The sequence below is a fragment of the Paeniglutamicibacter sp. genome, from assembly GCF_046714615.1.
Lineage (GTDB): Bacteria > Actinomycetota > Actinomycetes > Actinomycetales > Micrococcaceae > Paeniglutamicibacter.
On record NZ_JBKKAP010000020.1, the window covers coordinates 1 to 41,353 of the forward strand.

At 64.6% G+C, this 41,353-nt stretch carries 38 protein-coding genes, 2 tRNA genes and 1 pseudogene; 13 read left to right on the forward strand and 28 right to left on the reverse strand.

Annotated features, from left to right (window positions below):
• Positions 1-88: 88 nt before the first annotated feature.
• Entirely contained in the window at positions 89-1,528 is a 1,440-nt protein-coding gene (gene gndA / locus ACLQ7E_RS02365) for an NADP-dependent phosphogluconate dehydrogenase (protein WP_411730947.1), read from the reverse strand.
• Positions 1,529-1,740: 212 nt separating this feature from the next.
• On the opposite strand from gndA, the gene ACLQ7E_RS02370 reads away from it, so the two are divergent.
• Positions 1,741-2,466 carry a FadR/GntR family transcriptional regulator gene (locus ACLQ7E_RS02370; protein ID WP_411730948.1) on the forward strand — a complete coding sequence of 242 codons (726 nt, stop codon included), beginning with the start codon at positions 1,741-1,743 and terminating at the stop codon, positions 2,464-2,466.
• A 149-nt stretch (positions 2,467-2,615) separates the two neighbouring features.
• Here ACLQ7E_RS02370 and ACLQ7E_RS02375 read toward each other — a convergent pair whose 3' ends face one another.
• From ACLQ7E_RS02375 to ACLQ7E_RS02390, 4 genes are all read right to left on the reverse strand, one after another.
• Positions 2,616-3,653 carry an L-idonate 5-dehydrogenase gene (locus ACLQ7E_RS02375; RefSeq protein ID WP_411730950.1) on the reverse strand — a complete coding sequence of 346 codons (1,038 nt, stop codon included), beginning with the start codon at positions 3,651-3,653 and terminating at the stop codon, positions 2,616-2,618.
• Positions 3,643-4,416, reverse strand: coding sequence for an SDR family oxidoreductase (locus tag ACLQ7E_RS02380; RefSeq protein WP_411730951.1), 774 nt, complete (start codon positions 4,414-4,416; stop codon positions 3,643-3,645). The genes ACLQ7E_RS02375 and ACLQ7E_RS02380 overlap by 11 nt, the downstream gene beginning before the upstream one ends.
• A 40-nt stretch (positions 4,417-4,456) precedes the next feature.
• Positions 4,457-5,860 carry a GntP family permease gene (locus ACLQ7E_RS02385; protein ID WP_411730952.1) on the reverse strand — a complete coding sequence of 468 codons (1,404 nt, stop codon included), beginning with the start codon at positions 5,858-5,860 and terminating at the stop codon, positions 4,457-4,459.
• Between the two features lie 61 nt (positions 5,861-5,921).
• The gene (locus ACLQ7E_RS02390) at positions 5,922-6,437 is read right to left on the reverse strand and encodes a gluconokinase (RefSeq protein WP_411730953.1); all 516 of its coding nucleotides are present in this window, start codon (positions 6,435-6,437) and stop codon (positions 5,922-5,924) included.
• Positions 6,438-6,731: 294 nt separating this feature from the next.
• Here ACLQ7E_RS02390 and ACLQ7E_RS02395 point away from each other — a divergent pair, with 294 nt between their 5' ends.
• Entirely contained in the window at positions 6,732-6,917 is a 186-nt protein-coding gene (locus tag ACLQ7E_RS02395; protein WP_411730954.1) for a CsbD family protein, read from the forward strand.
• A gap of 183 nt (positions 6,918-7,100) precedes the next feature.
• On the opposite strand, the gene ACLQ7E_RS02400 is transcribed toward ACLQ7E_RS02395, so the two are convergent.
• From ACLQ7E_RS02400 to ACLQ7E_RS02425, 6 genes are all read right to left on the reverse strand, one after another.
• Positions 7,101-7,173: transfer RNA gene (locus ACLQ7E_RS02400), tRNA-Val, on the reverse strand.
• A gap of 186 nt (positions 7,174-7,359) precedes the next feature.
• Positions 7,360-8,634, reverse strand: a complete 1,275-nt coding sequence (locus ACLQ7E_RS02405) for an MFS transporter (RefSeq protein ID WP_411730955.1) — start codon at positions 8,632-8,634, stop codon at positions 7,360-7,362.
• A gap of 51 nt (positions 8,635-8,685) precedes the next feature.
• Entirely contained in the window at positions 8,686-9,858 is a 1,173-nt protein-coding gene (gene argE, locus ACLQ7E_RS02410) for an acetylornithine deacetylase (RefSeq protein ID WP_411730957.1), read from the reverse strand.
• 580 nt (positions 9,859-10,438) lie between these two features.
• Positions 10,439-10,514: transfer RNA gene (locus ACLQ7E_RS02415), tRNA-Val, on the reverse strand.
• Positions 10,515-10,630: 116 nt separating this feature from the next.
• The gene (locus tag ACLQ7E_RS02420; RefSeq protein WP_411730958.1) at positions 10,631-11,248 is read right to left on the reverse strand and encodes a redoxin domain-containing protein; all 618 of its coding nucleotides are present in this window, start codon (positions 11,246-11,248) and stop codon (positions 10,631-10,633) included.
• Positions 11,130-11,504: a DUF3052 domain-containing protein gene (locus tag ACLQ7E_RS02425; protein ID WP_411730983.1), complete on the reverse strand. Its 375-nt coding sequence runs from the start codon at positions 11,502-11,504 to the stop codon at positions 11,130-11,132. Before ACLQ7E_RS02425 ends, ACLQ7E_RS02420 begins: the two co-directional genes overlap by 119 nt.
• 376 nt (positions 11,505-11,880) lie before the next feature.
• Here ACLQ7E_RS02425 and aceE point away from each other — a divergent pair, with 376 nt between their 5' ends.
• From aceE to ACLQ7E_RS02455, 6 genes are all read left to right on the forward strand, one after another.
• A complete protein-coding gene (gene aceE / locus ACLQ7E_RS02430; protein ID WP_411730959.1) occupies positions 11,881-14,628 on the forward strand; it encodes a pyruvate dehydrogenase (acetyl-transferring), homodimeric type in 2,748 nt (915 codons plus the stop codon).
• Between the two features lie 211 nt (positions 14,629-14,839).
• On the forward strand, positions 14,840-16,105 hold the full coding sequence (locus ACLQ7E_RS02435) for a PucR family transcriptional regulator (RefSeq protein WP_411730960.1): 1,266 nt from the start codon (positions 14,840-14,842) through the stop codon (positions 16,103-16,105).
• A 77-nt stretch (positions 16,106-16,182) separates the two neighbouring features.
• Positions 16,183-17,106, forward strand: coding sequence for an ACP S-malonyltransferase (locus ACLQ7E_RS02440; RefSeq protein ID WP_411730961.1), 924 nt, complete (start codon positions 16,183-16,185; stop codon positions 17,104-17,106).
• Positions 17,107-17,120: 14 nt separating this feature from the next.
• Positions 17,121-18,176: a beta-ketoacyl-ACP synthase III gene (locus tag ACLQ7E_RS02445; protein WP_411730962.1), complete on the forward strand. Its 1,056-nt coding sequence runs from the start codon at positions 17,121-17,123 to the stop codon at positions 18,174-18,176.
• Between the two features lie 98 nt (positions 18,177-18,274).
• On the forward strand, positions 18,275-18,520 hold the full coding sequence (locus ACLQ7E_RS02450; protein WP_217388104.1) for an acyl carrier protein: 246 nt from the start codon (positions 18,275-18,277) through the stop codon (positions 18,518-18,520).
• A gap of 246 nt (positions 18,521-18,766) precedes the next feature.
• Positions 18,767-20,005 carry a beta-ketoacyl-[acyl-carrier-protein] synthase family protein gene (locus ACLQ7E_RS02455; RefSeq protein WP_411730963.1) on the forward strand — a complete coding sequence of 413 codons (1,239 nt, stop codon included), beginning with the start codon at positions 18,767-18,769 and terminating at the stop codon, positions 20,003-20,005.
• Positions 20,006-20,262: 257 nt separating this feature from the next.
• On the opposite strand, the gene ACLQ7E_RS02460 is transcribed toward ACLQ7E_RS02455, so the two are convergent.
• The 3 genes from ACLQ7E_RS02460 to ACLQ7E_RS02470 all read right to left on the reverse strand — a co-directional run bounded on the left by ACLQ7E_RS02460 (position 20,263) and on the right by ACLQ7E_RS02470 (position 23,244).
• Positions 20,263-20,766: a DUF3145 domain-containing protein gene (locus ACLQ7E_RS02460; protein WP_407610053.1), complete on the reverse strand. Its 504-nt coding sequence runs from the start codon at positions 20,764-20,766 to the stop codon at positions 20,263-20,265.
• A gap of 132 nt (positions 20,767-20,898) precedes the next feature.
• Positions 20,899-21,807, reverse strand: coding sequence for a tyrosine-type recombinase/integrase (locus tag ACLQ7E_RS02465; protein WP_411730984.1), 909 nt, complete (start codon positions 21,805-21,807; stop codon positions 20,899-20,901).
• Positions 21,808-21,951: 144 nt separating this feature from the next.
• Entirely contained in the window at positions 21,952-23,244 is a 1,293-nt protein-coding gene (locus ACLQ7E_RS02470) for a DNA-processing protein DprA (protein WP_411730964.1), read from the reverse strand.
• Between the two features lie 406 nt (positions 23,245-23,650).
• Here ACLQ7E_RS02470 and ACLQ7E_RS02475 point away from each other — a divergent pair, with 406 nt between their 5' ends.
• The 5 genes from ACLQ7E_RS02475 to ACLQ7E_RS02495 all read left to right on the forward strand — a co-directional run bounded on the left by ACLQ7E_RS02475 (position 23,651) and on the right by ACLQ7E_RS02495 (position 27,848).
• Positions 23,651-24,586 carry a glycine betaine ABC transporter substrate-binding protein gene (locus ACLQ7E_RS02475; protein WP_411730965.1) on the forward strand — a complete coding sequence of 312 codons (936 nt, stop codon included), beginning with the start codon at positions 23,651-23,653 and terminating at the stop codon, positions 24,584-24,586.
• Positions 24,587-24,727: 141 nt separating this feature from the next.
• The gene (locus ACLQ7E_RS02480; protein WP_411730966.1) at positions 24,728-25,795 is read left to right on the forward strand and encodes an ABC transporter ATP-binding protein; all 1,068 of its coding nucleotides are present in this window, start codon (positions 24,728-24,730) and stop codon (positions 25,793-25,795) included.
• Positions 25,792-26,529: an ABC transporter permease gene (locus tag ACLQ7E_RS02485; protein WP_411730968.1), complete on the forward strand. Its 738-nt coding sequence runs from the start codon at positions 25,792-25,794 to the stop codon at positions 26,527-26,529. The genes ACLQ7E_RS02480 and ACLQ7E_RS02485 overlap by 4 nt, the downstream gene beginning before the upstream one ends.
• Complete coding sequence (locus ACLQ7E_RS02490) at positions 26,526-27,188, forward strand: ABC transporter permease (RefSeq protein WP_411730969.1); 663 nt, start codon at positions 26,526-26,528, stop codon at positions 27,186-27,188. Before ACLQ7E_RS02485 ends, ACLQ7E_RS02490 begins: the two co-directional genes overlap by 4 nt.
• 156 nt (positions 27,189-27,344) lie before the next feature.
• Positions 27,345-27,848: a GNAT family N-acetyltransferase gene (locus tag ACLQ7E_RS02495; RefSeq protein ID WP_411730970.1), complete on the forward strand. Its 504-nt coding sequence runs from the start codon at positions 27,345-27,347 to the stop codon at positions 27,846-27,848.
• A gap of 22 nt (positions 27,849-27,870) precedes the next feature.
• Here ACLQ7E_RS02495 and ACLQ7E_RS02500 read toward each other — a convergent pair whose 3' ends face one another.
• The 14 genes and pseudogenes from ACLQ7E_RS02500 to ACLQ7E_RS02565 all read right to left on the reverse strand — a co-directional run bounded on the left by ACLQ7E_RS02500 (position 27,871) and on the right by ACLQ7E_RS02565 (position 41,189).
• Positions 27,871-29,421, reverse strand: a complete 1,551-nt coding sequence (locus tag ACLQ7E_RS02500; protein ID WP_411730971.1) for a YifB family Mg chelatase-like AAA ATPase — start codon at positions 29,419-29,421, stop codon at positions 27,871-27,873.
• Positions 29,418-29,777, reverse strand: a complete 360-nt coding sequence (locus ACLQ7E_RS02505; RefSeq protein ID WP_411730973.1) for a YraN family protein — start codon at positions 29,775-29,777, stop codon at positions 29,418-29,420. Before ACLQ7E_RS02505 ends, ACLQ7E_RS02500 begins: the two co-directional genes overlap by 4 nt.
• Before the next feature lie 331 nt (positions 29,778-30,108).
• Positions 30,109-30,765 carry a hypothetical protein gene (locus ACLQ7E_RS02510; protein WP_411730974.1) on the reverse strand — a complete coding sequence of 219 codons (657 nt, stop codon included), beginning with the start codon at positions 30,763-30,765 and terminating at the stop codon, positions 30,109-30,111.
• Between the two features lie 2 nt (positions 30,766-30,767).
• The gene (locus ACLQ7E_RS02515) at positions 30,768-32,006 is read right to left on the reverse strand and encodes an SH3 domain-containing protein (RefSeq protein WP_411730975.1); all 1,239 of its coding nucleotides are present in this window, start codon (positions 32,004-32,006) and stop codon (positions 30,768-30,770) included.
• Positions 32,007-32,239: 233 nt separating this feature from the next.
• Positions 32,240-32,554, reverse strand: coding sequence for a hypothetical protein (locus ACLQ7E_RS02520; RefSeq protein ID WP_411730976.1), 315 nt, complete (start codon positions 32,552-32,554; stop codon positions 32,240-32,242).
• 114 nt (positions 32,555-32,668) lie between these two features.
• The gene (locus tag ACLQ7E_RS02525) at positions 32,669-32,896 is read right to left on the reverse strand and encodes a hypothetical protein (RefSeq protein WP_411730977.1); all 228 of its coding nucleotides are present in this window, start codon (positions 32,894-32,896) and stop codon (positions 32,669-32,671) included.
• A 2-nt stretch (positions 32,897-32,898) separates the two neighbouring features.
• Positions 32,899-33,477, reverse strand: a complete 579-nt coding sequence (locus tag ACLQ7E_RS02530; RefSeq protein ID WP_411730985.1) for an SH3 domain-containing protein — start codon at positions 33,475-33,477, stop codon at positions 32,899-32,901.
• A 45-nt stretch (positions 33,478-33,522) separates the two neighbouring features.
• A pseudogene (locus tag ACLQ7E_RS02535) lies at positions 33,523-33,627 on the reverse strand (SH3 domain-containing protein); the annotation flags it as partial.
• A gap of 716 nt (positions 33,628-34,343) precedes the next feature.
• Positions 34,344-35,342: a hypothetical protein gene (locus tag ACLQ7E_RS02540; protein WP_411730978.1), complete on the reverse strand. Its 999-nt coding sequence runs from the start codon at positions 35,340-35,342 to the stop codon at positions 34,344-34,346.
• A gap of 182 nt (positions 35,343-35,524) precedes the next feature.
• Positions 35,525-35,845: a DUF2469 domain-containing protein gene (locus ACLQ7E_RS02545; protein WP_071215368.1), complete on the reverse strand. Its 321-nt coding sequence runs from the start codon at positions 35,843-35,845 to the stop codon at positions 35,525-35,527.
• A complete protein-coding gene (locus ACLQ7E_RS02550; RefSeq protein ID WP_411730979.1) occupies positions 35,842-36,582 on the reverse strand; it encodes a ribonuclease HII in 741 nt (246 codons plus the stop codon). The genes ACLQ7E_RS02545 and ACLQ7E_RS02550 overlap by 4 nt, the downstream gene beginning before the upstream one ends.
• Positions 36,582-37,295 carry a signal peptidase I gene (gene lepB / locus ACLQ7E_RS02555; RefSeq protein WP_411730980.1) on the reverse strand — a complete coding sequence of 238 codons (714 nt, stop codon included), beginning with the start codon at positions 37,293-37,295 and terminating at the stop codon, positions 36,582-36,584. Before lepB ends, ACLQ7E_RS02550 begins: the two co-directional genes overlap by 1 nt.
• Before the next feature lie 192 nt (positions 37,296-37,487).
• Positions 37,488-38,045 (reverse strand): hypothetical protein, encoded by a 558-nt coding sequence (locus tag ACLQ7E_RS02560; protein ID WP_411730981.1) that lies wholly within the window; start codon positions 38,043-38,045, stop codon positions 37,488-37,490.
• A 159-nt stretch (positions 38,046-38,204) separates the two neighbouring features.
• Positions 38,205-41,189, reverse strand: coding sequence for an LPXTG cell wall anchor domain-containing protein (locus ACLQ7E_RS02565; RefSeq protein WP_411730982.1), 2,985 nt, complete (start codon positions 41,187-41,189; stop codon positions 38,205-38,207).
• Positions 41,190-41,353: the final 164 nt, after the last annotated feature.

Consider the following 41,353-nt stretch of genomic DNA (forward strand, 5'->3'; position numbering starts at 1 on the left):
TGCGGCCGGCACTTCCCGGATATTCTGGGAGCTGCCGGCCGTTGGCATTTCCGGGGACGCCACCTTCTGGGGTGAAGCGAGGTGAAGACTAGTGGGTGTCTTCGGCTTCGATTTCGGTCTTGTCGCCGCTCCACTGGGTGTGGAATGAGCCTTCGGTGTCGACGCGGTTGTAGGTGTGCGCACCGAAGAGGTCGCGCAGGCCCTGGGTCAGTGCTGCCGGCAGGCGCTTGCGGCGCAGGCCGTCGTAGTAGGCCAGCGAGGAGGAGAACACCGGAACCGGCACGCCCAGCTGGACGGCGGTGGATACCACGCGGCGCCAGGCCGGAACCGCGGCTGCGATGGCCTCGGAGAATGCCGGGGCGAAGAGCAGGTTTGCAGGCTTCTGCTCCGCGGCGTAGGCCTTGGTGATATCCGCCAGCAGTGCCGCGCGGATGATGCATCCCTCGCGCCACAGCGAGGCGATCTCGTCGAGCTTCAGGTCCCAGTTGTATTCCTTGCCGGCGCTGGTCAGCATGTCCAGGCCCTGCGCGTAGGAGACCAGCTTGGAGGCGAAGAGCGCCTGGCGCACGTCCTCCACGAAGTTCTCGCCCAGGTCCACGGCGACCTCGTGGCCCACCAGGACCTCCTGGCCGATGGCGCGCATCTCGCGCTGCGAGGACAGGCCGCGGGCAAACACGGACTCGGCGATGGCCGAGGTCGGGGAGCCCAGGTCCAGGGCTGACTGCACGGTCCAGCGGCCGGTGCCCTTCTGGCCGGCGGAGTCGACGATCACATCGACCAGCGGCGCCCCGGTCTTCGCGTCCGTGTGGGCCAGCACCTCGGCGGTGATCTCGATGAGGAAGGAGGCGAGCTCGCCCTTGTTCCACTCCTCGAAGATCTGCGCCTGGGCGGCCGGCTCGATTCCGGCGCCGGTGCGCAGCAGGTCGTAAGCCTCGCCGATGACCTGCATGTCGGCGTACTCGATGCCGTTGTGGACCATCTTCACGAAGTGGCCGGCACCGTCGGTGGAGATCCAGGCGCAGCACGGGGCGCCGTCGATGGCCTTGGCTGAGATCTTTTCCAGCATCGGGCCCAGGGCGTCGTAGGACTCCTTGGAACCGCCGGGCATGATCGAGGGGCCAAGCAGGGCGCCCTCCTCGCCGCCGGAAACGCCGACGCCCACGAAGTGCAGGCCCTTGGTCGCCAGCGCGGACTCGCGGCGGCGGGTGTCAACGAAGTTGGAGTTGCCGCCGTCGATGATGATGTCGCCCTCATCCAGCAGCGGGACGAGCGAGTCGATGACCGAGTCGACAGGGCCGCCGGCCTTGACCATGATCAACACGCGGCGCGGGGTCTCGAGGTTCTGGACCAGTTCTGCCAGGGTCTCGGTGCGGATGAAGTCGCCCTCGTCGCCGTGGGCCGCCAGCAGCGCGTCGGTCTTGGCGACCGAGCGGTTGTGCAGCGCCACGGTGTATCCGTTGCGGGCGAAGTTCCGGGCGAGGTTTGCGCCCATGACGGCTAGGCCGGTGACGCCAATCTGTGCAGGCATGAAGTCTCCATCGTTGCGATTTTGCTGGGCCGGGGATATACCGGCACGAAGGAGCGCCGGGCACGGCTCCGTGACTTCTATCCACTTTAGTTTGTCAGGCGTGTGCATTGCCAGAAGAACACGCTTCGTTGCCATAAGTTGCACCGGAAACACGTGCTTTTTTGCGTGTTCACTGGGAACTTTGCGTGGTTGTTTGCCGATAGGATTGGCTCATGCCCAATAGCCTGCACCAACAAGCGGTCGACCATGTCGGAAGCCGCATCGTCGACGGATCCATACCCGCCGGCGAAGTGATCCTGGCCGCCGAGCTGGAGAGCGAACTGGGCGTCTCACGTTCGGTTATCCGCGAGGCCGTCCGCGTGCTGGCCTCGGCCGGGCTGGTGGTTTCCACCAAGCGGGTCGGGATCCGGGTGTTGGCCGCCGAACACTGGAACCCGTTTGACCCGCTGGTGATCCGCTGGCGCCTGGCGGGCGACGGGCAGGGCGCGCAATTGCGTTCCCTCACCGAGTTGCGGGTTGCCGTCGAACCCATGGCCGCCGAACTCGCGGCCGAGCATGCGCCGCCCGAATTTTGCGGCGAGTTGCTGAACCTGGCGGCCCGGATGCGCCATGCCGGCCGCTCCGGGGACCTGGAGGCGTTCCTGGAGTTGGACATCCGCTTCCACGCGCTGGTGCTGGCGGCCTCGGGCAACGAGATGTTTGCGAACCTGGCCAATCCGATCGGCGAGACGCTGCGCGGCCGCACCGAACTCGGGCTGATGCCCGAACACCCCCACGAGGAGGCGCTGGCCTGGCACCAGGCGGTCGCCGATGCGATTTCCGCCCATGAGCCGCACCGGGCACGGGAATCCATGGAGCTGATCATGCGCCGCACCAACCAGGAAATCTGCGGCGTGTGGGCCGACAGGCCGCGGCTCTTCCCGCAGCCGCAGGCGTAGCAAGGCCCCGGCGGTCCGCTTCGAAGCGGCCATTGACCACGTGGCCCCACATACCGAAGGCGCTGCCCCGGTCTCCCTTTCGGGAACCGGGGCAGCGCCTTGGCATTTTGCAGGTGTTCCGCGATTTCTTGCCGGACGGATCCCTGCGGCTAGAACTTCAGCAGGACCTTGCCCGATTCCGCGGAGTTCTTCGCCACGGCGAAGGCTTCCAGTGCATCGTCGACGCCGAACTCGTGGGTGACGATGGCCGAGACATCGAGCGAGCCATCGGCCAACGCGGCGAGAACGTGGTCGATCTCGTCGTTGAAGCGGAACGATCCGACCAGCTCAAGCTCCCGGGTGATGGCCAGCGAGATCAGGGCCGGCTGCTCGCCCGAAGGCAACAGGCCGACCATGACGATGCGTCCGCCGCGCACCGCGCCGCGGACGGCCGAGGCCAGGCCGCGGTGGTTGCCGCTGGCCTCGATGACCACGTCGGCCTCGATGGCGGCGATCGACTCCACGTCGTCGGCCTTCAGGGTGCCGGTCGCCCCGGCCGCCGTGGCGATTTGCAGCGGACGCTCGAACATGTCCACCGCGATGATTTCGGCGGCACCGGCGCGCCTGAGCACCGCAACCGCCAGGGCCCCGATGGGTCCGGCGCCGATGACCATGACGCGCTTGCCCGCAACCTCGCCGGCGCGGGAGACCGCGTGCCAGGCCACCGCCGCGGGTTCGGCCAGTGCGGCATCGCGCAGCGAAAGCCCGGCGGGCACCTCGCGCAGCATGCGCGCCGGCAGGTTAACGCAAGTGGCAAACGCGCCCTCGGTGTGCGGGTAGCGTGCCGCCGAGCCCAGGTAGGTGCAGCCCGGGGACAGGTTGGGCCTCTCCTCGGGGTAGCGCGCGCCGGTTCCGCCGGGGGTGGCGGGGTGCACGGCGATGCGGGTGCCTTCCGCGGGGCCGGTTCCATCCGCCGCCGCGGCCAGGACCGTGCCGACGATTTCGTGGCCCAGGATCATCGGTGCCTTGAGGATGGATTCCCCCGCGGCCCCGTGGCTCCAGTAATGGAGGTCCGAGCCACAGATGCCGCCGTAGGCGATGGCGATCTGCGCCTCGTCGGCCGCCGGGGCGGCCACCGGGATGGTCTCGACGCGCAGGTCCCCCGCGGCGTGGGCGATGACGGCTGTGGCAATGGTGTTAGACGACAACTGTCATGCCTCCGTCGATGAAGATCGTCTGGCCATTGACGTAGTTCGAGCCGTCCGAGGCCAGCCAGACGGCGGGTCCGGCCAGGTCGGCCACGGTGCCCCAGCGCCCGGCCGGGGTGCGGCCCAGGATCCAGGAGTTGAACTTCTGATCGTCCACCAGGTTCTGCGTCATCTCGGTGTGGATGTAGCCAGGGGCGATGCCGTTGATCTGCAGCCCGCCGGACGCCCACTCGGCCGTCATGGCGCGGGTCAGGTTGCGCAGCCCGCCCTTGGCCGCGGTGTAGGCGGAGATGGTGGGGCGGGCCAGATCGGTCTGCACGGAGCAGATGTTGATGATCTTGCCTTCCCCACGGGCCAGCATGCCCCGGGCTGCCTCGCGGCCCACCAGGAATGCGCTGGTCAGGTTGGTGTCAAGCACGCGCTGCCAGTCCGCGACATCCAGCTCCAGCATCGGCACGCGGTGCTGGATCCCTGCATTGTTCACCAGGATGCGCAGCGGGCCGACCTCGGCCTCGATGGCGGCGATGTTTGCCGCCACCGAGGCCGCGTCGGTCACGTCGAAGGCGTAGGAGAAAATGCGCTCGGCTCCGTAGCGTGCCTCGAACTCGGCGGTGGTTGCCGCCAGGCGCTCGGCATCGCGTCCGTGCAGCACGATGGTGGCGCCTGCGTCGGCGAGGCCGGCGGCAAGTTCCCGCCCGATGCCGCGCGAGGATCCGGTGACCAGCGCGATGCGCCCGGTGAGGTCAAAGAGGTTGCTGCCCATGGGCTTTCCTTTTCTTGGTGGTTTACGAAGCGGTGCGGAACTAGAACGCCGCGGCGACGGCGTAGATAAGGTACGCGAGGGCGAAGCCGATGACGCCGACCAGGGCCTGCCCCACGGTCCAGACCTTCAGCGTGGTTTTGACGTCCATGCCGAAGAACCGGCTGACCAGCCAGAAGCCGGAGTCGTTGACGTGGCCGGCGAAGACGGAGCCCGCCGCAAGTGCCAGCACGATGGCCACGACCTCGATCTGGTTCAAATCGGCGTTGCCCACCACGACGGGCTGGACGATGGCGGCGGCGGTGGTCAGGGCGACGGTGGCCGAACCCTGGGCGACGCGCACCACGGCGGCGATGATGAAGCCGGCGACAATGATCGGCAGGCCGAGCGTGTCGAGGGAGTCGGCCACGGCGTCGCCGATGCCGCTGGCGCGCAGCACGGCACCGAACATGCCGCCGGCGCCGGTGATCAGGATGATCGAGCAGACCGGGCCCAGGGCCGAGTCAACGACGGTCTCGATGAGCGTCTTGTCCTTGTTCTGCTTGTATCCCAGCAGGTACATGCCCAGCAGCACGGTGATCAGCAGGGCGACCGGGGTTTCGCCGACCAGTCGCAGGATCTGGACCCACTGGGCGTCCTTGTCCACGAGCCCGGCGGAGGCCAGGGTGTTCAGTCCGGTGTTCATGAAGATCAGGACCAGCGGCAGGAGCAACAGGGTTACGACGGTGCCCAGCTTCGGCTTGGAGGCGAAGTCGTGCTGTTCCTGCTCGGTGCCGGCCAAGATGTCAGGGATGGCGATGTTGAACTTGCGGCCCACGTACTTGCCGTAGAGGTGCCCGGCGAAGAACCAGGTCGGAAGGGCCACGACGAGGCCCAGCAGCAGCACCAGTCCGACGTTGGCCTCAAGCAGGCCGGAGGCGGCAACCGGGCCCGGGTGCGGCGGCACGAAGATGTGCATGACGGAGAAAGCGGTGGCAGCAGGGAAGGCGTAGCCCAGGAACGACCCGCCGAGGCGGCGTGCCACGGTGAAGATGATCGGGAGCATGACAACCAGGCCGGCGTCGAAGAAGATCGGGAAGCCGAAGAGCAGCGAGGCGATGGACAGGGCCAGCGGTGCGCGCTTCTCACCGAACTTGTTGATCAACGCATTCGTGAGCACCTCGGCTCCGCCACTGGTCTCGAGCATCCGCCCGAGCATGGCGCCCAGGCCGACCAGCAGGGCAACGGAGGCCAGCGTGCCGCCGAATCCGCCGGTGAGGGTGGGGATTACCGCTGCCACCGGGATGCCCGTGGCCACGGCGGTCAGCAGCGAGATGACGACCAGTGCGACGAATGCATGGATGCGCCATTTGATTATGAACAGAAGCAGCAGCAGGATTGCGCCCACGGCAATGGAGAGGAGCGCGGGTGTGCCCAGCGTCCAGTTCATGACTAGCTCTTCGGTCATCATTGTCCTTCGGAGGTGTAAGGGTGTCGGGTGATGGAATGGAACCGGGAGGTTCCGGATGCTAGCGGTCGTTCAAACTCTTGGCCACGAGGGCCACAATATCTTCGGGGGTCTGGCTGACATCGACTTCGATGGCGGATTCGTCGGCTTCGATGGCCTCGAGCGTGTTCAATTGCGAGGTGAGCAGGGTCGAGGGCATGTATTCATGGCTGCGCTCGTCGAGCCGATTCTGGATGAGGTCGGCTGCGCCGCGCAGGTGGATGAAGACGGTGGCCGGCTCGTGGGCGCGCAGCAGGTCGCGATAGCTGCGCTTGAGTGCGGAACACGCGATGATCGCAGGGGAGCCGCTTTCGGAACTACTGTGCAGCGCATCTCCAATGGTTGCGAGCCACGGCTCCCGGTCGGTGTCATCGAGCGGGCGGCCGGCAGCCATCTTCTCCTTGTTGGACACCGGGTGAAGATCGTCACCGTCAATAAATGTCGAGCCGATCGCCTGGGCCAGCATATTGCCCACCGTTGATTTTCCGCATCCGGAAACGCCCATAACGACCATGGGCGGGTTGGCAAGGCTGTTCATCGTCACTCCATCGTGGATCCGGAAGTAATGTCCGACATAACAACGTGATGCCCAACATAAATCTGATTTATACAGACTAGGTCTCGTGCCCGCGGGTGTCAACCGGCCGTTTTCCTACAAACTTTGGCGGTAGTCCCAGCAGGGTGAAATCGCCGCCAACATGCGGATGCGCCGCCCTGAACGAGGACCACGGAGGCGATATTCCGACCGCTTTCCCGCACTTCCCAGCCAATTCCAAGGTCCGCTTCCTAGCGTGGGAAGGGTCCAGGCAAGATCAACGAAGGGAATTCCACCATGGGACTCGGAGACAAGATCAGCAACAAGGCACAGGAAGTCGCTGGCCAGGCCAAGGAAAAGCTTGGCGACGCCACGGATAACGAACAGTTGCAGGCCCAAGGCATCAAGGACCAGGCCGCGGCAAAGGCCAAGCAGGCCGGCGAACATGTAAAGGACGCCGCCAAGGACATTACCGGCGGATAGCCCGCTCCCCCGAAGAGATAGCAAGTGCTTCGTGGCCCCAACGTGGATCGGGGCCACGAAGCACTTCGGCGTTCCGGCCTTGGCCACCGATCCGTGCTCTTGACCGGCTCGAGGTGTTCTGCATAACGAAAAGATCCCTCGGGGGAATCGACTTTCGTCTATTCCCCCGAGGGATCTTGCTTGTGGGCCCTACCGGGATCGAACCGATGACATTCACGGTGTAAACGTGACGCTCTACCAGCTGAGCTAAAGGCCCCTGAAACAACCACTTTCCCCGAAAATTTCCGAACGAGTGCGTTGCAACAAGTAGATAATCTAATACATACTTCCCTGACTTGGCAAATCGCCGCTCAAGGTCGAGCAGATTTTCCGTTCCAGGCCAGCTTGGGCCGAAGGCCGCCGGACGGTTCCCGAGGGATGTTCCGGCGGCCGGGCCCGTTGGCTATGCCTGCAAGTAGCGCTTACGCACGAAATACAGTCCCACCAGCGAGATGACCGCGATGGCCATGTAATAGAGGCTCGGCGCGTTCAGGGAACCCGTGATGCTCAGCAGCCACGTGAGCACGAGTGGAGCGATGCCGCCAAGCAGGGTGACGCCGACGTTGTAGGTGACGGCAAGCCCGGTTCCACGGATGGCTGCCGGGAACAATGACGACAGCAAGGCCGGCAGCGGGCCGAAGTAGAAGGCCATGATCACCCCGAGCAGTGCAATGACAACCACCATGACAGGCACGGTCGGGTTGCTGACCATGAGCTTGAACAGTGGCCAGGCCAGCAGCAGGGCACCGACGGCGGCATACGTCATCACCCTGGCCGGACCGACCCGGTCCGCCAAGTGCCCGACGAACGGAACCCCGACCAACACGATCAAGCCGGCAACCACGCCGCCGAGGAACGCGGCAGTGGCCGGAATGCCAAGGTTCTTCACGGCAAAGGTCGGCATGTACAGGATCATGTAAACCGAAATGGTGGCCACGCCGATGACCGCCGCCCCCGCCAGCAACCGGCCGTAGTGGTTGACCACCAGGGTCTTAAGCGGGGCATGCTCCTTCTCGCTTTGCATGAATTCCTCGGTCTCATCGAGCTTGGCGCGGATGTAGAGACCGACCGGGCCGATCAGCAGGCCGACGAAGAACGGCACGCGCCACCCCCAGCTGTACAGGTCCTCCTTGGAGAGCCACTGGGTCAGCCCGTAGCCGAAGGCCGAGGCCAGCAACATGGATGCGCCCTGGCTGGCAACCTGCCACGAGGAGTAGAACGCCTTCTTGTTGGGCGCGGTTTCAATGAGGAATGCCGTTGCCGTGCCGAACTCGCCGCCGGCGGAGAAGCCCTGGATCAAGCGCGAGATGAGGATGATCACCGCTCCCCACACGCCAACCTGGGCATAGGTCGGAGCCAGCGCCATGATGAGCGTACCTAGCATCATCAGCATCAAGGTCAATGTCAGCGCGTTCTTCCGGCCCTTGCGGTCGGCATAGCTTCCCAGGATCACCCCGCCGAGCGGCCTGATCACGTACGAGAGCGCAAAGGTCGCGAAGGTGAGTACAAGACCGAATGTCCCATTGGACTCAGGGTAGAAGTTCTCTGCGATGACCACGGCGAAGGTCGCATAGACGATGATGTCGAACCATTCCAGGGCGGCACCGATAGAACTGCTGACCACTGCCTTTCTGGCAGCCGAGATCTGCGCCTTGGTGACCACTTGGGTGTTGGCCATGTTTTCTTCTTTGGGGGTTGGTTGATGTCGGTGGCTGGTGTTGCGGTGCGGTCAGGCGCGCAGCGTCTCGATGAGCTTCTCGATGAACCGTTCGCACTGGGCGATCTGGTCAAGGGTGATGAATTCGTCCGGGGCGTGAGCCTGGGCGATGTCGCCGGGGCCGCAGACCACCGTGGGGATGCCTGCGTTGAAGAACAGTCCTGCCTCGGTGCCGTAGGTGGCCTTGTCCGGGCTTGCGGTGCCGCCCAACTCGGCGGCCAGGGCAACAATTTCGGCGTCTTCCGGCGTGTCCAGGCCAGGCGTCTTGGCCAGGACCTCGAATTCGACGTGCGCGTCCGTGTTTTGCTGCTGCATGGCCGACTCGATGCGCTTGGCCTCGGCGCGGAAGCGCTCGATCAGTTCCACGGGGTCATCGGCAGCAATCGAACGGAACTCGAAATGGAGGGTGCAGTCGGCCGGGATCGTGTTGATGGCGATGCCGCCCTCGATCTTGTTGACCGTGGTGGTGGTGTGCGGGACGATGAACGCCGCGTCGAAGGGTCCGTCCTGCGTGAATTCCCGGGCCGTGGAGTGGACGAACCGGGTGAACTCGGCCGCAGCGGAAATGGCGTTGACGCCCTGCGTGGTCAGGGACGAGTGGGCCGCGACTCCGTGGAAGTCGACGCGGATGACGTTTACCGACTTGTGGCCTCGGACCACGCGCATGCTCGTGGGTTCCCCCACGATGCAGCCGCGGGGGTTCAGCCCGGCTTCGGCGATGGCCGCGACCAGGCCGACGGCGCCAATGCAACCGACTTCCTCGTCATAGGAGAAAGCAAGGTGGATCGGTTCACGCAGCGGGGCTTGGGCGAGCGTCTCCAGCTGGGCCATGATCACGGCGATGAAGGACTTCATGTCGCTGGTGCCACGGGCGTACAGCTTGCCGTCCCGGATCTCGGGGACGAACGGGTCGCTGCTCCACACCTGGCCGTCGACCGGAACGACGTCCGTGTGTCCCGAGAGCACGATGCCGCCGGTGCGGGTGCCGTCGACTGCGGGGATGGTGGCCAGGAGGTTGGCCTTGGTGCCTTCGGCATTGTGGACCAGGGTCGATTCGATGCCGAGGGCTTCCAGGCGCCCGACAACGTAGTCAATCAAGGGCAGGTTGCTGTCCCGGCTCGTGGTGTCGAAGCCGATCAGCTTCGTGATTTCAGCCATCGTCGCTTCGCTGGGTGCGTGTGACATTGCTACTCCTCGTGTTCATGGGGGCAGGCCCTATTTGCCAATGGTCAAACCAGAAAAGGGCCGCGAAGAGTGTCTCATTCCGTGGACAGGGAACCCTTGAGCATGAATGGATCGCGTAACACGGGAGGCACATTGACGTCAGAATAGCGTGATTTGTTGCGAGGATCACTTCCTTTCGCGCCCTGGCCCAATGCCCTGCCTCAGGCTTCCCACGCCGTTGGCGCTGCGTCGGCCGCATCGGCCTCCACGCCGGGCAGCCGAAGGCTCAGGGGTGGGCTCAAGCAGGTTGGACCAGACGGTTCGTGCGGTGAAACAGGCATCCGTGGCGTACGAAGGAACGTGCCGCGGCAGTCGGTTCTCCCGTGTTGGATCTAGAACGGCTCTTCAGCCACCGCGTCGTTTTCCTTGGCGGTTGGTGCTGGTGACGCGCTTGGCAATATTCCATCTACCCGTGGGGTAGTTCCGCGGGCTTCTCCAGGTTGCCAGTGGGAAATCGGCCGATTCTTCCATGGGCCGGCCCGAGGTTCGTCCTTCGTTGGGAACCTGGAACCTGGAACCAATTGGACGGTGGGTGACGTATTGGTGGGCCCTACCGGGATCGAACCGATGACATTCACGGTGTAAACGTGACGCTCTACCAGCTGAGCTAAAGGCCCTTGGCACTACTGAATTCGTTTGGTTGCAAATCCGCCGGAAGTGTTCGTGACAAGAAGTAAGACTGTGGCAACGTACCCGCCCGAGCTATCGAATAGACGCAAAGATTCTTCGACAACTATGAGGTGAGTAGGTCCATCGCCTCTCGGTAGCGCGCGATGGCGCGCGCCTGATGGATGGGTGAACTAAACGAATCCACCACACGTCCCTGCTGAATGAGGAACGTATGCCGCGTTGCCGCGCCGGACTCGGTATTGAATGCGCCATAGCTCTTTGCTACGGCGCCGTGCGGCCAAAAATCGGCCAAAAGATCAAACCCGAAATGGGCTTGGTCCGCGTAAGTGCGCAGGGCGTATTTGTGATCCACCGAAACACCCATGATGCGGGTGCTTTGGGCGGCAAATTCCTCGCGAACCTTTTCCAGCTCTTCAAGTTCCGACCCGCAGACCGCGGAAAACGCGAACGGGTAGAAAACCAGGAAGTAGGCCTGCTCCCCCAAGGCCCGGGACTCGATGAGTTCACCGTGCTGGTTGGGAAGGGCAAAGCCCGGGGCCGTTTGACCGGCCCGAGACACCGGGGATGTGCTCCCCGCTGCCGGTTGTGATGATTCCACCGCGCTAGTTCTTGCGGCGCGCAACAAGTCGAGTGGCCGACCAATCCTCCGAAACACCTTCAGTGTTTGTGACGTGGAGGCCTGCGGTGGGCGCATCCGCCTGGATCGAAGCGGGTGACACATGGCCATCTCGACCCGGTTTCGGGGTCAGGAGCCATACAACCCCCTTTTCATCCAGGTTGATCAGCGAATCGACCAGGGCATCAATAAGATCCCCGTCGTCGGCGCGCCACCAATAGACGATTCCGTCCACAACCTCGTGGTCTTCCTCTGTCAGTAGTTCTGAACCTACGGCGTCCTCAAGGGAATCGCGCAGATCAAAGTCCACATCGTCGTCGTACCCGAGTTCCTGGATCAGGTCCCCGTCCTTGAAGCCCATTTTCTGTGCGGCTTCGTGCTTTGCCGTTGCGGCGTCGCTCACGTCACTCCTCCTGCTGCTGTATAGCGTCTGGTTACAACCAAACACCCTTTTTGCGCTCCCATCAAGCGCAGAGGCTTCAACACGCCGAAATAGTGATGACTTCGACCTGCTTTCGGCTATCGGCACATTGACTGTGTCACTCCATAACGTCGCATGTGTAGTGCCCAGATACGTTTTGTGTCGTCATGCGCATTAGAGTGTAACCGGCGGTCCGCGACCAACCACCCTTGGGGAACGGGCCACAACTTTGGCGCTTGCACCGCCACTGCGGATTAGAGGCATGCAATCTAGCGCTCTTTCCGCAGTCCCCGCTGTACCCCATAACGAGGAGAAGATGGACGTGGCTGTAGAGGAACACATTTCTCACATCCGCAGCGGCTTGACTAGCCAGTTGCCTGACCGGGATCCGGAGGAGACCGCCGAATGGATTGAGTCCTTCGATGATCTGGTCGAAACCCAGGGCACCGAGCGTGCCCAGTACATTGTTCGTTCACTGCTGCAGCGCGCCGGCGCCAAGAGCGTGGGCGTCCCCATGGTCACCACGACCGACTACGTGAACACCATTCCGGTGGATCAGGAACCAGAATTCCCGGGCGACGAACAGGTTGAACGTCGTTACCGTGCGTACATGCGCTGGAACGCAGCGGTCATGGTGCACCGCGGCCAGCGCCCCGGCGTTGGAGTCGGTGGACATATTTCCACCTACGCCGGCGCGGCGACCCTGTATGAAGTGGGCTTCAACCACTTCTTCCGCGGCAAGACCCACCCGGGCGGAGGAGACCAGGTCTTCTTCCAGGGCCATGCCTCCCCCGGCATGTACGCTCGCGCCTTCCTCGAAGGCCGCTTGAGCGAAGAGGACATGGACGGCTTCCGTCAGGAGAAGTCCCGCGAGGGACATGCACTGCCGTCCTACCCGCACCCTCGCTCCCTGCCGGACTTCTGGGAATTCCCGACCGTGTCCATGGGCATTGGCCCGATGAACGCGATCTACCAGGCGCAGTCCAACCGCTACCTGCAAAACCGCGGCATCAAGGACACCTCCGACCAGCACGTCTGGGCGTTCCTGGGCGACGGCGAAATGGACGAGCCGGAATCGCGCGGCCTGTTGCAGCTTGCAGCCAACGAGAAGCTCGACAACCTCACCTTCGTGGTCAACTGCAACCTGCAGCGCCTCGACGGACCGGTGCGCGGCAACGGCAAGATCATGCAGGAACTTGAGGCATTCTTCCGCGGCGCGGGCTGGAACGTCATCAAGGTCGTCTGGGGCCGCGAGTGGGATGCCCTGCTCGATGCCGACACCGACAACTCGCTGGTCGACATCATGAACCAGACCCCGGACGGCGACTACCAGACCTACAAGGCCGAAAACGGCGCCTTCGTCCGCGAGCACTTCTTCGGAAAGTCCCCGCAGACCAAGGAAATGGTTGCGGATTTGACCGACGAGGAAATCTGGAACCTGAAGCGCGGCGGCCACGATTACCACAAGGTCTACGCGGCCTACAAGGCGGCCACCGAGTTCAAGGGCAAGCCGACGGTCATCCTGACCAAGACCGTCAAGGGCTACGGCCTGGGCCCGCACTTCGAGGCGCGCAACGCCACGCACCAGATGAAGAAGATGACGCTCGGGGACCTCAAGGCCTTCCGCGACCACCTGCGCATCCCCATCACGGACGAGCAGCTAGAAGCCGACCCGTATCTGCCCCCGTACTACCGTCCGGAGCAGGACTCGGCCGAGTACAAGTACATGATGGAACGCCGCGAGGCCCTGGGCGGTGCGGTGCCTTCGCGCCGGACCAAGTCCAAGGAAATCCACCTGCCGGAGGACAAGGCCTATGAGGTCGCCGCCCGCGGCTCGGGCAAGCAGCAGGCAGCCACCACCATGGCCTTCGTCCGTCTGCTCAAGGACCTGATGCGCGACAAGGACTTCGGCAAGCGCGTTGTGCCGATCGTTCCCGATGAGTCCCGCACCTTCGGCATGGACTCGTTCTTCCCGACCGCGAAGATCTACAACCCGGACGGACAGAACTACCTGTCGGTGGACCGCGAACTGGTCCTGGCCTACAAGGAATCCCCGCTCGGACAGCTGATCCACCCGGGCATCAACGAGGCCGGCGCCGTTGCGGCGTTCACGGCCGCGGGCACCGCCTACGCCACGCACGACGAACCGCTGATCCCGATCTACGTGTTCTACTCGATGTTCGGCTTCCAGCGCACCGGCGATGCCTTCTGGGCAGCCGGCGACCAGATGACCCGCGGGTTCATCATGGGCGCCACCGCAGGTCGCACCACGCTGACCGGTGAGGGCCTGCAGCACGCTGATGGCCACTCCCCGATCCTCGCCTCCACCAACCCGGCTGTCGTCACCTATGACCCGGCCTATGGGTATGAGATCGGCCACATCATGAAGGCCGGCCTGGAGCGCATGTACGGCGGCAAGCATGAGGATCCGAACGTGATGTACTACATCACGATCTACAACGAGCCCTACCAGCAGCCCAAGGAGCCGGAGAACCTCGACGTTGCCGGCGTGCTCGGCGGCATCTACCAGGTCTCCCCTGCCACCGTCGACGGACCGCGGGCCCAGCTGCTCGCCTCCGGCGTGGCGGTGCCGTGGACCATCGATGCCCAGCGCATCCTTGCCGAGGAATGGGGAGTGTCGGCCGACGTTTGGTCCGTGACTTCCTGGAACGAGCTGCGTCGCGACGGCCTGGAGTGCGAGGAGCAGTCGTTCCTCGACCCGACCGCCGAACCGCGTGTGCCCTTCGTGGCTCAGCAGCTGGCAGGGGCCACCGGCCCGATCGTTGCGGTGACCGACTACATGAAGGCCGTGCCGGACCAGATCCGCCAGTTCGTACCCAATGAATTCGCCACCCTGGGCGCCGACGGATTCGGTTTCTCCGACACCCGCGCCGCCGCTCGTCGCTTCTACAAGATCGACGCGCACTCGGTGGTAGTTCGCACGCTGCAGATGCTGGCCAAGCGCGGAGAGGTCGACGCCTCGGTACCGGCCGCCGCCTTTGCCAAGTACAAGCTGGACGACGTTACCGCAGGCACCAGCGGCAACGCGGGCGGCGACGCCTAGCCACGGATAACCACTGAGTAGCAGCGGTGGCGCGGATTCCCCAGTACGGGAATCCGCGCCACCGTTGTTTTCGTGTGCATCGAGAATTGTGCCCGTCCAAATTGCCGGCCGTGCCCTTGCTCACGGGGCATCGGCATGGCGGGTGCACCGTCCTTCGTTGTGTGAACTCTACAAAATAGTTCACCGGCGCGATGATGCGTATGCTCGTTCTATGAGTGATGAGCAAACGTCGAATCCTGCACAGCGGATCCGGCCCTTCCGGCAAGCCAAGGCCAGCCCGGAAACCCTCAAACGGCTCAAGCAGCACCTGGGCGTGCTTTCCACCGTGGCCTTGAAGCACCTGGACCAGTCCCTTCCCTGGTATCGCGGGCTGCGCCCCGAGGAACGTGCGGCGCTTGGCCTGGTGGCCCAAAAGGGCATCGCTTCCTTCGTCTCCTGGTACGAACGGCCCACCACCTCCCCCCAGTGGGTGCTCAACGACGTCTTCGGCGCGGCACCCACCGAACTGACACGATCCATCAGCCTGCAAAAGGCCCTCCAACTGATCCGCACCATCGTTGAGGTGGTCGAATCCCAGGTCCCGGACATTGCCCCGGAATCCGAACACACGCAATTGCGCGAGGCGGTCCTGCGCTACTCGCGGGAGGTCGCCTTCGCTGCGGCCGACGTGTACGCCCGTGCGGCGGAGACCCGTGGCGCCTGGGATTCGCGGCTCGAGGCACTGGTGGTGGATGCCGTGATGCGCGGCGAGTCCCAGGATTCGCTCCGCTCCAGGCTTGCCGCCGTGGGCTGGAAATCGCACGAAAACATCCTGGTGATGATCGGTGCCACGCCTGCATCCTCGCAGGTCGGATTCGTCAGCGAACTCCGGCGTGCCGCCGCCCGCTATGCCCGCGACTCGCTGGTCGGCGTCCACGGTGAACGGGCCATCCTGATGCTCGGCGGCGTGGAAGCAGACAGGGCCGGTCTGGACCGGCTCGCGACGTTCTTCGGCGACGGCCCGGTGGTCTACAGCCCGTTGGCCCCCACACTCAAGGAGGCCTCCGCCAGCGCCAAGGCCGCCTTCGCCGCCATCGCCGCGGCCAGGGCCTGGCCGTTGGCGCCGCGTCCCGTGGATGCCGATGACCTGTGGCCGGAACGCGTCATGAACAACGACTCCGAGGCCCGCGAGGCGCTGGTGGCAGGGATCTACAACCCGCTGATCAAGGCCGGAAACGGGCTGATCGAGACACTTTCGAGCTACCTGTCGCTGGGACACTCGCTGGAGGGGACGGCCCGGGAGCTGTTCGTCCATGCCAACACAGTGCGCTATAGACTTAAAAGGGTCTGCGATGTGACGGGCTGGGATCCCCTGGTTCCGCGCGAAGCGTTCGTGCTGCAAACCGCGTTGGTTGTGGGTCGACTGGACGCCGAAACAACGGAAAACTTGCCCGAAACGCGGTCCTCGTTGCCGCGGAAGGCTCCGAACTCCTTGTAGGATTCATACAAAACCATGCCGTCAAGTCGGTGGGTGAAATCAGCCGCCGCGACCGACTTCTTTGGAAAGCTGGAATAGTGCTAGCAATCGTGTGCCCTGGACAGGGCTCCCAGACCCCCGGATTCCTTTCTCCATGGCTTGAGGTCCCCGGTGTTTCCGAACACCTGGCAGAACTTTCCGCCATTACGGAGCGCGACCTGACCGCCCATGGGACGGTGTCGGATGAAGAAACCATCAAGGACACTGCGGTGGCCCAGCCGCTGATCGTGGCCGCCGGACTCATTGCCGCGCGAGCCCTCTTCGGGGACACGCTCCCGGCGAACGCGGTCCTGGCCGGACACTCCGTCGGCGAAATCACCGCCACCGCGCTGGCAGGTGCACTGTCCGAGCAGGACGCGATGGTTTTCGTGCGTGAGCGCGCAAACGCCATGGCTCTGGCGGCGGCCGCCACCCCGACCGGCATGGCCGCGGTCCTGGGCGGAGACGCCGAAGAAGTCAACGCCTCAATCCGCGCCGCCGGGCTGACCCCGGCCAACGCAAACGGCGGCGGACAGATCGTTGCCGCCGGCACGCTGGAGCAAATCGAGGGCCTTGCCGCCAATCCCCCGGCCAAGGCACGGGTGATTCCGCTCAAGGTTGCAGGCGCCTTCCACACGCACCACATGGCCCCGGCTGTGCAGGTGCTCCAGGATCTTTCCGCAACGCTGGAGGCCAAGGACCCGGCCACCACGCTGCTGTCCAACTACGACGGCCAGGCCGTGGCCGGCGGCGAAGCAAACCTTGCCTCGCTGGTCGCCCAGGTCTCGCGCCCGGTCCGCTGGGACCTGTGCATGGAGCAGCTTGCCGCGCAAGGGGTCACCGGAATCATCGAGCTTCCACCGGCAGGAACGCTGGTGGGTCTGGCCCGTCGCGGCCTGAAGGGCATCCCGACCTTGGCGTTGAAGTCCCCCGAAGACCTCGAAGCGGCACGCGCCTTCGTACTCGAACACACCCAAGCATAGGAAGTTCCCGAATCATGACTGCAGTGATGAACCAAACCACCGCGCGCGAATTCAGCCGCATCCACGGCGTGGGTTCCTTCCGTCCCGACGTCATCGTCACCAACGACGACGTGTGCCAGTGGATCGACTCCTCGGACGAGTGGATCCAGCAGCGCACCGGCATCGTGACCCGTGCCCGCGCCGGGGCAGAGACCTCGCTGCTGGACATGGCCGAGGGAGCTGCACGCGAAGCCCTGAAGTCCGCAGGCATTGAGGCCAGCCAGCTCGGCGCCGTCATCGTCTCGACGGTGACCTTCCCGCACGCAACGCCGTCGGCAGCCGCCGCCTTGGCCGACCGCATTGGCGCCACCCCGGCTCCTGCCTTTGACATCTCCGCGGCCTGCGCGGGCTACTGCTACGGCGTGGCCCAGGGCGACGCCCTGGTTCGCTCGGGCATGGCCGAGTACGTGCTGGTCATCGGTGCCGAGAAGCTCTCGGACTACATCGACAACCACGAGCGCACGATCTCCTTCCTGCTGGGCGACGGCGCCGGCGCCGTTGTCATCGGCCCGAGCGACATCCCTGGCATCTCCCCCTCGGTCTGGGGTTCTGACGGCTCGAAGTGGGGCGCCATCAGCATGACGCACTCGCAGCTGGACCTGCGCGATGCTGTCCTGCAGGCCGAGTCCTCTCCCGAAGGCGCCTCCCTGATGGCAGCCACCGAGGCACAGCTGTGGCCGACCCTGCGCCAGGACGGCCAGACCGTGTTCCGCTGGGCCGTCTGGGAAATGGCCAAGATGGCCAAGCTCGCCCTGGAGAAGGCCGGCATCACCGCCGAGGACCTCGTCGCCTTCATTCCGCACCAGGCCAACATGCGCATCATCGACGAGATGGTCAAGCAGCTGAAGCTTCCGGAAACCGTGGTTGTCGCACGCGACATCGCCTACGCCGGAAACACCTCCGCGGCCTCGATCCCGATGGCCATGGACCGGATGCTCAAGGAAAACCCCGAGCTTTCCGGCGGCCTCGCGCTGCAAATCGGGTTTGGCGCCGGGCTTGTCTTTGGCGCACAGGTCGTTGTCCTGCCCTAGGCTTTACTCCCAGGGATACAACCCATCATTCGGACCGCACACCTGTGGTCTGCATAGTCGTCGGGCTTGTTACCGGCAAACACAGAAAAGGAGCCATCATGGCTAGCAACGAAGAGATTCTGGCCGGCTTGGCCGAGATCGTCAACGAAGAGACCGGTCTGGAGACCGAAGCAGTTGAAATGGACAAGTCCTTCACCGAGGACCTGGACATCGACTCCATCTCGATGATGACCATTGTCGTCAACGCCGAAGAAAAGTTCGACGTGAAGATCCCGGACGAAGAGGTCAAGAACCTTAAGACCGTTGCAGATGCAGTGAACTTCATCGCCGGCGCGCAGGTCTAAGCCTGGTAATGATGCATCCCCTTGAAACAGGTTCCCTCACGGGTTCGCGTTTCAAGGGGAGCATCGCTTCCACCTTCATGTTTTCCGGTTGGCAACCACTCGCCAGCCAACCCGCTTTGCCGGTTTCGTAACCGATCCCCAGATTTTCGATTCAATCCGGATACCGTCCATTTGGCCACGGCCCGACGCTTGGATCGCGCGCTAGCTTCGCTAGTCGTTTCGCCCCAACCAGTAGAGAGTTTCAACATGGCTCGCAAAGTTGTTATCACCGGCCTTGGTGCCACCACCCCCATCGGCGGGGACGTCCCGACCCTGTGGGCCAATGCCCTCAAGGGTGTTTCGGGCGCCCACACGCTGACCGATGAGTGGGTTGAAACCTACAACCTTCCGGTGACGTTTGCCGCCAAGGCCTCCAACCCGGCCTCCGAGGTGCTCTCCCGCGTTGAAATGAAGCGCATGGACCCCTCCACCCAGTTCGCCGTGGTTGCCGCGCGCGAAGCCTGGAGGGACTCCGGGATTGAAACCGTCGACCACGATCGCCTGGCTGTCGCCTTCGCCACCGGCATCGGTGGCGTGTGGACCCTGCTTGACGCCTGGGACACCCTGAAGGAAAAGGGTCCTCGCCGCGTATTGCCGATGACAGTTCCCATGCTGATGCCAAATGGCCCGGCCGCTGCTGTCTCCCTTGACCTGGGCGCGCGTGCCGGCGCGCACACCCCCGTGTCGGCCTGTGCCTCGGGCACCGAGGCCATGCACATTGGACTTGAGCTGATTCGTTCGGGCAAGGCGGACGTGGTTGTGTGCGGCGGCGCGGAAGCCGCAATCCACCCGATGCCGATGGCCTCGTTCGCCGCCATGCAGGCGCTGTCCAAGCGCAATGACGACCCGGAGCACGCATCGCGCCCGTACGACATCAGTCGAGACGGCTTCGTCATGGGCGAAGGCGCAGGAGCCCTGGTCCTCGAGGCGGAGGAGCACGCCATTGCCCGCGGTGCCACCATCTACGCCGAGCTTGCCGGCACGTCGGTGACCGCCGACGCGTACCACATCACGGCACCGGACCCGGAGGGCCTGGGCGCCACCCGCGCCCTGAAGGCAGCGATGTTTGACGGCCGCATCCAGCCCGAGGACGTTGTCCACGTCAACGCACACGCCACCTCGACCCCGGTGGGCGACAAGCCGGAGTACACGGCCCTGCGCGCAGCCCTGGGAAGCCATCTGGACAACGTGTGCGTTTCCGCCACCAAGTCGCAGATGGGCCACCTGCTGGGTGCCTCGGGCGCCGTTGAATCGGTTCTCTCGGTCCTGGCGGTCTACCACCGTAAGGCACCGGTGACCATCAACCTGGAAAACCAGGATCCGGAAATCCCGTTGGATGTCGTTGTCGGCACTCCGCGAGAATTGCCCGAGGGTTCCATCGTGGTCCTGAACAACTCGTTTGGCTTCGGCGGACACAACGCCGTGGTGGCCATCCGCAGCGTCTAATGTGCCCGCAGGCTTCGGCCTGCAGCACCAAAGCACCGGGGCCCGAAGTGAAAACTTCGGGCCCCGGCGCTTTGTCGTTAAGTCTGTATCGATGCACCTTTGACGGTGCGCAATCGGGTCGACAACCCTACGAGTTGATTTCTCGGCGGGTCGAGGAGTGGACCGGTTGGTTCATCGACCGGAAGGAGTGGTCAATGGACCGGCCGGCACGGGGCTGCTGTTGATTGCGCCGGAAGTGTTGAGAGCGGTGAGTACGGTCAGATGACCTGGTGCAGCCAGCGCACGGGTGCTCCCTCGGCGGCATAGCGGAAGGGTTCGAGTTCCTCGTCCCAGGCCTCACCCAGGGCAATGGAGAGTTCCTGGTACACGATGGCTGGATCGCCGGCGCCCTTTTCGTAGGCCCAGCGGATGCGTTCCTCGCTGACCATGATGTTGCCGGCGGCATCCGTGGTGGCGTGGAAGATCCCGAGCTCGGGGGTGTGGGACCAACGGCTCGAGTCGACGCCGGGACTGGCTTCCTCGGTGACCTCGTAGCGCAGGTGCGCCCAGCCGCGAAGAGCGGACGCCAAAAGTGCGCCGGTGCCGGGCTTGCCGGTCCAGTTCACTTCCGACCGGGACATGCCCGGGGCGGCGCTCTGCTCGGTCCAGTGCAGATCAGTCCGCTGGTCGACAACGGAACCGATCGCCCACTCGATGTGCGGGCACAGCGCTGAAGGGGCTGAGTGTACGAAAAGTACGCCCCTGGTCAGTGCGTCAGACATGCTTTCCTCCGATGTGCTGTTGGAACGTCTTCCCCAACGTCAACAACCCTGATTCGAAGTCCAGTAGGTCCTGTTTAGTATTGTGCACGATTATACGGCTTTCGGCCAGTGACTTTCGACCATGACCTCGGATTATGCACGCGGATGGGCCTTTTGGTAGCTGTCCTTGAGGCGTTCGACCGAGACATGGGTGTACAGCTGAGTGGTGGCCAGCGAGGAATGCCCCAGGATCTCCTGCACGGCGCGCAAGTCGGCCCCGCGGTCCAGCAGGTGGGTGGCGGCACTGTGGCGCAGTGCGTGCGGCCCCCGGGCCGCGGTGTCCCCGAGTGCCGCCAGGGCGTCGGAGACCACCTGGCGGGCCTGTCGGGCGTCGAGTCGTCTCCCGCGGCGCCCCAGGAGCAAGGCGCGTCCGGAGTCATCTTTCCGTAACACCGGCCGGGCGCGGCGCAGCCAGTCATCGACCGCGTTCAGGGCAGGCTGCCCGAATGGGACGGTGCGTTCCTTGTTGCCCTTGCCGATCACCCTCAGGGTGCGCCGGTCCATGTCGATGTCGTTGATGTCCAGCGACACCAGCTCCCCCACGCGGATGGCCGTGGCGTAGAGCAATTCCAGGATGAGCCTGTCGCGGTCGGCGAGCGCGAGCTGTTCGCGGGTGGGCTCGGGGGTCTTGGCATCCGGTGTGACCGGAGGTTCGGGCAGGGGTTGGAAGATGCGTTCGATTTGGTTGTTTTGCAGGATGTGAGGGAGGCGTTGTTCGCGCTTGGGTGACTTCAGCCTGATGGCGGGGTTGGTGGCGATGAGGTTTTCGCGTACTGCCCAGGTGAGGAAGCTGCGGATGGTGGCGGAGCGGCGTGCCAGGGTGGCGCGGGCCAGCCCCGTCTCCTGCAGGGTCATAAGCCAGGCGCGCAGGAGGGTGAGGTCGAGTCCGGCCAGGGTGGTGGCGCCGCGCGGGATGGCGTAGGCGTAGAGGTTGCTGATGTCGCTGCCGTAGGCGCGCAGGGTGTGTTCGCTGCGTTCGCGTTCCAGGGCCATGTATCGCATGAAGCCGTCGTGGGCTTTTTGGAGCTCGCCGGGCAAGGGCGGGGCTTCGGTTCTTTGGTCGATTGGCGCTGGCACGTCTCTACTGTCTCCCCTGTAGGGGCTGGGGCAATGGTGCCACGCCGATTGTTGCCTCTCTGGCGTGTTTCAGTGTGCGTTGGGGGCTCCGCGTTGCGGTTCCCTGCCGTTGGGGAAGCGGCGTATCCATCCAATGCCCGTGCGCTCGGCCAGTCCGCGGGCGGCAAGGCGCGAGAGTCCGCCGAGGATCGATCCCATGCCAAGTCCCGCGAGCACGGCGAGTTGGTCCGCGGTGCGTGGGGATCGTACGGGCAGGGCGTCCAGGAGCAGCAGGTCCTGGATGGGCAGTCCGTCGTAGTCCCGCTGGTCCTCCTTCTCGTTCTCACCCTGGGCGGCTTGCTGGCCTTGCGGGGCGACGGATGCGGGTTCGGGGAGCTTGAGTAGTTCCAGTGCCTCGGCGGCGTCGGTGATGAGGGTTGCCGCGCCCTCTCGGATGAGCCGGTGGCAGCCGGCGGAGTTGGCGGAGAAAACGGACCCCGGGATGGCTCCCACTTCGCGGCCTATTTCCGCCGCGTGGCGTGCGGTGCTGAGCGCCCCGGAGCGCCAGCGCGCCTCGGCGACGATCGTTGCCGCACACAGGGCGGCGATCAACCTGTTGCGTTGCAGGAAGCGCCACCGGGTGGGCGTGGCCCCGGGGGCCACCTCCGCAATGAGCAGTCCCTGGCGGTGGACAGCCTTGAGCAGGTCGTCGTTGCCGACCGGATAGAAGCGGTTCAGTCCCCCCGCCATGACGGCGATCGTGGCCGGCCACGGGGGTTCGCCCGGGAGGGCCTTGGTGGGCGGGTCTTCGGCGAGCGCTGCCTGGTGGGCCTGGGCGTCGATGCCGTAGGCTCCCCCGGAGACGATGCAGATCCCGCGTGCCCGGAGGCCGTGGACCAGTTCGGCGGTAATGGTGCGCCCGTATTCGGTGGCGTCGCGTGATCCGACGATGGCGGCCAGGCCGGCCGGGTCGCGCAGGATGCTTCGGTTGCCGGTGCCGCGGTACCAGAGGGCGAGGGGTGCTGCCAGTCCGAGGGCGTCGAAGCCCTGCGGCCAGTTCTCGTCTCCCGGGTGGATGATCCCTCCCCCGAGGGTTGCCATGAGCTTGAGGTCAGTCTCGGGGTCGGCGAGCGCTCCCCGGGGGCGCCAGCGCTCGAGCCCGGCATCCAGGCGCAGGCTCGCGCGGCTGGCCCCGTGGGCGTCGAGCAGTTCGGCGACCTGTTGCTGTTCGTGTGCGGGGGCGGGTCCGGCGTGTTCGCGGATGAGGCGGTAGGCCTCTACGGCCCCGGAGACCTGCACCAGGGCGGCTCCGGTTTGGTCGTTGGGTTCGATGATGTGGGTGAGGCCGGCTCGTGCCAGCACCTCGGGGTGCGTGTTGCTCATGTCTGCCTGGCTTCCGGCTGGTTCGGTGCTCCGCTCCCGGCAATTCCGCTGCCTATCCCCGTTCATACGGGCGTGGGTACCGGGAGGGAGTGTCGCTGTGCTGCCTTCATGGTGCCTTTTGCTGAAGGAGCATAGGGGGTGCGGTTGCGCGGTCTGGGGACACACGCCGCAAGCGTAGGCGGAGCGGTTCCCGCTGTGTGGGCAAGTGGGCAGGATTTCGGTGGAACGGTCGGCCTACGCGCGGGGCGAGGGTTCCGCGGCAGCAACGCCGCACGTCGGACGCCTATGGATGTTGCTTGCGGGACTGCACATAGGCAACGATGGATTTAGCCCGCCTACCGACGGCCACGTGCATCCGGGACGGATTCGCCGGTAGAACCACCTGACACGAAACTAGGCCTGACACATGAAACGAACGAAGCTTCCTCTTATCGCCGCCCTCTCCGTGGTGGCCGGTTCACTGATTCTCAGCGGATGCTCCAATCCCACGACGGCCCCGGCGCCGGGCAATTCGACTGGCGCCGGCGAAACCCTGACCGTGTCCTCGGCGGATTTCACCGAATCCGAGATCATCGGCAACCTCTACGCCGAGGCATTGAAGGACAAGGGGTACACGGTTGAGACGAAGTTCCGCATCGGCACCCGCGAGGCCTACATCCCGGCGCTGGCGGACGGCTCCATCGATTTGATCCCCGACTACACCGGCAACCTGCTGCTGGCACTGGACGAGAAGGCCGATGTCAGCTCGCCCGAATCAATACTCTCGGCATTGCCTGCGGTCCTGGAGGCCAAGAAGCTGACCATGCTCACCCCGGCTGCGGCCGAGGACAAGGACGCGGTGGTGGTCACCCGTGCCACCGCCGAGAAGTGGTCGCTGAAGTCCATCGAGGACCTCGCGGCACACAACGACAAGGTGGTCATGGCCGGCCCCCCTGAATTCAACAAACGACCCGTGGGCCTGCCGGGGTTGGAGAAGAACTACGGATTCGTGCCCTCGAAGTTCGAGCCGATTTCCGATGGCGGCGGCCCCGCGACCGTGGACGCGTTGCTCGATGGCAAGGTCACCGCCGCGAACATCTTCACCACGAGCACCGCGATCCCCGCCAACGACCTGGTCGTGCTGGAGGACCCCAAGAACAACTTCCCGGCGCAGCAGGTGGTTCCGGTTGCCGCCGCGGACAAGCTTGATGCAAAGGCCGTTCAGACGCTGGATGCGATTTCCGCGAAGTTGAGCACGGAGGAGCTGATCAAGCTCAACGAGCAGGTCTCCGGCAGCGCCAAGGTGGAACCGAAGCAGGCCGCGATCACCTGGCTCACCGAGCAGGGGCTGCTGGGCAACTAGCGCTGGATCCCGCCCCCGGATCGACAACACTAGAACACTTGTTCGATTCGGGGGTGCGTGGTCTCACCCGCCGGTGGGAGCCACCCATTCTTGACCGGCTTTTCGCGCCGCACCGCCACCGATAGGACCCCAGAAACCGCGATGATCACCTTCGAATCAGTGTCAAAGTCATATCCCGGCGGCACCCAGGCCGTCACGGACCTGGAGCTGCACATCCCCACCGGCTCGTTCACGGTCCTGGTCGGGCCCAGCGGCTGCGGCAAGACCACCTCGATGCGCATGATCAACCGCATGGTGTCCCCCAGCAGCGGCCACGTCCGCATCGACGGGCAGGACGTCGCAGACATCCGTGCGGTCACCCTGCGCCTGGGCATCGGCTACGTGCTGCAAAACGCCGGACTGTTCCCGCACCGCACCGTGCTGGACAACGTCGCCACCGTCCAGCGCCTGCTGGGACTGTCCAAGGCGCAGGCACGCGCCAAGGCGTACGAGGCGATGGAACGGGTGGGGCTGGACGCCTCGATGGCCGCCCGGTACCCGGCGCAGCTTTCCGGCGGACAGCAGCAACGCGTTGGCGTCGCCCGCGCCCTGGCCGCCGACCCGCCGATCCTGCTCATGGACGAACCCTTCAGTGCGGTGGACCCGATCGTGCGCCTCGAGCTGCAGCAGGAGGTCCAGCACCTTCAGGCCGAGATCAAGAAGACCATCGTGATGGTCACCCACGACATCGACGAGGCACTCACCCTGGGCGACCGGATCGCCGTGCTGGCCCCCGGCGGGGTGCTGCACCAATACGCGTCCCCGCTGGACATCCTCACCCGGCCTGCAACCGACTTCGTCGCCGCCATGGTGTCCAAGGACCGCGGCTTCCGCCAGCTCTCCTTCGCCACGCTTGAGGACGTTCGGGCCACGGCACTTCCGGCCCCCGGCACCGACGGCCTGATCGAGCTGGGCGCGCTCGCACCGGGATGGAAGCTTCGGCTGGACCCCACCGAGCGCAGGGCGGTATGGCTTGACCCCTCCGGCGTGGAGTTCGCGGCCGGGTCCGTGGTGCGTCGCGGGGACACGGTCCGCTCGGCACTTGATGCCGTGTTGGCCTCCCCGGTCTCGGCGGCCCTGCTGATGAACGGTGACTCCGTCCCGAGCGCCTGCGTCACCATCGACGACCTGGCACCCTACCTGCGCCACGGCGTGCGGGACCCGGCATGAAGTGGCTGCTGGAGAACCCCGGGAAGGCCTGGGCCCTGACACTCGAACACCTGTACCTCAGCATCGTCCCCACCGTGGTGGGCGTGGTGCTGGCGCTGGTGCTCGGATTGGTCTTCGGCAACCGGCCGCGCGCCCGGGCGGTGATCACCGCGGTGGCCAGCGCGATCTTCACCATCCCCTCGCTGGCACTGTTCGTGGTGATTCCATCGATCATCGGCACGCAGATCCTTGATCCACTGAACGTGGTCATTGCGCTGAGCCTGTACTCGACATCACTGCTGGTGCGCACCGTCTTTGATGCGCTGGATGCAGTGGCCCCCGAGGTCCTGAACGCCGCCGAGGCGATGGGCTACTCCCGGGCCCGGCGCAGGGTGTTCGTGGACCTGCCCCTGGCCGTGGCCCCGCTGGCAGCCGGCACCCGGGTTGCGGCGGTGACCAATGTGTCGCTGGTGTCCGTGGGCGCCGTGATCGGCGTCGGCGGGCTGGGCCAGCTCTTTGTGGCCGGCTACCAGCGCAACTACCCCGACCAGATCCTGGCCGGCATCATCGTGATCCTGGTACTCGCCCTGGTCCTTGACCGGATCATCGCCGGTGCCGCCAGGCTGCTGACTCCGTGGCTGCACCACGGGGCCGCCCCCACGGAATCGACTGGCAGGCGGCGCCCCGGCAGCGGGCGCGCAAAACTCGCGACCCTGCCAACGCAGCACTCGGCAAGCCGGGAGGACCGCAAATGATCAACGAGATGCTCGCCTACTTTGCCGACGCAGCCAACTGGACCGGGTCCGCGGGGATCCCCGCCCGGCTGGGGGAACACCTCTGGTATTCGTTCCTGGCGGTGCTGGCAGCCGGCGTGATCGCATTCCCCATCGGCGTGTTCATCGGACACACGGGCACCGGCAGGGTGTTCCTGGTGTCGGCCTCCAACGTGCTTCGGGCATTGCCCTCGCTGGGCATCATGACGCTGCTGGTGCTCCTGATGGGCATCGGGTTGCTCCCGCCGCTGGCCGCGCTGGTGCTCATCGCGATCCCTCCGATCCTGGCCGGGGTGTACGCGGGAGTGGCCAACGTCGAACCCGCGGTGGTGGATGCCGCCCGGGCCATTGGCATGAAGGACTCTCGGATCATCTTGCAGGTGGAACTTCCCCTTGCCCTGCCGCTGATCCTCGGCGGGATGCGCGGGGCGATCCTGCAGGTCGTGGCCACCGCCACGATCGCCGCCTACGTGAACCTGGGCGGGCTGGGCCGCTACATCTTCGACGGGCTCGCGCTCTACGACTACGGCCAGGTGCTGGTCGGCGCCATGCTGGTCACCGGGCTTGCGCTGGTGCTCGACGGACTGCTTGGCCTGCTGGCCAGGGCGCTGGCCCCGGCCAGGCACGCGATCGCCAACTAGGCCCGCGCCCGTCGGCGAGCGCAACTGCGCCAGGGACCGGAAGGATGTTGCCAGCAAGTAAACCCCCCGGAAATGGTCGCGGGCCGGTAGATGGTGAGGGAAAGGCGCAATGTGTCTGTCTCGGGCACTCCGGAAACCATCTGAAAGACTGGTTCTATGCCAACAACCCCGTCCCCGGTCCCTGATATCGTCCTGCGCCGGTTCACCCGAACGGACACGGAGTTCTTCTCACGTCTCGCCACGGATGAACGCGTCACGCGTTTCGTTGGCGACGGGCGTCCCTGGGACAGCGACTTCATCGCCGCACGGGTTGATTCCGCGTTGGGCGGCCTTCCACCGGGTCACCCCGAGGCGAAGCGCTGGTTCATCGCCTCGCTCGACGACGAGCCCGCCGGCCTGGTGGTCTCCTCCCGCCATGACGGGGCTGTTGAGATCGGGTACTGGTTGGCGCCCGAGCACTGGGGCAAGGGCCTGGCCGGGCGGATGGTGGCCCGGGCGATCCCCGCCGTCTGGGATGCATACGGTTCGATTCCGCTTTCCGCGCGGGTCGACCCGGAGAACGGGGCTTCGGTTCGCATTCTCACGCGCCACGGCTTCCGCCCTGACGGGGCGACGCCCGAGGGCCTAGATGTGTACCGGCTTGAGCATCGCTCGGGGTGATCTCGTCCACGCGCGCTGGCAGTTACCCCACGTCCCCCTTGCCGTGCTGGCGCAGCTGGATGGCGACATCCACGTCGTCCGCCGTGGGGCAGGGATGGGAATTCAAGTCCGCAATGGACCAGGCAATGCGCAATACCCGGTCATAGCCGCGCGCGCTGAGCCGCAGCGACTCCGTGGCCCGGTTCAGCCCGGCCAGCGTCGCCGAAAGCAGGCGCAGCTCGTTGCGCAGGATCGATCCCGGCACCTCCGCATTGGTGCCGATTCCCCAGCGCTTGAGCCGGTCACATGCCGCGCCACGGGCCTCGCGCACCCGTGCAGCAACGACGGCGGAGGATTCGCTGGTTCCGCGTCCGGCCAGTTCCTTGGGAGAGAGCTGCGGAACAAAGAGTTGCATGTCGATCCGGTCCAGCAGCGGGCCTGACAGCCTGGCCAGGTAGCGGCGGCGCTGCATCGGGGTACAGGTGCAGTCGGTGCCCTTGCCCAGGTTCCTCCCGCAGGGACAGGGGTTGGCGGCCAGCAGGAGTTGAAAACGCGCCGGGTAGCTGGCGGTGCCGGAGGCCCGATGCAGGGTGAGCACGCCGGATTCCAGTGGCTGGCGCAGCGCATCGAGTGCCGTGGAGGAAAATTCGGGCGCCTCATCGAGGAAAAGCACACCCCGGTGGGCACGGGAGGCGGCACCGGGCCGCGGGATGCCGCTGCCGCCGCCAATCAGCGCCACCATGGAGGCACTGTGGTGCGGGGATTCGAAGGGCGGGCGGCGCAGCAGCGAGGTGATGGGCCGCCCTCCGGCCGCCAGCGAGTGAACGGCGGTGGTTTCCAGCGCCTGGGCGTCGTCAAGGTCCGGCAGCAGCCCCGGCAGACGCTGGGCGAGCATGGTCTTCCCCGCCCCGGGCGGCCCTGTGAACAGCAGGTGGTGGCCGCCTGCGGCCGCGACCTCCAATGCGTACCGCCCTTGGGCCTGGCCGACCACCTCGGAGAGGTCCAATGCCGGCGTCCTGGTTGCGGACCACCCCACCGTCGTGCGTGCGGGCGAGTCGTGCCGCGCCCTGTACTGCAGTTCCAGCGGGTTGGCGCCGCAATCGGCAAGCACCTGTGACAGGTGGGCGTAGGAGCGCACCGAGGCGCCGGGAACCAGTTCCGCCTCGGACTGGTTCTGGGCGGCCACCACGACGTTTGGGTATCCGTCGCGCACTGCGGCCATGACCGCAGGCAGCACCCCGGAGATGGGGCGCAGCGATCCGTCAAGCCCGAGTTCGGCAAGGTAGACCACGCCCGCGGCCGGGGTGATGGAACAGTCCGCGGCCAGTGCCGCCAGCAGGATGGCCAGGTCGAATCCCGACCCGCGCTTGTGCAGCGTCGCGGGGGTCAGGTTCACCGTCAGGCGACGGTTGGGCAGCGGAATGCCGGAGTTTCGTGCGGCTGAGCGAATGCGCTCGCGCGATTCGTTCAGTGCCGCGTCGGGCAGCCCCAGCAGGATGAAGGCGGGGATGCCGTTGCCCACGTCGGCTTCCACCTCGATGAGCTGGCCATTGAGCCCGGTCAGGCCAATGCCGAGGGTGCGGGCCAGGCTCATGAGTCCACCCCGATCAGATGTTCGATGCTTGGTTCGCGCCCGGGAGGCATGAGGATGGCCAGCACGTCCACCCTCACGGTGTGCGGATTCCGGCGGTGGGTCACGCACCATTGACGCACCAGGCGCGAGATCCTGCGCAGCTTCTGCGGGTTCACCGCCTCGGCCGGGTGCCCGAAGCCCAGGGAGCTGCGAGTCTTGACCTCCACGCCAACGACCTGGCCGTCCGTCTCGGCAACGATGTCCAGTTCCCCGATGTTGCAGCGCCAATTGCGTTCCAACACCGTGTATCCGGCGCCGGTGAGATAGGCCGCGGCAAGTTCCTCGCCCGCGGCGCCGAGTTCCTGGTTGTGGTTCATACGCACACTCCTCTCCGTTCTGGGCCGCACGTCGCTAGTCGGGAAACATTTGAGCGGGCGCAGTCTGATTTCAAGGATGCCCGGCGCGGCACAGCAACGGAGCTGGATCAAACAGAGGTGTGGATAAGCGGGAATCGGATACCGGCGAGCGCGGCATCAAGGCTGGTCGGATTTGCGGCGCCCCTTGGGAACCGTCTTCGCCCCTCACGGCAACTGCATAAGCGCCTTGCTGCCTGAATGAGAAGCGGGCCGTCGCCCAACCCCGTAGGGGGAAGTGGCAATGGCCCGCTCTTCGCGCCGGGGCGCAGTCATGGGGACTAGCGGTGCGGGATCATCCGCCGTAGGGCCAGGACCATCCGCCGTTGTCTTCGGGGTCGTAGGCTACCTTGCCCTTGAGGGCATCCACGTCGAGGACGACCTTGCCCTTGACGGTTTGGCCGGGGTTGACCACCGGCGGCAGCAGCACCGAGTCATCGAAGCAGCCCCAGGCCGTCTCCGAGGTCACGTTGCGGTCCGGGGACCCGCTGGAGGTGGTGACCGAGAACGCCTCTGCGACCAGAGGCATGAACAGCTCCTTCGCTCCTCCCGCCGCCTTGTCCGAGACCGAGGCGGCCAGGGTCGCCTCGACGTCCAGGACCAGGAACTTGGTGCGGGTTGGCTTGAGCGCCTGGTTCCCCACGCGTGCATTACATTGGCCCAGCAGTTGGCTGTTGGTGACCTCGATGGTGAAGTAGCTCTTGTTGGTCTTTTCATCGACCAAGCCGGCCTTTTCACCCGCCTTCTTCTGGACATTGTCGAACTTGTCGATCTTCACCTCGGTGCCGGTGGACGGATCGACTTCGGCAATCGCGGGGCCAGCGACGAGGTCTCCGGGGAGTTCCCACTCCGTGCTGCTTGCTGCACCGGCCATGCCGATTCCCCAGGCTGCGAGGCCCACGACCGCTACGCCGGAAACGACGCCGGTGATGATCTTGCCCTGCTTTTTCATGGTCAGAACCTCTTCAGATAGTCGCCGGAAGTCACGCGGATTCCGTTTTTGGTCAGGTAGTCGCCGATCTTCTTCGATCCAAGGTAGGCCCAGGACTTCTTGCCGTCCTTGTCGGTGACCAGCACGCGGTTGTAGTTCTGGTCGGCCAACGGCTTGTTGGGGTTGAAGCGTTCCCACTTGTCCATGTTTGCCACGGTTGCCCGGTAACTGGCCGGCTTGATGTCCATCCGCTCAACCACCACCTTGTCCGAGGACTTCCCGCTGGGGATCACATAGGAGAGCCAGGTCTTGTTGGGTTGGAGGTACATGCTGTGGGAGGAGATCGTCGTCTTGGTTTCCTTGGAGGTCTTACCCCTCAGGATGTAGTAGGCCGACTGTCCCTTGCGCAGTGTTCCGTAGACCGCAAACGAATACTGGCCTGTCTTGTCCAGGAGCTTGTTCGAAATCCAGCCGGTGCCCTTCGAGGACTTCACGTTCGACCAGCCCTTGGCCGTCTTGAGGTAGGTGACGCGCTCGTTGGCCGGGACCAGACCCAGGCTTGCGTGCGAGGTGCCTGCGCCCTTGCGGATATTCACCTTCCCCGTTGTCCAGCGATAGGTTGCCTTGGGTGCCGCAGCCTTGGGAGCTGACTTCTTGGCGGCGGGCGCGTTCTTGAGATATCTGGATGCCACCCAACCTGTCTTGTTCTTGTACTTGGTCTGGCTCCAGGTGCCACTGGTATGTGAGACGGTGACCGTCGTGTTCTTCGGGATCACCACCAGCACCTTGTTCTTGGCGCTCTTGCCCGCGCGCAGATTCAGGTTGTACGTGGTGGTTTTCCGTGTGGAGGACTTGACCTGGGTCTTGGGCGCCGGCTTCTTGGCGGCCTGCTTCTTGGCGGCCGGCGCGTTCTTGAGATATCTGGATGCCACCCAACCTGTCTTGTTCTTGTGCTTCGTCTTGCTCCAGGTGCCACTGGTCTCGGTGACGGTGACCGCGGTGTTCTTCGGGATCGTCAGCAGCGCCTTGGTCTTGGTGCTCTTGCCCGCGCGCAGATTGAGGTTGTGCGTGGTGGCCTTCTTCAGGTTCACCTTCTTCATGGCGATGGCTGCACGTGCCGGCTCCAGCAGCATCGGTGCCGATGCTGTGGCTTCCGTTGCAGGGGCAAGTGCGTGGCTGGCCGCCGGTAATACAAAACCCGTGCTGCTTCCGGCCACCGCTACGGCCAGTGCCACCGCGGTGGCGATTCTCTTCTTCTGCAATTGGATCCCCCCATTGATGCTGGTCTTCTGGATGCCGGGCACCGCCATGGCTGTGGTCCGGACGAAGGCATTTCAACCACCATACGTGCGCCGAATGGACAATTGGTGTTTCCGCTTGATAATTACGGTTTCTTGTTCGAATTCCGTGTTCATGAATGTAGTGTCCGCACGCATCGGAAAAGTGATGCAGTTCGATGGACAATTCAATTTCATGGCGGGGTGGACGCACCCGGCTACCCTCCGTAGGGCCAGGACCATCCACCGTTGCCCTCGGGGTCGTAGACGACCCTGCCCCTGGGTTCTTCAATGTCGAGCACGATCTTGCCGCTGACGCTCTGGCCGGGGTTAATGACCGGAGGAAGGAGCTGCGCGTCGTCGAAGCAGCCCCAGGCCTCCTCCGAGGTGACGTTGCGGTCCTGTACCCCGCTTGCGCTGGTCACCGAGAACGTTTCGGCGACCAGCGGCATGCACAGGCCATCCGGGCCCCCACCGGCCTTCTCGATGACCGAGCCCGCCAGGGACGCACTGACATCGAGGACCAGAAACACGGTCCGGGTCGGATGCAGCGTCTCCGTTCCGACGCGTGGTTCGCATTCGTCGACCAATTCGCTGCCGGTGACTTCGATGGTGAAGTAGCAAGTCTTGGTCTGCTCGTCGATGAGTCAGGCCTGCTCACCCGGACCCTTTTCGACGTTGTCGAATCCATCAGCCTTCACTTCGTGGCCGGTGGACGGGTTGGTCTCCGCGATGGCGGGTCCGGCACCCGGGTCCACCGTTGGCGTCGGACCATCGGTGGTTGCCGTGGCGGCATAGCCGATCCCCCAGGCCGCGAAGCCGACCACGACGGCCGTCGAGGCGACGCCAACGATAATTTTCCCTTGCGTCTTCACTTTCAGGACCGCCTCAGGTAGTCGCCCGAGGTCACGCGGATGCCGTTCTTGATCAGGTAGTTGCTGATCTTGGAGGCCCCGACATAGGCCCATGACCGCTTCCCGTCCTTGTCGGTGACGAGCTTGCGGTTGTAGTTCTGCTCGGCCAGCGGCTTGCGGGGATCAAATCGCTCCCACTTGTCCAGGTCGGCCAGCGTTGCGCGGTAGTTGGCCGACCGGATGTCCATGCGTTCGACCACCACGCTCCGGGCGGAGGCTGAACTTTGAATGATGAACGACCACCACGTCTGGTCCGGCTTGAGGTACATGTTGAAGCTGGGAACCCGGGTCGTGGCTTCATTCACCCCCCGCAGGAGGTGGTACGCGGACTTGCCCTTGCACAGGGTCCCGTAGACGGCGACCGGGTGTTGGCCGTGCGTGTCCAGGTATCGGTTGGAAATCCAGCCCGTTCCCTTCGACGTCTTCACGTTCGACCAGCCCTTGGCAGTCCGAAGGTAGGTGACGCGCGCGTTGGCCCGCACCACGCCCAGGCTTGGGTACGAGGTGCCTGCGCCCTTGCGGACGTTCACGTTGACCATCATCCAGCGGTACGCCACCTTGGTTGCCTGCGCGTTCTTCAGGTAGCGCGATGCCACCCAACCGGTTTTGCCCTTGTACGTGGTCTTGCTCCAAGATCCGCTGGTCTGCGAAATGGTCACTGTCGTGTTTTTCGGGATCGTCACCAGCACCTTGGTGCCGGTGCTCCTGCCCTACCGCAGATTCAGGTTGCAGGCGGTGACCTTCTTCAGGTTCACCTTCGCCGTCGCGACGCCCGGGATTGCGGCCCCGGCGGGCCGAAGCGTTGTGGTCGGGTTTCACGTCGTGCCCGCTGCGGGGGCCATGACGTGGTTGGCCGCCGGCGAAACGAATCCCGTGCTGCTTCCGGTGACCGCAACGGCGATGGCAAGTGCCGCGGCGAGTCTTTTGTTGTGCAATCGAATCACCCCCATAGGTTTTGGTCCTGCTCTGTGCATTGTGCCGATTCGGTCGTGGACTGGACGAAGGCACCTGCTCCACCACCCCGTGATGTGATTTGGCAATGACGCTGCCCCGGGTCGCCATGGTTCAGCGTTCCGGGTATTGCCTTCACGCATGAAATGTCCGCAGCCAGGGGAAAGCTGACGCAGATTACGTCACCTTCTTTTCTTAAGTTCCGAATGATGGGTTGGACCCTGCATTTCGGGCAGGACCAACGCATGCCCGGAGAGGCGGGACTGGGCACCACGCAGCGAGAGGCCCAGGTCCCGGGCGCCCCAGCGCCAGGGGATCCAGTACTCCAGGTACACATGCGAGGCATCGCAATACTCCGTGCTTCCCCTCGGTCAGGCAGGGACCGCCTGTGTCTGGGTTCCTCAACGAGCACCTGGTTGCGGTCGCCTACCGGGGGCCCCGGACCTCGGGACCATGATCACGGCCCCTCGGTGCCCAGGGTTCGGATGCGGGTTGCTGCTTCGCGCAGCACCTCGGTGTCGATCTCGAGCTCGATGAGCAGCGGTTCCGTTGTGCCGTCCGCCGCGATGGCGTCCTTTACCGTGAGGGTCCCGGCCAACGCGTGGGCGTCCAGCGCCCGATGGATCCAGAAATGCTGGTTCAGCGTGTAGCACTGCGGACCCACGTTCCCCTCGGCCCAGTGCAGTTCGCAGGCGAAGGCCGTCCCCGTGGACGGGTCGAGCAGATCCAATGCCACTTCGACGTTGCCGTGCGCCTCGTTGCTGCGGCGGAACCAGAGTAGGCCGTCCTCGTCCTTGGCGCGCAGGTTTACGTAATCGATCACCAGCATCACGCCATTCCCGTAGACCTTGGCCATGTCCAGGCGCACCACTGCCTCGGCGGATCGGTGGAGTACGCTATCCAGCACCACGGTGACCCCGAGCTCGTGTGGGCGTGGCCAATGGGTGTCGTCCGTTTCCTCGGTGGGCTCTTCGGCTTCGGGCTGTGCTGCCCATTCCTCGGGGGTACCTTGGTCGTCCGGCCCGGTCATTGCCTCGCGGAACAGCGGCCCTTCCAGGAACGAGTGGCCGGTGTACGCCAGGTGCGACAGGCCCAGGGATTCAAGCGAATCATGCACATGGTCCGAGGCGGCCAGCAGTTCGGCATCGCCAGGTGTCGGGGCAAAGGCCTGTCCGAAGTCACCGGCGCGGGCATCCAGCACCCGCTCGTAGTCCAACAGCGCGGAATTCAGCTCCGTGATCGCCGTGCCGAAGGCCCGCTTGCCCGTCTCCGGGTCCGGGGTCCCCTGATCGAAGTCGAAGGACAGGGAGCTGAGGTACGGCAGCCCATTCCGGGTGCCTCCCGAGGCGCGAAAAAAGGAGACCGTGCCGAAGTCCTCGGCTTCCCCGCCGTCTTTGCCGGGGTTCCCCGAGGCGTCCTCGCCATCGGGGTTGTCCTTGCCTGGCTGCTCGTTCATCTGCCGGTGTGCTCCTGGGTGGGTGCTTGCCTGCTTATTGTCCCGAGCCTAACAGCGGGCCGGCCGGCATTGCCGCGCAGAGAATCGCGCCCGGAGACAGGACTGCCCCCGAAGCCGCGCACCGGGTGCGGGATGGCTTTGGGGGCAGGGCCGGCAATGCATGCCGGCAATGGCGGGCGGGTCTAGTTCAGCCCGTCCTTGGGGATGGACAAGTCATCGACGCGGTTCAGCTCCTCGATGTTCACGTCCTTGAACGTCACGATGCGCACCGACTGCACGAAGCGGCCGGTGCGGTAGACGTCCCAGACCCAGGCGTCGGTGAGCGTGAGGTCGAAGAAGACCTCGCCGTCGGCCGAGCGGGTCTTGAGATCCACGTTGTTGGCCAGGTAAAAACGTCGCTCGGTTTCCACGACGTAATTGAAGAGGTTTGCCACGTCCTTGTATTCGCGGTAGAGCTGCAGCTCGAGTTCCGCTTCGTAGTTCTCCAGGTCTTCGGCACTCATGGTGTTTTCCCCTCGCCCCCTGACTCGATGTTCGCTCCCGGCGACTTGGGTGTCAGTTGCCAGGTCTTCCGATGGTATTCGCTCGCCCCGTGTTCGGCGATGCCGGCGCGGTGGGCGGCGGTGCCATACCCCTTGTTTCGTATCCAACCGTACGCCGGGTAGGTGTGATCGTACCCATCCATGAGGTCGTCACGCTCGACTTTGGCCAAAATGGATGCCGCGGCGATGGACAGGGCCAGCAAATCGCCCTTGATCAGTGTGTGCACCGGAATCCGCAGCCCGTCGATGTCTTCCGGGTCGCCGAAACCGGGCATCAGCGAATCCAGCAGCGTGGGTTGGGAGGTGGCCGAGAGCCAGTCCAGGTTCCCGTCCAGCAGCACCGCGTCGGCTTCCTGCCCGCGGTGCGCGGCGGTGGCTGCGCGCAGGCCAGCCAGGCGCAGGGCGGGCACCAGGCCAAGGGTGTCGATCTCGGCGGCGCTGGCATGGCCCACGCCCCAGGACGCAGCCCAGGCCTTGATCGCCGGGACCAATTCGTGGCGCAGCGCGTCGGAGACCAGCTTGGAGTCCCGCACCCCGGGCAGTTCGGTCGCGGTTGCAGGGTCGATGACGACGTAGCCCACGGAGACGGGTCCGGCCAGGGAGCCGCGGCCCACCTCGTCGGCTGCCCCGATGAATCGGTGCCCGCCGGACGCGGCCAGGGCCAGTTCGTGTTGCAGGGTCGGTGGAGTCGATGCCATTAGTTGGCCGGTGCCGGGACGTGGGCGAAGACCCCGTCCTCACCCGAGATGCCACCCAGGCGGTCCAGCGGCCAGGAAATGACCGCGGCCCTGCCCTCGACCGACTCGAGGTCGACGAAGCCGCCCTGCAGATCCTCGTGGAAGCGGGAATCGGCGGAGGCGCCGCGGTGGTCGCCCATGACCCAGATCTTGCCCTCGGGGACGGTCTTGCTGAATTCGGTGTCGGAGGGGCTGTCGCCCGGGTAAATGTACGGCTCGGTGATTTCCACGCCGTTGACGGTCAGCTTGCCGTTGGCGGAGCAGCACGCAACGGTGTCCCCCGGCATGCCGATGATCCGTTTGATCAGGTGCTGGTTCGAAGGGTCGGGGACCAAGCCGACGAAGGTGAAGAAGTCGGTGACGGGGTTGGTGGCAGGGGAAGCAATCGGCGGCAGCCAGCCTTCCTCGTCGCGGAAGACCACCACGTCGCCGCGGGAGAGCTCGAACGGGCCAGGTGCCATGAGGTTGGCAAAGATGCGGTCGTTGACCTGCAGCGTTTGTTCCATGGAACCGGAGGGGATGTAGAAGGCCCGGAAGAAGAATGTCTTGACGACCAAGGAGATCACCAGGGCGACCACGACGATGATGAGGACCTCGCGGATGGCGGCCCACACAGGGTTTCGTTTTTTCCCCGGTCGATCCGGTGTTTCGGCTGCGTCGCTGGCGTGGCTCACGTGGGTGCAGGCCCTTTCAAGTTTCTGTGTTCGCTATCAATGCGGGAGTGCATCCGATCTCGCTGTCCCGGAAAGCAGCCGAAGATCGAACGTGGTCCCTCAGGTACCACCCTACGTCGCGTCGCGTGTCTTGCCCGTTTGTGGCGCGCCTGTGAGAGGCGAAAGGCGCGCCACAAACGGCCGTTCGACAGCTCAGCCGGAGGCAGCCGGGCTTGCGGGTCCGGCCGATTCCACGAACTTCAGCGCGATGGGGCCGGTGACAGCGTCGGCGGCCAGCCCCCGCTTGATGTCCTCGAGCTGGGCGGGGTCGACGGCCAAGGTGATCGAGCCGTCCCGTCCGGACGGGAGATAGCGGTGGATGGCGGTGGCGGTTTCCCCTCCCTGTTCGCGCTGCCAGGCCATGATCTTGCCGATGGCCGCCTCGAGTTCCGCGGCGGAGTGCTCGGCCAGGTGGGCCACCGCACCTGCCTCGGTGGCGATGGCCTCGGCGGCCTTGTCGGTGACCGCGACGTGCAGCTTGTTCCCCTCGATCCAGCCCTCGGAGTACTTCTCCCCCAAGGTTTCCTTGAGCGTTTCGTTGAGTTGGAGCAAATCCGGGTCCTGGCTCTCGTTCGGGGTGGCACTGGGCGACGCCGAGGGGGTCGTGCCGGAGGATGCCGGAATTCCGGCATCATTGCCGCAGGCGGAAAGCAGGAGCACCGCAGCCAGTGCGACACCGCCCAGGGCCATGCGTGCTGTGTGGTTGTTCATGGGTGTGACCACCTTCTGATTCGGGCCGAGTCTATGGGCCCATCCGGGGCGTTGGCTGAATGTGGCGTGGGAAGGGCGCGGGGGCCTCCCACGGAATTGCCTGCAATTCCACGAAAGGCCCCCGCGCTCACGAGTCCCGGCTAACCGGCGACTATGTGGTTAGGCACCGTGGTGGCCCGTGATGTTTTTGCGACGCAGGAGCATGAACAGTCCGCCTGCGACCATGAGGGCACCGCCGGTGGCGATGAACGGCAGGACGGCGTTCGCGCCGGTGTTGGCCAGGCCGCCGTTGTCGCTGTCACCGCCGTTGATGTTGCCCTGCGGAACCACCGGCGCCTTGGAAGGCTCGGGGTTCTCCGTGGGCTCCGGCTTCGGGGCCCCGGCGATCTTGAAGGTCATCGCCACGGCGGCCGAGACAACCTCGTCGATGACCTGTACGGCAGAGACGTCGTGGTCGCCCGCTTCCAAGTTCTCGGGAACGAGCACTGTCCAGGCGCCGTTGGTCACAATGGCGGTCAAATCGGTGTCGCCGATGGTCACCCTGATGGTGGAACCGCTGATACCGAAGCCGCTGAGGGTCTTCGGAGGCTTGCCGAAGGCGAATTCCTGGCCATCGGTGAGCGAATCAATCGACGGGGCAACCGGAACGACCTTGAAGACGTTCCTGACCGAGGATGACGTTGTCGCCCCGTCGCTCTGCACGGCGGTGATGCTGTGCGAACCGTAAGTCAGGCCTACATCAAGCTCGACTCTCCAGCGCCCGTTGCCCCCGACGGTCACTTCCCGGGTGATCGCACCGGTCAGTTTGACAATGGCGCCGGGAACGCCGGTGCCCGAAACCACGGACGGCGTCTCGGTGAAGGTCCTGCCGTTTGCCGGGCTAGTGATGGCCGGGGCACCGATGACGATGTTGACCGAGCCTGCGGTGGTCGCCGACTTGCTGTAGCCGTTGACCGCCTGCAGGGTGAAGTTGAACTTGCCGAGTTTAGCCGGTGCCTTGAAGCTGAATTTTCCGGAGGTGACAGTCGCCTTCTTGAACAACTTGCCACCGGAGACAACGCGGACATGCGCACCGGTTGGGGCACCGGCCAAGGTACCGGAGACGGTTGCGCCGCCGACGACATCATCGCCGTTTGACGGGGATGTCATTGCGGGAGTATTGAGGAACAGCGCGATGGAGTAGCCCTTGGCGTGCTTCATTCCGTCCTTGATGTCGGTGAAGTATGCACGGCCACCGTCGCTTGGCGAAACTGCGCTTGTGATGCCGACTGCGGTGCCGCCTGCAACTGCGGATCCGCCCGAGTCGCCCCGGTCAGCCTTGTCAAAGTCCTCGATCTGCTCATCAGGGTTGTTCGGATCGGCAACCATTTTGAACGAGTTTGCAATCCCGAACCCACGAACGGCTCGAATATCGTCTTCGCCCCCGGACCCACCAACTATGAACACGCCGACTTCGTCGACCTGACCACAGGTCCAGCCGGTGGTGCGGCCTGACTTGCAAATATTGGTGCCGAGGACGGCGCTTGCAACGCCGGTGACCTTGGTGCCGGAATCGCGTTCGTCGGAACCCTTCCAGTCGGTCACCAGTGCTTTGAGGTCTAAGTCCTCGTTAATATTCTCGATGACGGAGATGTCGGTTCCGATGTTGCCAAGATCATCGATCGTCTCCGCGTCGTGCAGTCCGGACACGGGCGAGTTGCCCGGGCCGCCAAATTGCGAGAAGCCGAAGGTCCCAAGATCGGCACCAATGGCGATCGGGATATCGGGGCCGTCCTGCTCAATGATCCTTACATCGGAAACAGCACCGTCTTGTTGGCAGTGACCGGCCGAAATAGCTGCTGGTGCGCCCTCGGGGCTGAACCCGTTGAAGCCAATTGAGCAAAGTGCAAAGTTGTCGCCCACCTGTGCACCGTAGGCCATGCCACCCAGAACATCGTTGGCTGCAGCTGGTATTGCCGGGCCGTCGACGGACTCGATGGTGACCTTCGTGTACTGGTCGGCGAATTCGGCTGGCGTCAGTTTCGGCTCTTCGGCTTCAGGTGGCTGCCGCGACTCCTTGGTGCTTCCTGATGCCGCTTCACGCTTCTCAAGTTGGGCAGCGCCACCCGTACGGATTAGAAAGCTGCCATCGCTGTTCTTCATCACAGCTTGGAGCTTGGAAACTGCTGCGGGGTCGACGCTGTTGATGTAGGCGGCAAGTAGGCTGTCGACACTCCTCGGAAGACCCTTGGCTTGCGCCTTGGGCGCAGCCGATTCAAGTATTTTCTCATTCTTCGGGCTCTTGGCGGCTTGAGGTTCGTCTACCTTGGGCTCAGGATCCTTAATTTCCGGCGGTTTTTCAGTTTCCAGTGCCGCGGACACCACGTCGGCAGGTGCAGAATCGATGTTCAGTTCGACATCGGTGTCCTTGGTCAGCTGGTCAAGTTTCTTCTTGACGGCTTCAAGTGAAGACGCCGCAACCGTCACGTTGATCTCGTTCTCTGCGATTGTAAACTCGGCACCAAGCCGAGACTGCTTCAATTCGTTGGAGAGCGAATCAACAACCGCGCTCAGCTCGCCATTCTTGTAGAAGTCGTCGATGGTGATGCCGAGGTCGCGCTCAACGGCTTCCTTGAGCCCGGGCGGCAGCGCTGCCTGGCTCGGATCCAGTGATGCTTCAGTGCGCGGAACCGCCGAAGTCTCAGTAGATGTTGGTTCCGGGGCGGTTGAGGCCATGGCGATTGCCGGCACCGCGGAGAAAGTGCTACCAATCACCAACGCCGTGGACGCGGCAACAATACTGCCCCGCTTCAATAGAGCACGTGAAGAATCGTGCATATGGAGAACTCCCAGATCAAGGTTTGGTTCCCGCTTTTGTGTGCACCGCGTCTGTCTTGAGACATCCGTTTGGGCAAACCGCGAGCAGTGAGTGTTACCAAAATGAAACCCTAACCTGTGCAAATATCCCCAGACAAACGTCCGCGTCGGTCGTTTCGACCGATTGAAATATTTGACGCGACTGACATTCCGGGCAACTTTGGCATGATCCCGGGAACGAACCCCGCAGAGACGGCCCTCGCCATTGACGACACGCCCGTGCGTAATTTTTCCCGGTGCACCCAAGTAATTTTTATCGTAACTCCCAGAATCTGCGTAGTTTCTCATGCGTCACAGACTCCCTCCAATGGCAATCGCCGGCGACCCCTACGTGTCAGGCTGGAGCGGTACCACGGTGACAGAGCAAGTCAGCTCGATCGCGTAGGGCGAGAACCAGGAAACCAATCATTATGTCCAAACTCGCTTTGGCCGATATAGGCCAAGATGGATCC

Bases quoted from the DNA above. Each gene is read 5' to 3' on its own strand.
- ACLQ7E_RS02425 (WP_411730983.1), bottom strand. From the start codon at position 11,504: ATGGGCTTCAAGGACGGGGACCTGATCCAGGAACTCGGGTACGACGAC.
- ACLQ7E_RS02485 (WP_411730968.1), top strand. From the start codon at position 25,792: ATGAAGTGGCTGCTGGAGAACCCCGGGAAGGCCTGGGCCCTGACACTC.
- ACLQ7E_RS02445 (WP_411730962.1), top strand. From the start codon at position 17,121: ATGACTGCAGTGATGAACCAAACCACCGCGCGCGAATTCAGCCGCATC.
- ACLQ7E_RS02470 (WP_411730964.1), bottom strand. From the start codon at position 23,244: ATGAGCAACACGCACCCCGAGGTGCTGGCACGAGCCGGCCTCACCCAC.
- ACLQ7E_RS02460 (WP_407610053.1), bottom strand. From the start codon at position 20,766: ATGTCTGACGCACTGACCAGGGGCGTACTTTTCGTACACTCAGCCCCT.
- ACLQ7E_RS02435 (WP_411730960.1), top strand. From the start codon at position 14,840: ATGAGTGATGAGCAAACGTCGAATCCTGCACAGCGGATCCGGCCCTTC.
- ACLQ7E_RS02560 (WP_411730981.1), bottom strand. From the start codon at position 38,045: ATGAACAACCACACAGCACGCATGGCCCTGGGCGGTGTCGCACTGGCT.
- ACLQ7E_RS02505 (WP_411730973.1), bottom strand. From the start codon at position 29,777: ATGAACCACAACCAGGAACTCGGCGCCGCGGGCGAGGAACTTGCCGCG.
- ACLQ7E_RS02380 (WP_411730951.1), bottom strand. From the start codon at position 4,416: ATGGGCAGCAACCTCTTTGACCTCACCGGGCGCATCGCGCTGGTCACC.
- ACLQ7E_RS02545 (WP_071215368.1), bottom strand. From the start codon at position 35,845: ATGAGTGCCGAAGACCTGGAGAACTACGAAGCGGAACTCGAGCTGCAG.
- gndA (WP_411730947.1), bottom strand. From the start codon at position 1,528: ATGCCTGCACAGATTGGCGTCACCGGCCTAGCCGTCATGGGCGCAAAC.
- ACLQ7E_RS02490 (WP_411730969.1), top strand. From the start codon at position 26,526: ATGATCAACGAGATGCTCGCCTACTTTGCCGACGCAGCCAACTGGACC.
- ACLQ7E_RS02450 (WP_217388104.1), top strand. From the start codon at position 18,275: ATGGCTAGCAACGAAGAGATTCTGGCCGGCTTGGCCGAGATCGTCAAC.
- ACLQ7E_RS02550 (WP_411730979.1), bottom strand. From the start codon at position 36,582: ATGGCATCGACTCCACCGACCCTGCAACACGAACTGGCCCTGGCCGCG.
- ACLQ7E_RS02405 (WP_411730955.1), bottom strand. From the start codon at position 8,634: ATGGCCAACACCCAAGTGGTCACCAAGGCGCAGATCTCGGCTGCCAGA.
- ACLQ7E_RS02395 (WP_411730954.1), top strand. From the start codon at position 6,732: ATGGGACTCGGAGACAAGATCAGCAACAAGGCACAGGAAGTCGCTGGC.
- ACLQ7E_RS02390 (WP_411730953.1), bottom strand. From the start codon at position 6,437: ATGAACAGCCTTGCCAACCCGCCCATGGTCGTTATGGGCGTTTCCGGA.
- ACLQ7E_RS02540 (WP_411730978.1), bottom strand. From the start codon at position 35,342: ATGAACGAGCAGCCAGGCAAGGACAACCCCGATGGCGAGGACGCCTCG.
- ACLQ7E_RS02495 (WP_411730970.1), top strand. From the start codon at position 27,345: ATGCCAACAACCCCGTCCCCGGTCCCTGATATCGTCCTGCGCCGGTTC.
- ACLQ7E_RS02480 (WP_411730966.1), top strand. From the start codon at position 24,728: ATGATCACCTTCGAATCAGTGTCAAAGTCATATCCCGGCGGCACCCAG.
- ACLQ7E_RS02510 (WP_411730974.1), bottom strand. From the start codon at position 30,765: ATGAAAAAGCAGGGCAAGATCATCACCGGCGTCGTTTCCGGCGTAGCG.
- ACLQ7E_RS02385 (WP_411730952.1), bottom strand. From the start codon at position 5,860: ATGACCGAAGAGCTAGTCATGAACTGGACGCTGGGCACACCCGCGCTC.
- ACLQ7E_RS02530 (WP_411730985.1), bottom strand. From the start codon at position 33,477: ATGATGGTCAACGTGAACGTCCGCAAGGGCGCAGGCACCTCGTACCCA.
- ACLQ7E_RS02475 (WP_411730965.1), top strand. From the start codon at position 23,651: ATGAAACGAACGAAGCTTCCTCTTATCGCCGCCCTCTCCGTGGTGGCC.
- ACLQ7E_RS02420 (WP_411730958.1), bottom strand. From the start codon at position 11,248: ATGTGTCACCCGCTTCGATCCAGGCGGATGCGCCCACCGCAGGCCTCC.
- aceE (WP_411730959.1), top strand. From the start codon at position 11,881: ATGGACGTGGCTGTAGAGGAACACATTTCTCACATCCGCAGCGGCTTG.
- ACLQ7E_RS02370 (WP_411730948.1), top strand. From the start codon at position 1,741: ATGCCCAATAGCCTGCACCAACAAGCGGTCGACCATGTCGGAAGCCGC.
- argE (WP_411730957.1), bottom strand. From the start codon at position 9,858: ATGTCACACGCACCCAGCGAAGCGACGATGGCTGAAATCACGAAGCTG.
- ACLQ7E_RS02500 (WP_411730971.1), bottom strand. From the start codon at position 29,421: ATGAGCCTGGCCCGCACCCTCGGCATTGGCCTGACCGGGCTCAATGGC.
- ACLQ7E_RS02565 (WP_411730982.1), bottom strand. From the start codon at position 41,189: ATGAGAAACTACGCAGATTCTGGGAGTTACGATAAAAATTACTTGGGT.
- ACLQ7E_RS02455 (WP_411730963.1), top strand. From the start codon at position 18,767: ATGGCTCGCAAAGTTGTTATCACCGGCCTTGGTGCCACCACCCCCATC.
- ACLQ7E_RS02465 (WP_411730984.1), bottom strand. From the start codon at position 21,807: ATGCGATACATGGCCCTGGAACGCGAACGCAGCGAACACACCCTGCGC.